This is a genomic window from Azospira sp. MPR-LB4, assembly GCF_058809525.1.
This window is the reverse complement of record NZ_CM179521.1, coordinates 2,563,347-2,619,997: the sequence shown is the minus strand read 5'-3', so window position 1 is coordinate 2,619,997 and position 56,651 is coordinate 2,563,347. Positions and strand designations below refer to the sequence as shown.

General features: G+C 63.5%; 52 protein-coding genes and 1 tRNA gene (2 of these 53 cut by a window edge). 14 read left to right on the top strand and 39 right to left on the bottom strand.

Features of this window, described 5'->3' with window-relative positions:
- The 8 genes from AC3QLZ_RS12330 to AC3QLZ_RS12295 form a co-directional block, all read right to left on the bottom strand.
- Window positions 1–1,878: the 5' portion of a heavy metal translocating P-type ATPase gene (locus AC3QLZ_RS12330; RefSeq protein WP_014236179.1), read on the bottom strand. 405 nt of this gene lie to the left of the window's left edge; only the first 1,878 of its 2,283 coding nucleotides appear in the window; the start codon lies at window positions 1,876–1,878; its stop codon lies off the left edge, out of view.
- Between the two features lie 66 nt (window positions 1,879–1,944).
- Window positions 1,945–2,346, bottom strand: coding sequence for a hypothetical protein (locus tag AC3QLZ_RS12325; RefSeq protein ID WP_014236178.1), 402 nt, complete (start codon window positions 2,344–2,346; stop codon window positions 1,945–1,947).
- 19 nt (window positions 2,347–2,365) lie between these two features.
- On the bottom strand, window positions 2,366–5,500 hold the full coding sequence (locus AC3QLZ_RS12320; RefSeq protein ID WP_014236177.1) for an efflux RND transporter permease subunit: 3,135 nt from the start codon (window positions 5,498–5,500) through the stop codon (window positions 2,366–2,368).
- A gap of 24 nt (window positions 5,501–5,524) precedes the next feature.
- Window positions 5,525–7,111: an efflux RND transporter periplasmic adaptor subunit gene (locus AC3QLZ_RS12315; RefSeq protein ID WP_014236176.1), complete on the bottom strand. Its 1,587-nt coding sequence runs from the start codon at window positions 7,109–7,111 to the stop codon at window positions 5,525–5,527.
- Window positions 7,108–8,379 carry a TolC family protein gene (locus AC3QLZ_RS12310; protein ID WP_014236175.1) on the bottom strand — a complete coding sequence of 424 codons (1,272 nt, stop codon included), beginning with the start codon at window positions 8,377–8,379 and terminating at the stop codon, window positions 7,108–7,110. The genes AC3QLZ_RS12315 and AC3QLZ_RS12310 overlap by 4 nt, the downstream gene beginning before the upstream one ends.
- A gap of 52 nt (window positions 8,380–8,431) precedes the next feature.
- Window positions 8,432–8,773, bottom strand: a complete 342-nt coding sequence (locus tag AC3QLZ_RS12305; RefSeq protein ID WP_014236174.1) for a copper-binding protein — start codon at window positions 8,771–8,773, stop codon at window positions 8,432–8,434.
- A 21-nt stretch (window positions 8,774–8,794) separates the two neighbouring features.
- The gene (locus tag AC3QLZ_RS12300; RefSeq protein WP_109040444.1) at window positions 8,795–9,241 is read right to left on the bottom strand and encodes a DUF411 domain-containing protein; all 447 of its coding nucleotides are present in this window, start codon (window positions 9,239–9,241) and stop codon (window positions 8,795–8,797) included.
- A gap of 84 nt (window positions 9,242–9,325) precedes the next feature.
- Complete coding sequence (locus AC3QLZ_RS12295; protein WP_235609702.1) at window positions 9,326–9,880, bottom strand: c-type cytochrome; 555 nt, start codon at window positions 9,878–9,880, stop codon at window positions 9,326–9,328.
- A gap of 218 nt (window positions 9,881–10,098) precedes the next feature.
- On the opposite strand from AC3QLZ_RS12295, the gene AC3QLZ_RS12290 reads away from it, so the two are divergent.
- On the top strand, window positions 10,099–10,776 hold the full coding sequence (locus AC3QLZ_RS12290; protein WP_014236171.1) for a heavy metal response regulator transcription factor: 678 nt from the start codon (window positions 10,099–10,101) through the stop codon (window positions 10,774–10,776).
- Window positions 10,773–12,140, top strand: coding sequence for a heavy metal sensor histidine kinase (locus AC3QLZ_RS12285; RefSeq protein WP_014236170.1), 1,368 nt, complete (start codon window positions 10,773–10,775; stop codon window positions 12,138–12,140). The genes AC3QLZ_RS12290 and AC3QLZ_RS12285 overlap by 4 nt, the downstream gene beginning before the upstream one ends.
- Window positions 12,141–12,155: 15 nt before the next feature.
- Here the strand turns inward: AC3QLZ_RS12285 and AC3QLZ_RS12280 are convergent, their stop codons facing one another.
- Window positions 12,156–12,365: a heavy-metal-associated domain-containing protein gene (locus AC3QLZ_RS12280; protein ID WP_014236169.1), complete on the bottom strand. Its 210-nt coding sequence runs from the start codon at window positions 12,363–12,365 to the stop codon at window positions 12,156–12,158.
- 177 nt (window positions 12,366–12,542) lie between these two features.
- On the opposite strand from AC3QLZ_RS12280, the gene AC3QLZ_RS12275 reads away from it, so the two are divergent.
- The 3 genes from AC3QLZ_RS12275 (at window position 12,543) to AC3QLZ_RS12265 (ending at window position 16,609) form a co-directional block, all read left to right on the top strand.
- A complete protein-coding gene (locus tag AC3QLZ_RS12275; protein WP_014236168.1) occupies window positions 12,543–14,762 on the top strand; it encodes a heavy metal translocating P-type ATPase in 2,220 nt (739 codons plus the stop codon).
- 19 nt (window positions 14,763–14,781) lie between these two features.
- On the top strand, window positions 14,782–15,210 hold the full coding sequence (cueR, locus tag AC3QLZ_RS12270) for a Cu(I)-responsive transcriptional regulator (protein ID WP_014236167.1): 429 nt from the start codon (window positions 14,782–14,784) through the stop codon (window positions 15,208–15,210).
- Between the two features lie 142 nt (window positions 15,211–15,352).
- Entirely contained in the window at window positions 15,353–16,609 is a 1,257-nt protein-coding gene (locus AC3QLZ_RS12265; RefSeq protein WP_014236166.1) for a type II restriction enzyme NmeDI-related protein, read from the top strand.
- Between the two features lie 441 nt (window positions 16,610–17,050).
- Here AC3QLZ_RS12265 and AC3QLZ_RS12260 read toward each other — a convergent pair whose 3' ends face one another.
- On the bottom strand, window positions 17,051–18,256 hold the full coding sequence (locus AC3QLZ_RS12260) for an ammonium transporter (protein WP_014236165.1): 1,206 nt from the start codon (window positions 18,254–18,256) through the stop codon (window positions 17,051–17,053).
- Between the two features lie 182 nt (window positions 18,257–18,438).
- A complete protein-coding gene (mltA, locus tag AC3QLZ_RS12255; RefSeq protein ID WP_014236164.1) occupies window positions 18,439–19,677 on the bottom strand; it encodes a murein transglycosylase A in 1,239 nt (412 codons plus the stop codon).
- Between the two features lie 60 nt (window positions 19,678–19,737).
- Between mltA and AC3QLZ_RS12250 the strand changes: the two genes are divergently transcribed.
- Together AC3QLZ_RS12250 and AC3QLZ_RS12245 are read left to right on the top strand one after the other, a co-directional pair.
- Window positions 19,738–20,661, top strand: a complete 924-nt coding sequence (locus tag AC3QLZ_RS12250) for an ATP-binding protein (protein WP_014236163.1) — start codon at window positions 19,738–19,740, stop codon at window positions 20,659–20,661.
- On the top strand, window positions 20,658–21,605 hold the full coding sequence (locus tag AC3QLZ_RS12245) for a Nudix family hydrolase (RefSeq protein ID WP_014236162.1): 948 nt from the start codon (window positions 20,658–20,660) through the stop codon (window positions 21,603–21,605). The genes AC3QLZ_RS12250 and AC3QLZ_RS12245 overlap by 4 nt, the downstream gene beginning before the upstream one ends.
- Before the next feature lie 3 nt (window positions 21,606–21,608).
- On the opposite strand, the gene AC3QLZ_RS12240 is transcribed toward AC3QLZ_RS12245, so the two are convergent.
- The 11 genes from AC3QLZ_RS12240 to glnA form a co-directional block, all read right to left on the bottom strand.
- Entirely contained in the window at window positions 21,609–21,818 is a 210-nt protein-coding gene (locus AC3QLZ_RS12240; protein ID WP_014236161.1) for a DNA gyrase inhibitor YacG, read from the bottom strand.
- Between the two features lie 214 nt (window positions 21,819–22,032).
- Complete coding sequence (zapD, locus tag AC3QLZ_RS12235) at window positions 22,033–22,785, bottom strand: cell division protein ZapD (RefSeq protein ID WP_014236160.1); 753 nt, start codon at window positions 22,783–22,785, stop codon at window positions 22,033–22,035.
- A gap of 146 nt (window positions 22,786–22,931) precedes the next feature.
- A complete protein-coding gene (gene coaE / locus AC3QLZ_RS12230; RefSeq protein ID WP_014236159.1) occupies window positions 22,932–23,549 on the bottom strand; it encodes a dephospho-CoA kinase in 618 nt (205 codons plus the stop codon).
- A gap of 1 nt (window position 23,550) precedes the next feature.
- The gene (locus tag AC3QLZ_RS12225) at window positions 23,551–24,396 is read right to left on the bottom strand and encodes an SPOR domain-containing protein (protein ID WP_014236158.1); all 846 of its coding nucleotides are present in this window, start codon (window positions 24,394–24,396) and stop codon (window positions 23,551–23,553) included.
- 31 nt (window positions 24,397–24,427) lie between these two features.
- A complete protein-coding gene (locus tag AC3QLZ_RS12220) occupies window positions 24,428–25,792 on the bottom strand; it encodes a TrpB-like pyridoxal phosphate-dependent enzyme (RefSeq protein ID WP_014236157.1) in 1,365 nt (454 codons plus the stop codon).
- Between the two features lie 108 nt (window positions 25,793–25,900).
- A complete protein-coding gene (locus tag AC3QLZ_RS12215; protein WP_014236156.1) occupies window positions 25,901–26,659 on the bottom strand; it encodes a type III pantothenate kinase in 759 nt (252 codons plus the stop codon).
- Complete coding sequence (locus AC3QLZ_RS12210) at window positions 26,656–27,459, bottom strand: biotin--[acetyl-CoA-carboxylase] ligase (protein ID WP_043797786.1); 804 nt, start codon at window positions 27,457–27,459, stop codon at window positions 26,656–26,658. Before AC3QLZ_RS12210 ends, AC3QLZ_RS12215 begins: the two co-directional genes overlap by 4 nt.
- A 132-nt stretch (window positions 27,460–27,591) precedes the next feature.
- Window positions 27,592–29,028, bottom strand: coding sequence for a nitrogen regulation protein NR(I) (gene ntrC / locus AC3QLZ_RS12205; protein WP_014236154.1), 1,437 nt, complete (start codon window positions 29,026–29,028; stop codon window positions 27,592–27,594).
- A 79-nt stretch (window positions 29,029–29,107) separates the two neighbouring features.
- Complete coding sequence (gene glnL / locus AC3QLZ_RS12200) at window positions 29,108–30,163, bottom strand: nitrogen regulation protein NR(II) (RefSeq protein WP_014236153.1); 1,056 nt, start codon at window positions 30,161–30,163, stop codon at window positions 29,108–29,110.
- A 38-nt stretch (window positions 30,164–30,201) separates the two neighbouring features.
- Window positions 30,202–30,702 (bottom strand): DUF4124 domain-containing protein, encoded by a 501-nt coding sequence (locus AC3QLZ_RS12195; protein ID WP_014236152.1) that lies wholly within the window; start codon window positions 30,700–30,702, stop codon window positions 30,202–30,204.
- 170 nt (window positions 30,703–30,872) lie between these two features.
- Window positions 30,873–32,285, bottom strand: coding sequence for a glutamate--ammonia ligase (gene glnA, locus AC3QLZ_RS12190; RefSeq protein WP_014236151.1), 1,413 nt, complete (start codon window positions 32,283–32,285; stop codon window positions 30,873–30,875).
- Window positions 32,286–32,613: 328 nt separating this feature from the next.
- On the opposite strand from glnA, the gene AC3QLZ_RS12185 reads away from it, so the two are divergent.
- Window positions 32,614–33,066 carry a rhodanese-like domain-containing protein gene (locus tag AC3QLZ_RS12185; protein WP_014236150.1) on the top strand — a complete coding sequence of 151 codons (453 nt, stop codon included), beginning with the start codon at window positions 32,614–32,616 and terminating at the stop codon, window positions 33,064–33,066.
- Window positions 33,067–33,069: 3 nt separating this feature from the next.
- Here the strand turns inward: AC3QLZ_RS12185 and AC3QLZ_RS12180 are convergent, their stop codons facing one another.
- The 3 genes from AC3QLZ_RS12180 to AC3QLZ_RS12170 are packed head-to-tail and all read right to left on the bottom strand — an operon-like array spanning window position 33,070 to window position 37,496.
- The gene (locus tag AC3QLZ_RS12180) at window positions 33,070–33,888 is read right to left on the bottom strand and encodes a hypothetical protein (RefSeq protein WP_014236149.1); all 819 of its coding nucleotides are present in this window, start codon (window positions 33,886–33,888) and stop codon (window positions 33,070–33,072) included.
- A gap of 4 nt (window positions 33,889–33,892) precedes the next feature.
- A complete protein-coding gene (locus AC3QLZ_RS12175; protein ID WP_014236148.1) occupies window positions 33,893–34,339 on the bottom strand; it encodes a hypothetical protein in 447 nt (148 codons plus the stop codon).
- A gap of 13 nt (window positions 34,340–34,352) precedes the next feature.
- Entirely contained in the window at window positions 34,353–37,496 is a 3,144-nt protein-coding gene (locus AC3QLZ_RS12170; protein ID WP_157870584.1) for a CHAT domain-containing protein, read from the bottom strand.
- 50 nt (window positions 37,497–37,546) lie between these two features.
- Between AC3QLZ_RS12170 and nadA the strand changes: the two genes are divergently transcribed.
- The 3 genes from nadA to clsB all read left to right on the top strand — a co-directional run bounded on the left by nadA (window position 37,547) and on the right by clsB (window position 40,653).
- On the top strand, window positions 37,547–38,644 hold the full coding sequence (nadA, locus tag AC3QLZ_RS12165; RefSeq protein ID WP_014236146.1) for a quinolinate synthase NadA: 1,098 nt from the start codon (window positions 37,547–37,549) through the stop codon (window positions 38,642–38,644).
- Between the two features lie 87 nt (window positions 38,645–38,731).
- Entirely contained in the window at window positions 38,732–39,487 is a 756-nt protein-coding gene (locus AC3QLZ_RS12160) for an endonuclease/exonuclease/phosphatase family protein (RefSeq protein WP_014236145.1), read from the top strand.
- A gap of 5 nt (window positions 39,488–39,492) precedes the next feature.
- Window positions 39,493–40,653, top strand: coding sequence for a cardiolipin synthase ClsB (clsB, locus tag AC3QLZ_RS12155; protein ID WP_014236144.1), 1,161 nt, complete (start codon window positions 39,493–39,495; stop codon window positions 40,651–40,653).
- Between the two features lie 25 nt (window positions 40,654–40,678).
- On the opposite strand, the gene gluQRS is transcribed toward clsB, so the two are convergent.
- From gluQRS to AC3QLZ_RS12110, 9 genes are all read right to left on the bottom strand, one after another.
- Window positions 40,679–41,590: a tRNA glutamyl-Q(34) synthetase GluQRS gene (gene gluQRS, locus AC3QLZ_RS12150; protein ID WP_014236143.1), complete on the bottom strand. Its 912-nt coding sequence runs from the start codon at window positions 41,588–41,590 to the stop codon at window positions 40,679–40,681.
- 82 nt (window positions 41,591–41,672) lie between these two features.
- Complete coding sequence (ychF, locus tag AC3QLZ_RS12145) at window positions 41,673–42,764, bottom strand: redox-regulated ATPase YchF (RefSeq protein WP_014236142.1); 1,092 nt, start codon at window positions 42,762–42,764, stop codon at window positions 41,673–41,675.
- A gap of 13 nt (window positions 42,765–42,777) precedes the next feature.
- Entirely contained in the window at window positions 42,778–43,356 is a 579-nt protein-coding gene (gene pth, locus AC3QLZ_RS12140; RefSeq protein WP_014236141.1) for an aminoacyl-tRNA hydrolase, read from the bottom strand.
- Window positions 43,357–43,431: 75 nt separating this feature from the next.
- Complete coding sequence (locus tag AC3QLZ_RS12135; protein WP_014236140.1) at window positions 43,432–44,034, bottom strand: 50S ribosomal protein L25/general stress protein Ctc; 603 nt, start codon at window positions 44,032–44,034, stop codon at window positions 43,432–43,434.
- Between the two features lie 53 nt (window positions 44,035–44,087).
- The gene (locus AC3QLZ_RS12130) at window positions 44,088–45,041 is read right to left on the bottom strand and encodes a ribose-phosphate pyrophosphokinase (RefSeq protein WP_014236139.1); all 954 of its coding nucleotides are present in this window, start codon (window positions 45,039–45,041) and stop codon (window positions 44,088–44,090) included.
- A 61-nt stretch (window positions 45,042–45,102) separates the two neighbouring features.
- Window positions 45,103–45,179, bottom strand: a tRNA-Gln gene (locus tag AC3QLZ_RS12125).
- A 172-nt stretch (window positions 45,180–45,351) separates the two neighbouring features.
- Window positions 45,352–46,203: a 4-(cytidine 5'-diphospho)-2-C-methyl-D-erythritol kinase gene (gene ispE / locus AC3QLZ_RS12120; RefSeq protein ID WP_014236138.1), complete on the bottom strand. Its 852-nt coding sequence runs from the start codon at window positions 46,201–46,203 to the stop codon at window positions 45,352–45,354.
- Entirely contained in the window at window positions 46,200–46,775 is a 576-nt protein-coding gene (gene lolB / locus AC3QLZ_RS12115; protein ID WP_014236137.1) for a lipoprotein insertase outer membrane protein LolB, read from the bottom strand. Before lolB ends, ispE begins: the two co-directional genes overlap by 4 nt.
- Window positions 46,776–46,778: 3 nt before the next feature.
- Window positions 46,779–48,518 (bottom strand): tetratricopeptide repeat protein, encoded by a 1,740-nt coding sequence (locus AC3QLZ_RS12110; RefSeq protein ID WP_014236136.1) that lies wholly within the window; start codon window positions 48,516–48,518, stop codon window positions 46,779–46,781.
- 167 nt (window positions 48,519–48,685) lie between these two features.
- On the opposite strand from AC3QLZ_RS12110, the gene mutM reads away from it, so the two are divergent.
- On the top strand, window positions 48,686–49,513 hold the full coding sequence (gene mutM, locus AC3QLZ_RS12105; RefSeq protein WP_014236135.1) for a bifunctional DNA-formamidopyrimidine glycosylase/DNA-(apurinic or apyrimidinic site) lyase: 828 nt from the start codon (window positions 48,686–48,688) through the stop codon (window positions 49,511–49,513).
- 122 nt (window positions 49,514–49,635) lie between these two features.
- Window positions 49,636–51,591 (top strand): dynamin family protein, encoded by a 1,956-nt coding sequence (locus AC3QLZ_RS12100; protein ID WP_014236134.1) that lies wholly within the window; start codon window positions 49,636–49,638, stop codon window positions 51,589–51,591.
- A gap of 78 nt (window positions 51,592–51,669) precedes the next feature.
- Here the strand turns inward: AC3QLZ_RS12100 and AC3QLZ_RS12095 are convergent, their stop codons facing one another.
- From AC3QLZ_RS12095 to AC3QLZ_RS12075, 5 genes are read right to left on the bottom strand one after another with little or no spacing between them, the layout of a single operon-like run.
- Window positions 51,670–51,927: a YfhL family 4Fe-4S dicluster ferredoxin gene (locus AC3QLZ_RS12095; protein ID WP_014236133.1), complete on the bottom strand. Its 258-nt coding sequence runs from the start codon at window positions 51,925–51,927 to the stop codon at window positions 51,670–51,672.
- Window positions 51,928–51,943: 16 nt separating this feature from the next.
- Window positions 51,944–52,441, bottom strand: a complete 498-nt coding sequence (gene coaD / locus AC3QLZ_RS12090) for a pantetheine-phosphate adenylyltransferase (protein ID WP_014236132.1) — start codon at window positions 52,439–52,441, stop codon at window positions 51,944–51,946.
- A complete protein-coding gene (gene rsmD, locus AC3QLZ_RS12085) occupies window positions 52,431–53,039 on the bottom strand; it encodes a 16S rRNA (guanine(966)-N(2))-methyltransferase RsmD (protein WP_014236131.1) in 609 nt (202 codons plus the stop codon). Before rsmD ends, coaD begins: the two co-directional genes overlap by 11 nt.
- Window positions 53,039–54,334: a M16 family metallopeptidase gene (locus tag AC3QLZ_RS12080; RefSeq protein ID WP_157870583.1), complete on the bottom strand. Its 1,296-nt coding sequence runs from the start codon at window positions 54,332–54,334 to the stop codon at window positions 53,039–53,041. Before AC3QLZ_RS12080 ends, rsmD begins: the two co-directional genes overlap by 1 nt.
- Window positions 54,335–54,345: 11 nt before the next feature.
- Complete coding sequence (locus AC3QLZ_RS12075; protein ID WP_014236129.1) at window positions 54,346–55,713, bottom strand: M16 family metallopeptidase; 1,368 nt, start codon at window positions 55,711–55,713, stop codon at window positions 54,346–54,348.
- A 170-nt stretch (window positions 55,714–55,883) separates the two neighbouring features.
- Between AC3QLZ_RS12075 and ftsY the strand changes: the two genes are divergently transcribed.
- Window positions 55,884–56,651: the 5' portion of a signal recognition particle-docking protein FtsY gene (gene ftsY, locus AC3QLZ_RS12070; protein WP_014236128.1), read on the top strand. 237 nt of this gene lie beyond the right edge of the window; only the first 768 of its 1,005 coding nucleotides appear in the window; its start codon is at window positions 55,884–55,886; its stop codon lies off the right edge, out of view.

Below are 56,651 nucleotides of genomic sequence, written 5' to 3'. Positions count from 1 at the left end.
CAACTTGTCTGCTGGCTTCACTTCTCCATGGACTTCACTGATCCCCAACCGTTGCCCAACCGCCCGGGCGGTGGTTTCACCGTCACCGGTAGCCATTACCACCCGGAGGCCCGCTGCCCGTAGGACCGCGAGTGCTTCCGGGGTGCTGGCCTTGACCGGGTCAGATACCGCCAGAACTCCTTGTAGACGGCCATTGACCGCCAGGTACATGACACTGGCCCCTCCTTGGCGTAGCGTCTCTGCTTGCCCTGCCATGGGGGCTACCTCCACACCATCCTGGGACATCAGGACCGTATTGCCCAAAGCCAGCTGCTTGCCGGCGAGCATACCTCTCACGCCAATGCCGCTGGCGGACTCGAAACCCTCAACCTTTTCCAGGTTGAGACTCTGATCCCGGGCTGCTTGAACAATCGCAACAGCCAAGGGATGTTCGCTCCCCTGGTCAAGACTGGCAGCTAAACGTAATACCTCCTGTTGATCGACACCGGGGGCACCAATGGCACACTCAAACGTAGGCTTGCCTTCTGTGAGAGTGCCGGTCTTGTCCACGATCAGCGTATCGATCTCCCGGAGCCGCTCAATAGCCGCGGCATCTCGAAACAATACCCCCTGGGTAGCGGCCTTACCCGTTGCCACCATGATGGACATGGGTGTCGCCAGCCCCAGGGCACAGGGGCAGGCAATAATCAGCACGGAGACACCATTGATTAGCCCAAAGAGCCAACCCTTCTCTCCGCCGAAGAAGCCCCACCCAAAGAAGCTCAGAAGGGCAATAGCGACAACAACAATTACGAAATAGCCAGCCACCACATCGGCCATGCGCTGCATTGGGGCCTTGGAACGCTGGGCCTGGGCAACCATCTGGACAATCTGGGCCAGCATTGTTTCGGAGCCGATCTTTTCGGAGCGAATAATGAGGCTGCCAGAGGTATTCATTGTGGCACCAATCACCTTGTCCCCAGGCCGCTTGGTCACCGGGATCGGCTCACCCGTCAGCATGGATTCATCCACCGCACTGGAGCCCTCGGTAACCTCACCATCCACCGGGACTTTTTCTCCCGGGCGAACTCGCAGAGTATCCCCCACGTGGACATAATTAAGGGGGATGTCCTCTTCAGTCCCGTCAGCATTGATCCGACGCGCCGTTTTGGGCGCCAGCCCCAGCAAGGACTTGATCGCTGCAGAGGTTTGGGAGCGGGCCCGTAATTCCAGCATTTGCCCCAACAGCGTCAGGGAAATAATCACCGCCGCCGCCTCGAAATACACCCCGATCCGGCCGTGAGCTTCAAACGAGGCCGGGAACAGTCCCGGGGCCAAGGCTGCCACCACGCTGTAGGAAAAGGCGGCGCCGGTACCGATTCCGATAAGCGTCCACATGTTGGGGGTCCGGTGGACCAGGGACTGCCAGCAACGGATGAAGAAAGGGGCTCCCGCCCAGAAAACGATGGGAACGGACAACACCATTTCCGCCCAGGTCCGTAGCTGTGGTGCCAGGAATTCGAGTTGATGCCCCGCCATCGCCAGCATTACTACCAAGAGCGTTAGCGGTAGGCTGCCCCAGAAGCGAAACCGGAAATCCCGATACTCCGAATTGCCTTCCTCTGCCTCCAGTTCCGGAATGATCGGCTCCAAAGCCATACCGCACTTGGGACAGGTTCCAGGCCCCAGCTGACGAACCTCCGGATGCATTGGGCAGGTGTACTCAGCACCGGTGGGCGCCTTTTCCTCCTGGCGGGGATGCAGATACTGCCGCGGATCAGCATCGAATTTTGCCTTGCACTTGCCGCTACAGAACCGGTAGTGCGTCCCCCCAAAATCAGACGCATGGGGGGAATCCGGCTTTACGGTCATTCCACATACGGGATCAATGTCACTCATTTCAGCTCCTCCCCACGGCTGCTAGTCGGGTATGCGCAACCTAAACAGTTCCTCTGCAGATAAAGATCAGTGCTTATCTGGCGCCATCATGCGCTTCATCATTTCCATATGATGCTCATGGTTACCGCCCGCAGGCAGGCCTCCCGACATTTCGTCCATCATCGGGCAGCCCTCCATTCCTCCAACCATACCTTCTGCCGTCTGCATGCTCTCGTGGAGGGTATGCATGTATTCAGTCAGCAGTCGCTTACGCTCCTGGTCGTCTTTGGCCTTTGCGATTTTCTGGACCTGCAAGCGGAGTCTGATGACATCAGACTTAAGCGTATTGATTCCCCCACTTTGCTGGAGGGGCGCCGGAGCTGAAGCTGGGGTTTGAGGCTTTTCCGGATGATGTTCGTCATTGGCAAAGGCTGCAGACGACAATCCCAGACACAGACAGAGGATCGGAAGGGATATCCTGGTTCTCATGATATTTCTCCTAATGCGCTTAACTCTCTTTCCCATTCTTCAACCGCCACTGCTTAATCAGGGCGTAGATCGCGGGAATCACTGCCAGAGTGAGGATTGTCGAGGAAATCATTCCACCAACCATGGGGGCTGCAATACGGCTCATGACTTCCGAGCCGGTACCGGTACCCCACATGATGGGCAGGAGGCCCGCCATGATGGCCACCACGGTCATCATCTTCGGACGGACTCGCTCTACTGCACCCTCCATAATCGCTTCGTACAAGTCGCCCAGGCTGGGCTCCTGGCCAGATGCCCGACGCTTGGTCTTGAGTTCTTCCCAGGCATGGTCGAGGTAGATCAACATGACTACCCCGGTCTCCGCAGCCACGCCGGCCAGTGCGATAAAGCCAACCGCCACTGCAACCGACAGGTTGTAGCCCAGCAGCCACATGAGCCAGACCCCTCCCACCAGGGCAAACGGGACTGACAGCATCACAATGAGCGTTTCGGTCAGACGTTTGAAATTGAGGTAGAGCAACAGGAAGATGATGAGCAGGGTGACAGGCACCACAACCTTCATCTTCTCGATAGCCCGTTCCATGGATTCAAATTGGCCGCTCCAGGTGGCGTAATAGCCGGGAGGGAACTTCACCTTTTCAGCAACGGCCTTCTTGGCATCTGCAACATAACCACCGATGTCCCGATCACGGATATCCACAAATATGTAAGCGGAAAGCAGTGCGTTTTCTGTTCGGATACCTGGCGTTCCCTTGGCTACTTGGACCTTGGCCAGTTGCCCAAGCGGAATCATGGCTCCATCCGCAGTTGGCACGAGTACCTGCTGGGCAATTTGCTGCGGATCGGAACGCAACTCCCGGGGATAGCGAACAGTCACACCGAAGCGCTCCCGTCCTTCAACGGTAGTGGTGACCATTTCACCGCCCAAGGCTTGGCCAATCACATCCTGCAATTCCCCAACAGCCAGCCCATACCGGGCAAGCTGGGTACGGTCGGGCTCGATGTTTAGGTAATAGCCGCCAGTGATTCGTTCCGCAAAGGCCGAGGTTGTCCCGGGAACTTCTTTCACAACAGTTTCGATTTCTCGGGCAAGGCTCTCCATCTCACTCAAATCTTTACCAAAGACCTTGATGCCGATGGGCGTACGGATCCCCGTAGAGAGCATGTCGATCCGAGCCTTGATCGGCATCGTCCAGGCATTAGATACACCAGGGAACTGCAGAGCCTTGTCCATTTCGGCTATGAGCTTGTCAGTTGTCATGCCCTGGCGCCATTCAGACTCCGGCTTAAGGTTGATTACGGTCTCAAACATCTCTGTCGGCGCCGGATCAGTCGCGGTATTGGCGCGACCAGCCTTGCCGTAGACCGAGGCAACTTCCGGGAAACTCTTAATGATTTTGTTCTGGGTTTGGAGAAGCTCTGCCGCCTTAGTAATGGACATCCCTGGCAGGGAAGCCGGCATGTAGAGCAAGGTCCCTTCGTTCAGTGTGGGCATGAACTCTGAGCCCAATTTGGAAGCGGGATAGATTGAGATCAGCATCGCCACAATCGCAGCGATGATGGTGGCAGTCTTCCGACGCATCACCCACGCAATAATCGGCCGGTATCCCCAGATGAGGAATCGATTCACCGGGTTTTTAGCTTCCGGCATGATCTTGCCGCGGATAAACAGCATCATCAGGACCGGAACTAACGTGACCGACAGGAGAGCAGCACCGGCCATGGAGAAGGTTTTGGTATAGGCAAGCGGGGAAAACAGCCGTCCTTCCTGGGCCTCCAGCGTGAATACAGGGAGGAAGGAGACAGTGATGATCAACAGCGAGAAGAACAACGCCGGCCCCACCTCCTTGCAAGCGGCAATCATTGCTTCCACCCGCTCAGAATGGCTGTGATTTTCGGGCAGCCGCTCAATGTGCTTATGAGCGTTCTCAATCATGACGATGGCGGCATCAATCATCGCCCCAATGGCGATGGCAATCCCCCCAAGACTCATGAGGTTGGAGTTCATCCCTAACAAACGCATGGAGATGAAGGAAATCAGGACGCCTACAGGCAGCATCAGAATTGCCACCAGGGCGCTACGTAGGTGCAGTAGAAACACAACACACACCAGAGCCACGATGACGCTTTCTTCCGCCAGGGTATGCTTTAGCGTGTCAATCGCCCGATGAATGAGTTCGGAGCGGTCATAGACCGTCTCAATGGTTACCCCCTCAGGAAGACCGGAGGAAATCTCGCCGATCTTCTCCTTGAGGTTATGGATGACCTCTAGGGCATTCTGGCCATAACGAGCCATTGCAATGCCGGAGACAACCTCTCCCTCTCCATTCAGCTCGGTCAACCCGCGACGCTCATCGGGCGCCAATTCGACTCGGGCAATGTCCCGAATCATGACGGGGGTTCCGCCTTGGGCCTTAACAACCAGATTCTCAATGTCTGCGGTGCCACGGAGATATCCTTTGCCGCGGACCATGTATTCGGTTTCAGCCATCTCAACGACACGCCCCCCCACATCGCGATTGGAATCCCGAATAACCTGGGAGACTTTGGACAGGGGGATGCCGTAAGACCGTAGCTTTACCGGATCTACGGTAACTTGGTAGGTCTGGACAAAGCCTCCGATGGAGGCAACCTCAGCCACACCATGCGCTTTGGTCAGCTGGTAGCGCAGGTACCAGTCCTGCAGGGTACGGAGTTCTGCCAGGGTCTTGTTCTTTGCCAAGACGGCATACTGATAAACCCAACCAACACCGGTGGCATCCGGACCAATTTGGGGCGTAACACCCTTGGGCATCCGGCCGGCGGCAAAGTTGAGATATTCCAGGACCCTGGACCGGGCCCAGTAGATATCCGTTCCGTCCTCAAAGATGATGTAAACAAAGGAGGCGCCAAAGAACGAGAAGCCTCTAACCACCTTGGACTTCGGTACAGAGAGCATTGCCGAAGTTAGCGGATAGGTAACCTGATCCTCCACCACCTGGGGAGCCTGCCCGGGATACTCGGTATAGACAATAACCTGTACATCCGACAGGTCAGGCAGGGCATCAAGCGGTGTCCGTACGACAGCAACGACACCGGCAACAATGATGAATAGCGTGGCTAACAAGACCAGGAAGCGATTCCGCCCTGACCATTCAATGATTTTTGCCAACATCGCGCTGGGCTCCTTTTATTTTTCTCAGTGACCAGCGTGAGGATTGGCCTGGACTGGGACAGCGGCAACGGGGCTAATGGTGGTTACAACCCATTCTCCCGGACTGCGCTCCACAAACTCAAATTTGATGGGGGTCCCAGGTTTGAGGTCTTTGAGCAGAGATTGATTGGCCACCTTGAACTCCATCGTCATGGCAGGCCACTTCAGGCTCGGGATTGCCCCGTGGGCAAGCATCACGGTCCCTGCTTTAGCATCAAGGTCTTCAACCTTGCCCTCTGCCTTGTAGCCAACGCCTACAGGCTTATCTTGGCCTGCACCAGGAGAGGAGCTGCCATGGCCGGAATGACCGAATCCACCGACTACAGCCTTGAGGTTACTTTCCGCATCAATGAGGAAGTTGGCTGCAACAACAACCTGCTCACCCTCCCGAACTCCTTCGATTACCTCCACCCGGTTCTCACTCCGGGCACCAAGCTTTACGTCACGCGGCTCAAATCGACCTTCCTTCGCCTGGATCAGAACAATTTGCCGGGTACCACTATCAATTACGGCCGAGTTCGGGATAGTGACTACAGCACCCTTGGCAATAGTGGGGAGTTCTACCTGGGCAAACATGCCGGGCTTCAGCAGATTGCCAGGGTTGGGGAGTTCGAGCCGAACCGGAATGGTCCGTGTATCTGCCTTCAAGGTCGGATACACATAGGAAACGGTCCCTTCGAAGGTCTTTTCAGGGTAAGCGTTGATTTTTACTTTCGCTTTGGCACCGGACTTCACCCATCCAATATCTTGCTCAAAGACATCAGCAATCACCCAGACGGTGCCCAAATCAGTAATTTGGTAGAGCACATCCCCTGGAGCAAAGCGCATTCCCTGAACCGCCTTCTTTTCAGCCACAATGCCATTAACAGGAGAACGAAAAATCAGCGTACGTTTGGCATCGCCAGATTTGGTCAAGGATTTGACTTGTTCCTCAGAAATATCCCAATTTCGCAAGCGAGTCAGACTGGAGTCGGCTAACTGACGCATGCCAGACTGGGCAGCGTCATCAGCAGATTTCATGCTCTCTAGCCCTTGGGAAGCAATTGCGTACTCCCGCTGTGCCGAGACCAGTTCAGGGCTATAGACCTCAAACAGTGGTTGTCCCTTGCCAACCGCCTGTCCGGTCGCATTCACATAGAGGCGTTCGACATAGCCTTCATATTTTGGAGAAATAGCGTAAGTGCGGCGTTCATCGGGTTCGATTCTGCCAGCAGCCCGAACCACCTTATCAAGACTCTCAAGGGTCGCCGCTTCGGTTCGAACACCCAGCTTCTGAATCTTTTCCGTGCTGATCTTGATCTGGTTTGCTGAGGCCGGCTCGTCGTCCTGCTCCCCCTCATATACCGGGATGTAGTCCATCCCCATGGGATCCTTTTTTGGTACCTGGGAGGTATCCGGCAAACCCATCGGATTGCGGTAATAGAGAATCTTCCGCTCTGCCTTCCCAGAGTCAGTGGGGCTAGCCACGGTGTCGTGGGCATGGGGAGCATTTCCACTATTCTGTCCTGCCCAATACCCACCACCTGCAGCCAGAACAGCAACTACGGCAACTGAAATGACTCCCTTGTTCATAGTTCTTCTCCGAGAATACGTTCTACCTCAGCCAGACGTACTTGAGCCTCGGCACGGGACTTAATCTGGTTGAGTTTGGCCTGTCTGATTTGGCGCTGGGCATCCAGCAACGTGGTGAAATCCACCTTGCCAGTCTCATAACCAGCGAGGGCGGCCTTAAATGTCAATTCAGCCTGTGGCAGTAGGTTGTCTGTCGACAAACGCTCCGTCCGTACCGCAGCCTCCAGCGCTGCCAAACTCTCAGAAAGATCCGAGAGCAGTTGGTTAGCAGTTGCTTCGCGTCGGGCACGACTAGCCGAAACCATTGCTTCTGCCTCACGCTCCTGGGCACGGCGGCTGGCTTGTTGTAATGGGATATTGATTTCGAACATCAAATCCCATTGCTTCACATCATTTCCCATCTGGTTGGGAACAAGACCCAGGGTGAAATCGGGATATCGATTTTTGTAAGCCAGATCTCGGCTCTTCTCGGCGGCTTTGATGCGATGCCCTTCAGCCGAGAGCATCGGGTTCTTGGCCTCGGCCCGCTCTACTAGACTGGCGTAATCCAATTTGGCCGGCGGAGGCAAAGGGCGCAGGATTTCGGGAGATGCCAGGGACGCCGATGCCGGCCGTCCGAGCAGAGCATTCATCCGGGTAGTAAGGTGGTGATGCTCAGTTTCCAGGGCAATGAGTTCATTGCGCATTGCAGTTTGCTCAACCTGAGCACGAATAACATCCTGCTGGGCAGCCAATCCGTTTGCGTAGCGAACTCGAGCTATGCGCTCCAAGCGAACCATAAGATCCAATATTTCTTGGGTCAGGGTTTCATTGCGAGCTAGATAGTACAGTTGGGCATAGGTCGTCTTGATTTTGGCAGAAACCTCGCTCCAGACCCCGTAAGCACGCCCTTTGGCCCCAGCAGCCTCTAGTTCTGCAATTTCACGTTTGAGATCGCGTTTGCCGAACCACGGAACATCCTGCATCAGGGTATAACGAGCCGTACCAACACGGTTGGGGGCAAGCGTTGGGCTCTGAGCCCCCCCCTTTGTGATATCCATCAACTCGGTACGCAGCCGGGGGTCGGGCAAGGCGCCTGCCGGAACTATCCGCTCTGCTGCGGCATCGGCTTCGTAGCGCATGCTGGCAAATTCAGGATTGTTCTCCCGAGCAATCGAGAGAAGGCTCTCCACCGTGCTGCCCGGTTGAACCTGGGCTCCGGCACTTATGCTCCAGGCTGCAATAAGCGCGGCGCACAGGATGTTGCGCGAGGTTTTTATTGATTTCATGTTTGGACCCTCGTGGAAGTTTCCGATTACACCGCGCTCAAACTAGAGTCACCTAGTTTTGAGGCTCCAGGCGAACGATGGTCATCGCACCATCAATGTTTTCTGAGGCAAAGCGGATTTTCTGCCCTTCCTTCACCTTGCCAAGCCAAGATGCATCTTTGACCAGGAACGCCATAGTCATAGGAGGCATTCCATTCGGCAAAGCACCATGCGATACCGTCAGTTTTCCACCTGCCTTATCCACCTTTTTGACGATGCCATCAATCAGGGCAGATTGAGTGGCTTCCATGTGCATTCCACCGTGGCTGCCATGATCATCATGGCCAGATGCTGCCATACCAATAGCGGGCCCCAGCAGAGCAACGGCAACAAACGGAACAATCATCTTTTTCATGTCAATCTCCTAATTATGAACTCAGTGCTTGGCAAAAACCTTGTAGCTACCGTCAGGCATGACGAGTAGGGTGTCATACGGCTGCGGGTGATTAGTCTCCATACCCGGAGAGCCTTGGGGCATCCCGGGGACAGCAAGGCCGATGGCTTTGGGCTTTTCTTTAAGAAGGCGCTGAACATCTGCAGCAGGAACATGGCCCTCAATGGCATAGCCGCCAACTTTGGCGGTATGACAGGACCCAAACTTTTCGGGCATTCCGGTTGCCTTGCGTGCAGCAGGAACGTCGGTCACATTCTGGGTTGTTACATCGAATCCTGCCTTACGCATGTGTTCAACCCACTCCTTGCAGCAACCGCAGTAAGGACTCTTGAAGACTTCGACATGAGTAGAGGTTTGCGCGTAAGCAGCACCGGAAGCCGCCACAGCGGCGACCATTAGCAACTGCCGAAATGTCATTTGTAGGGTCATAACTGTCTAGCTCCTGCGTTGTAAGTCCCCAGTTTGAGGACTCGTCCCCTACAGTTGGCTGACTCGCGGATTACATTTTTGTAATCAATGGCTATGTACGTGGCCTGGACTGTGTTCATCTACCGAATGGTGGCTGGGACCACCACTGGCACCATGGGCATCCGGAATTCCAGAATGAGAATGGCCGTTGCTGGCACTCACCAGTTGCTGGTAACTATCGGTAGATTGCGTGGGGAGGACATTCAGGAAAGCAACCAAATCCCAAATAGCTGCATCATCCATCCCTCCTTTTGCCCAGGCAGGCATGCCGGAGGCCTTGATGCCATGTTTGATGATCCAGAAGTCCCGGGCGTCAGAACTCGGGTCATGGGCGTTTTCTCGCACTACCGATAGATTGGGCGGAGTGGGATATAGCCCTTGGCGGATTTCGCTATTTCCAGCACTGGGGGATAGATGGCAGTCGACGCACATGGCCTCGTAATTCCCCGCACCACGGCGGACTCGTTCAGGAGAGCCTAGATCCGCAGGAACATCTACTCCTTTAACCTCTCGGCTTATGGAACGCTCTCTTGCATAAGTGATGAGAGATGTCACTAACTCAGAATGGGGCTCATCCGCGGCAAAGGAGGGAAACCCCATGCTGATGGATGCTCCGACCACGCTTACAAATACTGCAGCTACGCCTACGACGGTAAGAAAGGGCTTTTGCATTGGAATGCGGTTATTTAGGAGTAACCAGGATTCTGGTAGATGCCGCATAACGAGGGACTGACATCAACATTACATTTATGTAATGCGGATGCTTTCTGGGTGATTTCAGCCTCACAATGCACCTATTCGACCTTCAGGAGAGTGATGTGAAGATACTGGTCGTAGAAGACGAACCCAAAACAGGTGACTATCTGCATAAGGGGCTCTCAGAAGCCGGGTTTGTAGTGGACCTAGCTCGGGATGGGTTCGATGGACTACATCTGGCCCTAACTGAAGCCTATGACTTGGCCATTCTCGACGTAATGCTTCCCGGTATTGATGGATGGCAGGTATTGCAAGGAATCCGTAAGGCCGGCAAGGAAATCCCCGTACTTTTCCTTACTGCTCGCGACTCGGTGGATGACCGGGTCAAAGGCCTAGAACTGGGGGCGGATGATTACCTCGTAAAACCCTTCGCTTTTGCAGAACTGCTCGCAAGAGTTAGAACGCTTTTGCGCCGTGGTACAAAGGCCCGCGAGGATGATGTTTTGCGAATTGCAGATCTGGAACTGGATCTTCGCCGGCGTCGGGTCACTCGTGGAGGGAGAAAGATCGACCTGACATCCAAGGAATTTTCCTTACTGGAACTTTTGCTACGCCGACGTGGCGAGGTGCTGCCCCGATCCCTCATCGCATCCCAGGTCTGGGATATGAATTTCGACAGCGACACCAATATTATTGAGGTCGCCATTCGTCGCTTGCGGTCCAAAGTGGACGACGGATTCGAGCTAAAGCTGATCCGGACAGCACGAGGCATGGGGTATGTGCTGGAGGATGGGGAATGAAGCCCTTAGGCAAGAAGTCTATAACGCTTCGGCTAACACTACTTTTTACTGTTGTTTCCGCCCTGGTGCTGACAACACTTGGGCTAGCGGTTGGTGCTCTGGTTGAGCGCCACTTTGAAGAAATGGACACAGAACTGTTGGTGGGGAAGTTCGAGCTCGTCGGCCATGCTCTATGGGAGCACAGTCAGAGTGCCTTGAGTGACCGACTGGACGCAGCACTGGTTGGGCATCACGGACTGGCAGTAGCTATTTGGGATGCTTCCGGCAAGCCGATTTATTCCCATGGCAGTGTTGATTTTCCATCGATCATGAAGGTGCCAGGCACTGACCTTAGAACTCACCCTAAGCTCTGGCGAAATGAAGATGGGCAGCTTTTTCGAGGCATATCCGGCACTGTTACTGGAGGTGCCATCGTTGCAGTCTCCACTGAATTGCAAGTCCATGAACATTTCATGCACTCTTTCAATAAGACGTTCTGGGGTTTAGTCGCCTTGGCCGCGATAGCTAGTGGTCTATTCGGCTGGCTGGCTGCCAGAGGGGGGCTTTCCCCCTTACGGGAAATATGCCGCGATACTGCGGGGATTACGGCCGACCACTTAGACCGCCGGCTGACTGCAGAAGACTTCCCCATCGAACTTGCGGAAGTAGCTAGGACGCTAAATGAAATGCTCGGTCGCCTTGAGGCGTCCTTCCGTCGACTCTCCGAATTTTCCTCTGACCTTGCACACGAGTTGCGCACACCAGTTAGTAACCTCCTTACCCAGACACAAGTCACACTATCGAAAACTCGCACTGCCGAGGAATATCGAGAGGTATTGGTATCGAACTCCGAAGAATTCGAGCGGCTTTCCCGAACCATCGCAGATATGTTGTTTCTGGCTAAAGCTGAAAACGATCTAGTTGTGCCGGAACTTGGGCCGCTGAACTTGCGTGAGGAAACCGATGACTTACTGGAGTTTTATGAAGCTCTGGCGGATGAAAGGGGCGTAACCCTATCCATCAAAGGAGAGGCTTCCGTAGCAGGTGATAGGTTGATGCTCCGGCGAGCTATTGGCAACTTGCTATCCAATGCTTTCCGACACACCCCTAGGAGTGGCGTCATTGCCGTGTTGCTAACAAACGTCGATGGAATGGCAACTATCAGCATTAGCAATACAGGCCAAACTATCTCTCCGGAGCATCTTCCTCGATTATTTGACCGCTTTTATCGGGCCGATCCGTCAAGGCAACGGGACTCCGAAGGAGCGGGCTTAGGCCTCGCTATTACGCGATCTATCCTGCGCGCCCACGGAGGCAATGCGACGGTGCGCTCTGAGGATGGATTGACAACCTTTGAACTACGGCTGCCATCTATTCAGCAGTAAGCAGCCTGCCACTACTTAAGCATTCTCGACCCTGAGGGGCATATAGCCAGCTTCAGAAATTGCACCTTCCACCTCTTCAACACTAACGCTTACTGATTCAATAGATATCAGATGCTGTTCCAGAGTGATTGTGATCTTGGCATGTTTGTCCAGATCCCGAAGCGCCTGGGTGAGCTTGCTGACGCAATGGCCACAGGTCATGTCATCAACTTTGAAGGTAATCACGGTTTTCTCCTTTCATTTTTTGGGAAGTTACCCTGACCACTTTCTTCCTTCCTACAGGGGGAAGGTCAACTCCGTGATGTCGCTATTTGGATGAAGTCGATTTTTTTAGTTTGAACCGTTGACCTTCCCACCATGGGAATCTTCAGCATAGGCGCTATAACGCTTCTGGAGAGTTCCATGTCTGCCTTTACTTCAACTATTCGCACTACGAACCACACCCTTTTAGTCGACGGGATGAGTTGTGCCTCCTGTGTCGCCCGGGTGGAGAAAGCCCTTTTAAAGGTGCCTGGAGTGCAAGAGGCTTCAATAAATTTGGCCTCTGAAAAGGCGACGGTGATCACGTTGCCCGACGTATCGTTTGCCACGCTTGCCGCAGCCATTGGGAAAGCCGGGTATGCCGCCAGCCCCGAGACAGCTGGAGAAGTTCCCGCTGTGAAGCGACGTTTTCCGGAATGGTGGCCGGTCGCAGTTAGTATCGTCCTTACACTTCCGCTACTTGCACCGATGCTGCTTGAGCTCCTGGGGAAGGAATGGATGTTGGATGGCTGGTGGCAACTTGCCTTGGCAACCCCCGTTCAGTTCTGGCTGGGCTTACGGTTTTACCGGGCCGGGTGGAAGGCAGTTCGGGCCCGTGCCGGCAATATGGACCTATTGGTGGCCCTGGGAACTTCTGCTGCCTATGGCTTATCGGTGTATCTGCTTTGGAGAAATGCAGATACCAGAATGCCCCATCTTTATTTTGAGGCATCTGCGGCTGTCATCACTTTGGTGCTTCTGGGGAAATGGCTGGAAGCACGAGCCAAGCGACAAACTACCGACGCTATAAGGTCCCTTAACGCACTTCGCCCAACGGTGGCTCGCGTCCTGATAGAAGGGCAGGAAGTCTCTATTCCTGTCCAGCAAGTTGCAATCGGAGACAAGGTGGTGGTACGGCCAGGAGAGCGGATCCCAGTGGATGGGACTGTCATCAATGGACAAAGCCACGTCGATGAAGCTCTGATTACCGGAGAAAGCCTCCCTATCGCGAAGGCTCCTGGTGATCAGGTGACAGGCGGATCGGTGAATGGTGAAGGATTAATGGTTCTGCGAACCATCGCCATCGGTACAGAAACCACTCTAGCCCGCATCATCCGGATGGTGGAATCTGCGCAAGCAGCCAAAGCTCCGATTCAGCGTATCGTTGATCGAATCAGCGCTGTCTTCGTACCAGTAGTCCTTTCCATCGCCATACTGACATTTATCGTTTGGGTGCTACTCCTGGCGGACTGGGAGGTCGCATTGATCAATGCGGTAACAGTCTTAGTGATTGCCTGTCCATGCGCCCTTGGCCTTGCCACCCCTACCTCAATAATGGCGGGTACCGGTGTGGCGGCCCGACATGGCATCCTGATCAAAGACGCTGAAGCACTCGAAATTGCCCACTCGGTGACAGCCGTTGCTTTTGATAAGACGGGAACATTGACGGAGGGAAAGCCAATGCTGGTCGCTGTCGAGGCTGTTGAAGGCATGGACAAGAACAACATCCTTCAGTTGTCGGCTGCGCTGCAAAAGACCAGTGACCACCCCTTGGCCCATGCTGTCCTGGAAATGGCCAAATCACAACAACTAGCAGTACCCGACACGGTGAATGCCAAAGCCCTTCCTGGACGTGGAGTGCAAGGAGTAGTTGGTGGGGAAATCCTGATGCTGGGTAGCACCCGACTAATGTTGGAGTCTGGAACAGCCCCCGCTCGACTACTGGAACGTGCGGCTGCCCTTGAAAAGCAAGGGCGAACTATCTCCTGGCTACTTCGTAGCCGCGGAAATGAAACAGAGACATTGGGCCTTCTAGCTTTTGGTGATGCTGTGAAAGGTGCTTCTTACCAAGCGGTGGCCAACTTGCATAAGCTAGGCATCAAAACAGTGATGTTGACTGGGGATAATCAGGGAAGCGCCAACGCCGTTGCCGAGAATCTGGGTATTGATGAAGTCTGGGCTGGATTGTTGCCAGAGGATAAGGCCTCAATCATTCAGGACCTCCGTGACCGTGGATACGTTGTGGCAATGGTTGGAGATGGACTGAACGATGCTCCCAGTTTGGTCGCCGCTGATGTTGGGCTCAGCATGTCCACTGGGACCGATGTGGCGATGCAGGCAGCCGGAATCACCTTAATGCGAGGAGACCCCCGCCTGGTTGCCGATTCTCTCGATGTTTCTCGCCGCACTTACGGAAAAATCAAACAGGGTCTTTTTTGGGCTTTTGCTTACAACATCCTCGGTATTCCCCTCGCAGCTGCCGGAATGCTAAGTCCTGTTGTTGCAGGGGCAGCGATGGCATTCAGTAGTGTTAGCGTAGTAATGAATGCGCTATTACTTCGCCGCTGGCGTAGCGCCAGTGATATCAGACATCCTGATTGAATCTAGCCAGGGAGCTAAAATGAATATTGGAGAGGTAGCAAAGGCCGCCGGCATCTCGACCAAGATGATTCGTCATTATGAGAGTGTAGGGTTGTTGCCACCGGCCAGTAGGACTGCGGCGGGCTACCGCCAATACGGATTAGCTGACATCCGGACCCTGCAGTTTATTCGTCGATCTCGAGATCTCGGATTCTCCATTGATGAAATTCGGAATTTGCTAAGTCTTTGGCAGAACCGAGACCGTACCAGCCGCGAGGTAAAAGCCCTGGCCAAGGAGCATCTAGACGAGCTCGAAAATAAGCTCCAAGAGCTTCTTGCAATGAAAAAGGCGCTCCAGCATCTAGTCAGTTGTTGCCAAGGAAATCACCGGCCCGATTGCCCCATCCTGGAAGAACTGGCTGGCGATAGTAACCATCTTTCCATGACGGGTCTTAGTCTATCGCCGTAGCTTCAGAACGATTGAGGGAAATGCGCTGAGCCAAGGAATTGGTCAAATGCATGGAACTACGCCTAGGTAATTAGGGGAATGAGGCGTTCTGATTGCCTTTTGTACTAGCAAAAGTAATTCCGCCCTTTCATAATGCTTCGTCATGAAGCAACTTCTCCTGCCCATAGCGCAAGCCTATAAGGCTGACCCCGAGTCTGTTTACAACACTTGGTTTGTTAGTAGTGAAGATCGCCTCAAAGCGTTTCGAAGCATCCGGCGCGGTGTTGGTACGGTTGTCGAAGACATCAAGCAGAAGCGTTTCCCCAACGACTTCAAAGGATCATCGCTGGAATTTGTGCTGAGCTGTATTGCTGAGCAAAAGCAGGTGTTTGAAGGGGCGGCCCATCCCTTCTATTGGAAGCCTAAGCTTCGCATCCCGGATATCTACGAGAACGATGAAAATAAGGGGGCGTTCGGGGAATTTCTCTTCGCCTGCCTGGAAACCGCCGACATCCGGATTCTGGAAAGGGAAGTTTTGAAGCTTGCCGGCCGCAGCATCAAGGGCCTGGGGCCAGCGGTCGCCAATATCCTCTACTTTCTTCATCCCACACTGTTTCCGCCATTTAATACGGCGATGCTCAACGGTTTCAATGCCCTCTTTCAGGCCAAGAAGAAGTTAGGGTCTTGGGACAGCTACCTGGAAATGCGCGAGACGATCATCGAAGCCAATTCGACGCTTGGAACACTTTCCAAGGATCTTGGCGCGTTCAGTGGCATGTTGTTTGAGATCGGGGTAGGACGCTTGGCCCCCGATTCTAATGGCCAGCAGACTTTGGCTGCGGAGCAGGAAAAACTGGAGAAAAGTCGCCGCAAACGGCACGCACAGGTTGAACAGGATGTTGTGGAGGAACGGCTGCACACCAAGGTTCAGCACCAACTTTCTGAACTAGGGCGTACCCTGGGATATGACGTCTTGGTCGCACGCAATGACCGTAGTGCGCAATACCAAGGCCGCCCGCTGGGATTCCACTGCCTAGAGCACCTTCCAGACTTGGGATTGTCTCCGGAGGTGCACGCTACGGCGGAACTGATCGATGTCCTTTGGCTGTACAAGGGGAAGGCGCAGATTGCCGCCGCCTTTGAGGTTGAAAAAAGTACCTCCATCTATTCCGGAATATTGCGCCTCACCGATATGGCCCTTTCCATTCCGGGAAAGGAGGAACATCTTTATCTAGTGGCGCCAGCGGCCCGCGAGCGGGAGATTGTTGATCAACTGAAACGCCCGATGTTCCAGCGACCTGATGAGTTTTCCTTGGGATACATCCTTTTTGAAGAGCTCGATCGGCATTTTGAGTCCCTCTGCAAACTTGGCGATAACCATCATATCCTAGACAAGTTGGCCTGCCGCTGTTGCGTTTGAGCCGTCCAGTGGGGAATCCGGATACGCCTGACCAAGTGCAGTCTAGCCCCCAACATTCCACATCGTGGTCATCGGGCATACGTGCCAGTAAGCGAACGATCTCTCGACATAACTGCCACATGACCCCTTCCGGCTTTGTAGCCACATCATCGAAGCAATAATGCACTCATCACACATAAAGCAGCCGGAGCTAGTGAAGTAACGCAACCATAGTAGCCACATTGAAGCCTTTCACTCGGGGCGATATCGATTGAGCTATGGCAACCAAATGAAAAAGAGGCCACGCAATTGCGGGGCCTCTTTTCCATTGTTGTCCGGCCGACTTTATTTACTACCATCAGCTCATTTTTGCAGCAAAACGGCTATCTCCTTGTTTTTATTTAGTTTCAAGATTCTCCATTTCATTTCAAGAAACTATTGTCCGGAAACAGAAAGCGTGAATTACCAGAGGGTTTCCCGCTCGGCGGAGGCGGTGATCTTGTGGATGGAAAGGTCGGCGCCGTTGTATTCATCCTCCTGGTCCAGGCGGATGCCCACCAGCTGCTTGATGACGCCATAGACCAGGCCGCCGCCCACCAGGGCGATGACGATGGCCAGGCCGGTCATGAGCAGCTGGGACAGGAAGGAAACGCCGCCGGCGCCACCCAGGGCCTCCAGCCCGAAGATGCCGGCGGCGATGCCGCCCCAGGCGCCGCACAGGCCGTGCAGGGGCCAAACGCCGAGCACGTCGTCGATCTTCCAGCGGTTCTGGGTCAGGGTGAACATGACAACGAAAAGGGCACCGGCAACGCCGCCGGTGACCAGGGCACCAAGGGGGTGCATCAGGTCGGAGCCGGCGCAGACGGCCACCAGGCCGGCCAGGGGGCCGTTATGCACGAAGCCCGGGTCATTCTTGCCCAGCACCAGGGCCGCCAGGGTGCCGCCCACCATGGCCATGAGGGAGTTGAGGGCCACCAGGCCGGAAATCTTGTCCAGGCTCTGGGCGCTCATAACGTTGAAGCCGAACCAGCCGACGATGAGGATCCAGGCGCCCAGGGCCAGGAAGGGAATGGAGGACGGCGGATGGGCGCCGGCTATGCCGCCATCCTTGTGGTAGCGGCCGCGGCGGGCGCCGAGCAGGAGTACGGCGGGCAGGGCGATCCAGCCGCCCATGGCATGCACCACCACGGAGCCGGCGAAATCGTGGAACTCGGCGCCGAAGCTGGCCAGCAGCCATTCCTGGATGCCGAAGGCGTGGTTCCAGGCGATGCCTTCGAAGAAGGGATAGACGAAGCCCACCAGGCAGAAGGTGGCGGCCAGCTGGGGATTGAAGCGGGCCCGCTCGGCGATGCCGCCGGAGATGATGGCCGGGATGGCGGCGGCGAAAGTGAGCAGGAAGAAGAACTTGGTCAGGTCGTGGCCGCTGTTCTGCATCAGCGCCTGGGCGTCCTGGAAGAAATGCACGCCGTAGGCGATGCCGTAGCCGACGAAGAAGTAGGCCAGGGTGGACACGGCGAAGTCGGAAAGGATCTTAACCAGGGCATTGACCTGGTTCTTGCGGCGCACGGTGCCCAGTTCGAGGAAGGCAAAACCGGCGTGCATGGCGAGCACCATAATGGCGCCCAAGAGAACGAAAAGGGTGTCCGAGGCGGACTTGTAAGCTTCCATGGTGCCTCCAGCAAAAAGTTGGCACCACAAAAGCAAGCCCCGTTCCAGGGGCTTAGCACTGTTAAATCATTACCTTAGCCATAGGCGCCCGGCAGGTACGCACCGGCATTGTGCGTATTGCACCGGACATGCTGCCTATTGGTGCATTTTGCACCGTACCGGGGCGCCCGCCGTCCGGCCCCTTAGCGGGGTCCCAGACCGGGTGGCAGCAGCACCCACATCTGCCCCGTCTGCTTCATCCGCCCGGCCAGGGCGCCGGCCTCGGCGCCGTAGCCCCAGAAGTAGTCGGCCCGCACCACGCCCTTGATGGCGCCGCCCGTGTCTTGGGCCAGCACCAGGCGGCGCAGGGGTTTGCTGCTGTTGGGATGGCTCGCCGCCAGGAACACCGGTGCCCCCAGGGGCGTGCTGCGGGGATCGATGGCGATGCTGCGCTCCGGAGTCAGGGGCACGCCCAGGGCGCCGATGGGGCCTTCGCTGGCGGGCAGGTCCAGCTCCCGGAAAAAGACGTAGCTGGGATTGGCGTTGAGCAGGTCGTTGACCTTGGCCGGATTGGCCCGGGCCCAGGCCTGGATACCCTGCATGGAAGCCTGCTCCGGTTTCAGCTCGCCCCGCTCGATCAGCACCCGGCCGATGGACTGGTAGGGGTGGCCGTTCTGGTCGGCGTAACCGAGGCGAACGATGCTGCCGTCGGGCAGCCGGACCCGACCGGAGCCCTGGATCTGCAGGAAGAACAGCTCGATGGGATCGTCCACCCACAGCAGGGTGCGGGCCTTGAGGCTATCCTCCCTGGCCATCAGTTCGGCCCGGGACCAGTAGGGCACCACCTTGTTGCCCAGCAGGCGGCCCCGCAGGCGGTAGTTCTTGAGGTCCGGATACAGCTCGGAGAGGTCGATGGTGAGCAGATCGTCCGGCACCCCCAGCACGGCATAGCGGCCGGGACCGGTGGGCTTGCGGCTGCCTTTGAGCAGGGGCTCGTAATAGCCGGTGATCATGCCCTCGACGGTGCCTTCCGGATTGGTCAGCAGATAGGGCTGGAAGCGGGATTCGAAGAAGCGCCGCAGGCTGCCGTTGTCCGGCTTGCTCCCCAGGGTCTGGGCTTCATCGCAGGCGGGACGCCACAGGGGCCATTCCTTCTTGCCCACCAGGCCCTTGCAGGATTGCAGGAAGGCCGGCCAGGCTGCGCCCAGATCGTCCTCGCCCCAGCCGGGCAGGTCTTCCCAGCGGGCCGGCTGCAGGGGCTTGGCGGCGGGGGGCGGCGGCAGCTGGGCGCCGGCGGGCGGACACACCGGGGCGGCGCCGGGCGCCGGGCAGACGGGACAGGCCGGGCAGGCGCCGGCGGCGGTGGCCGCCGGCCGGGGCGCCGTGGCGCAGCCGGCCAGGAGGGCCAGGCTGGCGGCAAGCAGGAGCAGGCGGCGGGGCATTTGGCTTATGGGCATGATTGGGCTAAGGTCCGGACTTTTCCCCAGTATACCGGTAGCCCCATGCCCTCACCTGCCAAGACGCCCCGTACGGCAGCCGCCGTGGCCGATCCCCTGGAACGCCTGGTGCGCTTCCTCGACACGGCCGAAGCCCTGCTCGCCCGCCTCGAGCCCCTGCTGCCCGAAGCCCTGCCCCAGCCCGACTGGAAAGCCCCGGCCTACCGCTGGCGGCGCAAGAACGGCCGCGGCTTCCTGCAGGCCGTGGCCCAGCCCCACCCGATCCGTCTCAAGGACCTGCAGGACATCGACGACCAGAAGCAGCGCATCGTCGCCAACACCCGTCAGTTCCTCGCCGGCCGCCCGGCCAACAACGTGCTGCTGACCGGCACCCGGGGCTGCGGCAAGTCCTCCCTGGTGAAGGCCCTGCTCAACGAATACGCCAAGAAGGGCCTGCGCCTGATCGAGGTGGACAAGTCGGACCTGGTGGACCTGCCGGACATCGTGGATATGGTGGCGGGCCGCCCCGAGCATTTCATCATCTTCAGCGACGACCTCTCCTTCGAGGCCGGCGAGGACGGCTACAAGGCCCTGAAGTCGGTGCTGGACGGTTCCGTCACCAGCGTCCCGGACAACGTGCTGATCTACGCCACCTCCAACCGTCGCCACCTGATGCCCGAGTACCACGCGGAGAACCTGGAGACGAGCAAGGTGGGCGACGAAATCCACCCGGGGGAGGCCATCGAGGAAAAGATCTCCCTCTCCGAACGCTTCGGCCTGTGGATTTCCTTCTACCCCTTCAGCCAGGACGACTACCTCAACATCACCGCCCACTGGCTGGCCCACTTCGGCTGCGCCGCAGCGGCGCGCGAGAGCTGGGAGCGGGATGCCCTCAACTGGGCCCTGCAGCGCGGCTCCCGCAGCGGCCGGGTAGCCTGGCAGTTCGCCCGGGACTACGCCGGCAGCCACGCGCCGAAGGGTGGCAAATGAGCAAGGTGGTGGAAGTATCGGCAGCCGTCATTGAACGCAATGGCGGCCAGGAGTTTCTCCTCGCCTGCCGCCCAGAGGGCAAGGTCTACGCCGGCTACTGGGAGTTTCCCGGCGGCAAGGTGGAAGCCGGCGAGAGCCACCGCCAGGCCCTGGACCGGGAACTGCAGGAGGAGCTGGGCATCACCGTCACCGCCGCCACGCCCTGGATTTCCCGCCGCTTCGTCTATCCCCACGCCACGGTGCGCCTCAAGTTCTTCCGCGTCACCGCCTGGGAGGGGGAGATCGCCCCGATCGAGCACTCCGCCTTTGCCTGGGCCAGGATCGGCATGGATGCTGGCGTTGAGCCCATCCTGCCGGCCAACGGCCCCATTCTGCGGGCCCTGGCCCTGCCCCCCCTGTACGCCTTGACCCAGGCCGAGGAGCGGGGAGTGGAGGCTGAAATGGCACGTCTGGAGCGGGCCCTGGCCGGGGGGCTGAAGCTGGTGCAGGTCCGAGACAAGCAGCTGCCCCCTGCCGTCCGGGCCGATTTCGCCGCCCGGGTGGTGGCCCTGGCCCACGCCCACGGCGCCCGGGCCCTGCTCAACGCGCCGGACGAGGCCAGCGATACCCTCGCCCGCCGCCTCGGCGCCGACGGCATCCACCTGCCCGCCGCCCGCCTGCAGACCCTCACGGCCCGCCCCGACTTCCCCCTGGTGGCCGCCTCCTGCCATTCGCCGGAGGAACTGGCCCTGGCCGACCGGCTGGAGCTGGATTTCAGCGTCCTCGGCCCGGTCCGGCCCACCCCCAGCCATCCGGAGCAGGCCGGGCTGGGCTGGGACGTTTTCGGCGAGTGGGTGTTCGATTGCGCCCAGCCGGTCTACGCCCTGGGAGGCATGACCACGGCGGAGCTGGAAACGGCCCGCCGCCACGGCGCCCAGGGCATCGCCCTGATGCGCGGCTGGTAGGCCTCAGGCCTTGGGGAAGGGGCTGTCGGCAACGGCCCCGTCTTCCCCCGGGCCGGCCTCTTCCTGCACCGGCACCCGGTAGGACTCGGAAGCCCAGGCGCCCAGGTCGATCAGCTTGCAGCGCTTGGAGCAGAAGGGACGATAGGGATTGTCGGGGGACCAGAGGGAGTCGCCGCCGCACTGGGGGCAACGGACTTTACGGGGAGCGTTCATGGGCGATGGCAGCCAGGGACGGAATGGGCGAAAGGGAAAAGGTACGGCGGCGGCAGGAGCAATCCCGCAGCGCCACGGGCCGCATTAAAGCAGAATTTCCAGGCCGCCGCAGTCTTCCTAGGCGCAGACGTGGAAACCCGAGTCCGGAACGGGAAAAGGACATTCAGCAGCGGGATGGAAGGCGAAGCAGCGCGAGCGGCCGCCCCAATGACGCTCAGAGGTTGCAGAAGGTCATGTCGAAGGCGACCTCGCGGTCGCAGGCCCGGGGCTTGAGGTCGCCGTCCGGGCAGGTGAAGCGGATGTTCAGGGCGTATTTGTTGGCGCTGATTTCGGGAATGGCGGGGTCGCCGTCCCGCAGGGTGACCCGCACCATCTGGGCATTGCTGCCGCCGAGCATGAGTTGGAAACCGCCGGAGGGCGCCACCTGGGCCTTGGGCCGGCCGGAGGAGCGCAGTAGGCGCAGCACGATGGTGAGGCCGTCGCGCAGGGGCAGCAGGGGCTTGAGCCAGCCCATGAGGGCGGCCCGGCGCTGCTCGGCCGGGTGGTGCTGCCAGAAATGGTAGGAGGGCAGATCGAATTCGCAGACGCCGCCGGGAATGGCGGCCCGGCTCTTGATGCTCATCAGCCACTCATTGTCGCGCAGGTGCTGACCGATCTTGCCGGTCATGGCCAGCAGGGCGGCGGAGGCCTGCTCGATCTCGTAGAGGGCGCCGGAAAGGGCCTCTTCGGAAATGTCGGGGTTGTTGCGGAAGGCCAGCAGGGTCTGGCGCTGGCGCTCCAGTTCCTGGATCAGGTCCATTTTCAGGTCGGCCCGGGAAACTTCCAGGATTTCGAACAGGGTCAGCAGGACGACATGGTGTTCCAAGTGGCCTTCGGCCTGGAGATAGTAGGCGGCCTTGTCGAACAAATCCTCCAGCCGCAGCAGGGTGCGGATGCGCTCATTGAAGGGATATTCGTAGGTGATCACGCCAGGTTTCGCCAGGGTTTGCCAGTCAGGGTCCGGTAAGTGCGCTTACGGCGGGCATTATGTCGTCAAAGTGCGAGGATTCTGAACCATTCAGCCATAAACCTCAACACTAATAAGCCTTTGGGCATAAATTTGAATAATATGCATCAAGTTGGTGCATGAATTCCGGAAGCGGCCGCCAGATACTGGTGGTGCAGGCGCTCCACCTGGGGGACCAGGGCGGCCGCATCGCCGCCGTTGTCCACCACGTCGTCGGCCACCGCCAGGCGCTGCTGGCGGCTGGCCTGGGCCGCCAGGATGGCCTGCACCTCGGCCTCGCCCAGGCCGTTGCGGGCCATCACCCGGGCCACCTGGACCGCCTCGGGGCAATCCACCACCAGCACCCGCTGCACCCGTTCCCGGTAGCTGCCCGATTCCACCAGCAGGGGCACCGCCAGGATGACGTAGGGCGCCCGGGCCGCCTGGCAGCGGCGATCGCTCTCGGCGCGGATCAGGGGATGGAGAATGGCTTCCAGGCGCTGGCGCGCCGTGGCGTCGGCAAAGACCTGGCGGCGCATGGCGGCCCGGTCCAGGGCGCCCCGGGCGTCCACCACCGCCGGCCCGAAGGCCTCTGCGATGGCCGCCATGGCGGCGCCATGGGGCCCGGTCAGTTCGTGGGCGATGGCATCCGTATCCACCAGGGCGGCGCCCCGGGCGACGAAAAGGTCGGCCACGGTGCTCTTGCCGCTGCCGATTCCGCCGGTCAGCCCGACGACGTAGGGCATTTCAGGGCTTCTTCGCCGCCTTGGCCTCGCAGGCGGAGGGCGTGGCGGTGATGGCGGTGCCCGAATCCTTGAGGCCCTGGATCTGGGTCGGATCGCCCCGGGCTTCCACATGCACGGCGGTGGTCTTGCCGCCCCGCAGCCCCACCTTGGCCGAACGCACGCCCTTGGCCTTGAGGCTGTCCAGCTGGTCCTTGGCGCCCTGCTCGCTGGAGAAGATGCCGAGGGAAATGGCGTACTGGTTGGCGCCGGCTTCGGTGACGATGAAGAACTCTGTGACCCCCAGCTTCTTCAGCTCGCCGGCCTTGCGCTCGGCGTCGGCCTTGCTTGCCAGGGGCGGGATATACACCCAGTGGCTGCCGCCTTCGGCGGAGACCACGCTGCGGGAGAGGGTCAGGCTCGGGTAGCGCTTCTTGGCCAGGGCCACCAGGGCGTCGGCCTCGGCCGCCGGCAGGTCGGGCCAGGCCAGGCAGGCCTGGGCCTTCTTCTCCTCGGCTTTCTTGTCCTCGGCCTTTTTCTCTTCCGGCTTCTTTTCCTCCGGCTTTTTCTCGTCGCCCTTCTTTTCGTCCGCCTTCTTATCGGTCGCCTGGGAGGCAGCAGGGACGGGCGTCTCCGCCACCCCATGGCTGGCAGGCGCGTCCTCCTTGGCTACGGGGGCAGGGGCCTCGGCGGTCGGCTTCTCACCTGCCTCCGCCGCCGGCTCGCCCTTGCTGACGATGACGATGCGCTCCGGCTGCAGCTGCTGGTGCAGCCGCTCCCCATCCGGGTTGTCGCCGCCGCCCAGATAGCCCCGGGCGAAGACGAAGAACAGCAGATTGGCCAGAACCAGCAGGAAGACCAGGACGCGCATGACGGAAATCTCCGGAAAAGGCCGGCTGGCCTCAGCCCACCTTGGGCAGATGTTCCAGGGAACGGGCGACCGCCTCGGCCGGGTAGTCGTAGTCCTCCAGCTTGCCGCTGAAGAAGCGCTCGTAGGAAGACATGTCGAAGTGGCCGTGGCCGGTGAGGTTGAACAGGATCACCTTGGGCTCGCCGGTCACCTTGGCCTTCAGGGCCTCGTCGATGGCGGCGCGGATGGCGTGGCAGGATTCGGGGGCGGGAATGATGCCCTCGGCCCGGGCGAACTGCACGCCGGCCTCGAAGGTGGCCAGCTGGGAGACGGCCACCGGCTCCACCAGGCCCTCATGCACCACCTGGGAAACCAGGGGCGAGGCGCCGTGGTAACGCAGGCCGCCGGCGTGGATACCGGGGGGCATGAAGTCGTGACCCAGGGTGTACATCTTCATCAAGGGGGTGAAGCCGGAGGCGTCGCCGAAGTCGTAGGCGTAGGCGCCCTTGGTCAGGGTCGGGCAGGAGGTGGGTTCCACCGCCAGGCAGCGCAGGTTTTCCGCCCGCTTGTCGCCGGCGGCCTTGTCGGCCAGGAAGGGGAAGGCGATGCCACCGAAGGAGGAGCCGCCGCCACAGGGCCCGATGACCACATCCGGGTATTCGCCGATCTTGTCGAACTGCTTCTTCGCTTCCAGGCCGACGATGGTCTGGTGCAGCAGTACGTGGTTGAGCACGGAGCCCAGGGTGTAGTTGGTGTCGGGGCGGGAGGCGGCCTCTTCCACCGCTTCGGAGATGGCCAGGCCCAGGGAGCCCTGGTTGTCAGGATTCTCCGCCAGGGCGGCACGGCCGGTCTGGGTCAGCTCGGAGGGGCTGGCGAAGACTTCGGCACCCCAGGTCTGCATCATCAGGCGGCGGTAGGGCTTCTGGTCGTAGCTGACCTTGACCATGTACACCCGCACCGGCAAGCCGAACATCTGGCCGGCGAAGGAGATGGAGGAGCCCCACTGGCCGGCGCCGGTTTCAGTGGTCAGGCGCTTGATGCCGGCCTGCTTGTTGTAGAAGGCCTGGGGCACGGCGGAGTTGGGCTTGTGGGAGCCGGCCGGGGAGACGCCTTCGTACTTGTAGTAAATCTTGGCGGTGGTGCCCAGGGCCTGCTCCAGGCGCACGGCCCGGACCAGGGGCGCGGGGCGCCACAGGCGGTAGATTTCGCGCACTTCCTGGGGAATGGGAATCCAGCGCTGGTCCGACATTTCCTGTTCGAGGATGGCGCCGGGGAAGATGACGCCCATCTGCTCCGGCGTCGCCGGCTGGCCGTCCGGACCCAGGGGCGGGACCGGCGGGGTCTTCAGGTCGGCCACGATGTTGTACCAGTGGGTCGGAATCTCGTTCTGCTCGAGCAGGATGCGGGTGTTCTCCATGATCTCCCTTTGTCTTTTAACGGTTCTGGCCGGCAGCAAGGCCGGCAGGCGAAGTATAACGCGGCCCCGCCCCGGCTTTCCGGCCGGGCGGGGCCGCCGCAGCGGCCGTCAGGCGACGGCCGTTAGATCGGCGACCCGGGCCAGTCCTTCCAGCACCAGGTAATCCACCCGGCGCACCGGCAGGGCCGGGTCCAGGCATTCGTCCAGCTGGGCGGCGCCGCCGCCGGAAAGCAGGCAGGGGGAGCCGGGCGGCAGCTGCCGGTAGAGCCGCTCCACGGCGCCGGCCTGGGCATGCAGGCAGCCGCTGACGATGGCCGCATCGGTGCTGCGCGGCAGCTCGGCGAAATCCCCCTCGGCCAGGGGCAGCTGGGCCGTGTGGCGGTTGAGGGCGCCCCGCATCAGGTCGAAGCCGGGCAGGATGCAGCCGCCGGCGAAATAGCCGTGACCGGGCCGCTCCGGGTCTTCCAGCAGCACATCGATGGTCAGGGCGGTTCCCGCATTGACCACCAGGCAAGGCCGTCGCTCCTGGTTCCAGGCACCCACCAGGGCGGCCCAGCGATCCGCTCCCAGCTGGGCCGGGCGGGCGTAGCCGTTGCGCACCCCGGCAGCTTCCGGCGTCGCCAGAAAATTCTCCAGTCCGGGGGACAGGGGCACCAGGGCCTGGGCCACGGCCGCCGCCACTTCCGGTCCGGCCACGTTGCAAAAGAGGATGCGCTGCAGCCCCTGCCCCGCCGGCAGGGCCTGGCGCAGGGCGTGGGGCAGATCGCCGATGCGCTCCCGTTCCAGGGCGCCCCGGGCACGCCAGGCGCCGGCCTGGCGCAGGCCCCACTTGAGACGGGTGTTGCCGGCATCGAGCAGCAGGATCATAGGGGCCTCAGGGAAAGGTCGCCGGCCAGGTGGCGCAGCACGCCGTCCGGGCCCTCCAGCAGCAGGGCGCCGTCGCCGTCGGCGCCGCGGCACAGGCCGGAGGCCACCACCTTGCCTTCCTCCAGCAAATGCACCGGACAGTCCTGCCAGGCATGGCGCCGCTGCCAGTCGTCGGCGAGGGCGGCAAAGCCGCCGCGGCTGAAGCGGTCCAGCACCGCCACCAGCTCCCGCAGCAGGGCCGCCAGCAGGTCGTGGCGCTCCGGCACCGCGCCCAGCAGGGTGGCCAGACCGGCCGGGGCCAGGCCGCCGGGCGCACTCACCGCCGGTGCCCGCAAATTAATACCGATGCCGATGATGGCCTCGGTACCCCTGCGGCTGGACGACAGTTCCACCAGGATGCCGGCCAGCTTGCCGAGGCCGTCCGGCACCGGGGCCAGCACGTCGTTGGGCCATTTCAGGACCACACCGGCAGCGCCGAGGGATTCGCAGGCCCGGGCGACGGCGACGCCAACGGCCAGGGACAGGCCGGCCACCTTGTCGAAGCCGCCGGCAAAACGCCACAGCAGGGAAAAGGTGAGACTGTCCTCGGGGCTGGAAACCCAGTCCCGGCCCCGCCGCCCGCGGCCGGCGCTCTGCCGGTCGGCCACCACCACACTGCCGGCCGGCGCCCCCCGGGCGGCCCGGCGCGACAGTTCGGAACTGGTGGAATCGCAGCTTTCCAGGCTGTCCACATCCACCCGGCCGACGATGGCGCCGAGGCGGGAAACGAGGAGGGCCGGGTCGATCAGGGATGCAGCCATGACAGCGCCAGAAGGAATGAAGGCGCCATTATCGGGGATAAGGCCGGGAAGGAAAAACTTCTCTGGCCCCATGCTCTGGCCTCAGAGGTAGCCGCCGCCGGGAATCGAATCCCCCGGCGGGGCCGAAGCCGCCTATTCCGCCGCCGGTTCCTCGGCCGCAGCGGCGGCCTTGCCGCCCTCCAGGCCCAGCTCCTGGATCTTGCGGGTGATGGTGTTGCGGCCGATGCCCAGGGCCTGGGCCGCCTCGATGCGGCGGCCGCCGGTGTGGGCCAGAGCACGGGAGATGAGAATGCGCTCGAAGGTGTCGGAGAGCTTGCCGTGGATGTCCGGCACGCCCCGGGCCAGGAGCCGGTCAGCCTCGGCCGCCAGGGCTTCCTCCCAGCCGCCGATGACGCCGGCGCCGCTGGCGGGGGAGGTTTCCCGCAGTTCCGGCGGCAGGTCCCCCACTTCCACCAGCTGGCCGGGAGCCATGACGGTGAGCCAATGGCAGAGGTTTTCCAGCTGCCGCACGTTGCCCTGGAAGTCGAGGGAAACGAGGAACTTCACCGCCCCGTCGGACAGGCGCTTGGGCTCCACCCCCAGCTCCTGGGCGCTCTTGGCCAGGAAGTGGCGGGCCAGCAGGGGAATGTCCTCACGCCGCTCGCGCAGGGCCGGCAGGCGGATACGGATGACGTTGAGGCGGTGGAACAGATCCTCCCGGAAGAGGCCGTCCTTGACCCGGGTTTCCAGGTTCTGGTGGGTGGCGGCGATGACCCGCACATTGGCCTTCAGCGGCTGATGGCCGCCGACCCGGTAGTAGTGGCCGTCGGAGAGCACCCGCAGCAGGCGGGTCTGCAGTTCCGAAGGCATGTCGCCGATTTCGTCGAGGAACAGGGTGCCGCCCTCGGCCTGCTCAAAGCGGCCCCGGCGCTGGGTGGCGGCGCCGGTGAAGGCGCCCCGCTCGTGGCCGAACAGTTCGGATTCGAGCAGGTCCTTGGGAATGGCCGCGGTGTTGATGGCGATGAAGGGCTTGTCCGCCCGGGGGCTGTGGCGATGCAGGGCCCGAGCCACCAGCTCCTTGCCGGAACCGGATTCGCCGGTGATGAGCACGGTGGCGTGGCTCATGGCCAGACGGCCGATGGCGCGGAAGACTTCCTGCATGGCCGGAGCCTGACCGAGAATCTCCGGACTGATGCTGGTTTCCTCGACCGCACCATCCTGGTGCATCGATTCATCCAGGGCCCGGCGGATCAGTTCCAGGGCCTGGTCCACGTCGAAGGGTTTGGGCAGGTATTCGAAGGCCCCGCCCTGGAAGGCGGCGACGGCGCTCTCCAGGTCCGAGTAGGCGGTCATGATGATGACCGGCAGGGAGGGGATGTGGGACTTCACGTGCTGCAGCAGCTCCAGACCTGACTGGCCGGGCATGCGGATGTCCGAAAGCAGGACCTGGGGCACCTCTCCGGCATCCAGGGCGGCCAGGGCATCCACGGCGGAGGCGAAGCTCTTGTGGGCGATCTGTTCCCGGGCCAGGGCCTTTTCCAGGACCCAGCGGATGGAGCGGTCATCGTCGACAATCCAGACGGGTTTCATTGTGATCCCTTATTCGTTTTGCGCTGTGGCGAAATGGTCCACAGCACCGAGCAATTACTTTGCCAGCTTGGCGCCGGCCTCAGGCGTGTTCCAGGGGCAGGCGCACGATGAAGCAGGTGCGGCCCGGGCGGCTCTCGCATTCCACCGTGCCCTGGTGCTGCTGCACGAAGCTCTGGGCCAGGGTCAGACCCAGGCCGGAACCACCGTCCCGGCCGGAGACCAGGGGGTAGAACATGCGCTCCCGGATGTCTTCGGGAATACCGGGGCCGTTGTCGATCACCTGCAGCTCCAGGGCCAGGCGGAAGCGCTTCTTGGCCAGGGTCACCTGGCGCACGGCCCGGGTGCGCAGGACGATCTCACCCTTGCCGTCCATGGCCTGGGCGGCGTTTCGGGCGATGTTGAGGATGGCCTGGATCAGCTGCTCCCGGTCGCCGATGAGGTCCGGCAGGCTGGTGTCGTAGTCGCGGCGGATCTTCAGCTGGCCGGGGAATTCGGCCAACAGCAGGCTGCGCACCCGTTCCAGGATTTCGTGGATGTTCACCGGCCCGGGCTGCATCGGCCGATGGGGCGAAAGCAGGCGCTGCATCAGGTCCTGCAGGCGGTCCGCTTCCTTGATGATGACCTGGGTGTATTCCCGCAGGCTGGGGTTGTTCAGTTCGAATTCCAGCAACTGGGCGGCGCCCCGGATGCCGCCGAGGGGATTCTTGATCTCGTGGGCCAGGTTGCGGATCAGTTCCCGGCTGGCCTGTTGCTGCTGCAGCAGGCGCTCTTCCCGGGAGGCGCGGATCTGCTGGTCGATGGGGCGCAGCTCCAGCAGCAGACGGGCCTCCGGGGCATCCACCGGCGTCACGGTGCAGTTGATCTGCAGCACCTCGTCGTCTTCGCGGCGAATCTCGATGTTGTGGCCGGTATAGCTCCAGTCGTTGTCCAGAGCGCTGTCCAGGGCCTTCTGCAGGCCGGCCGAGGCCTGGATGATGTCCAGCAGGGAGCGTCCCACCACCACCCGGCCGCTGGTGGCCAGCAGGTTCTCCGCCGCCGGGTTCATGTGGCGGATGACAAGGCCGTCACCCAGAAGGATGACGGCAGACGAAAGCAGGTCGAGGCCGCTGAAGGGGCCGGGATTCAGATTAGGCATGGCTGGTTGGATAGCAGGAAGCGTACCAGCCGCGGCGCTCAACGCAGATTGCCGATTTCCTTGCGGATGGCTTCGATGTTGCGCTCATGCAGTTGCACCTTGTCCTTGTAGGGCTGCACCCGCTCGGCCACCTTGGCGCCGTTGATGCCGCCGCCGACGTTGCGGTCGGTCGGCTGGATGTTGGCCTCCTGATTGGCCAGCTCCTTCTTGGCGGCCTCCAGGTTCTTCTGCTCGGCCGCCAGTTCCTGTTCCAGGATGGTGCGGCGGTCGTTGTCCCGGCTGCGCTGGGTTTCGCTGCCCACCTTGGGGAAATCCGAAGGCGAAGGCGTGCTGACCTTGGCCGGGGCCCGGCTGCCGCCGCTGGGAGCCGAGTTGGTGGGATCGGTGATGATGCGCTTGCAGCCCTTGCCGGGGGCATTGGCATAGGTGATGTGACCGGCGTCGTCGGTACATTTGAAGATGTCGGCCCGGACCGGGCCGACAAACCCCAGGGCCAGCAGGCTGGCCAGCAGGGAGGCACGGGAAAGCTTGGTATTCATTGCCGCTCCTTGAGTTCGGGGCAAGTGTATTGGATCGATAGGGCTTTTACAAATGCCTTTGCCATTGCTCCGGGCAAGCCCGGACACGGCGTCGGAGGCCACGCTCGGCGGCCTCGGGAGCAAAAAAAAGGGACGGCCGCGGCCGTCCCCTTTCTCGGTACTGCAGCCGCTTAGCAGCTGTAGTACAGGTCGAATTCCACCGGGTGGGTGGTCATGCGCAGCTTGTTCACTTCTTCCATCTTCAGGTCGATGAAGGAATCGATCCAGTCGTTGGAGAAGACGCCGCCGCGGGTCAGGAACTCGCGGTCCTTGTCCAGGTTGGCCAGGGCTTCGTCCAGGCTGGCGCAAACGGTCGGGATCTTGGCATCTTCTTCGGGCGGCAGGTCGTACAGATTCTTGTCGGCAGCGTCGCCGGGGTGAATCTTGTTCTGGATGCCGTCCAGGCCAGCCATCAGCAGTGCAGCGAAGCACAGGTAGGGGTTGGCGATGGGATCGGGGAAGCGGGTTTCGATACGGCGGGCCTTGGTGGATTGCACGAAGGGCACGCGGATGGAAGCGGAACGGTTCTTGGCGGAGTAGGCCAGCTTCACCGGAGCTTCGTAGTGGGGCACCAGACGCTTGTAGGAATTGGTACCGGGGTTGGTGATGGCGTTCAGGGCCTTGGCGTGCTTGATGATACCGCCGATGTAGTACAGGGCGGTTTCGGACAGGCCGGCGTAGCCGTTGCCGGCGAACAGGTTCTGGCCATCCTTCCAGATGGACTGGTGCACGTGCATGCCGGAACCGTTGTCGCCAACGATGGGCTTGGGCATGAAGGTGGCGGTCTTGCCGTACTGGTGAGCCACGTTGTGCACGATGTACTTCAGAATCTGGGTCTGGTCGGCGCGACGCACCAGGGTGTTGAAGACGGTGCCGATTTCGTTCTGGCCGGCGGTGGCGACTTCGTGGTGGTGCACTTCGACGGGCACGCCGCAGGCTTCCAGCAGCAGGCACATCTGGGCGCGCATGTCGTTGAAGGAATCAACGGGGGGCACGGGGAAGTAGCCGCCCTTGACCATGGGACGGTGGCCGGCGTTGCCGCCATCGAACTTCTCGGCGGTGGACCAGGCAGCCTCTTCGGAGAAGATCTTCACGTAGGTGCCGGACATGTCGGTCTTCCACTCCACGGAGTCGAAGATGAAGAATTCGGGTTCCGGACCGAAGAAGGCGGTGTCGCCGATGCCGGAGGACTTCAGGTAGGCTTCAGCGCGCTTGGCAATGGAGCGGGGGTCGCGGTCGTAGCCTTTGCCGTCGGCCGGTTCCACCACGTCACAGGTCAGGATCAGGGTGGTTTCGTCGAAGAAGGGGTCGATGTAGGCGGTGTTGGGGTCCGGCATCAGCAGCATGTCGGAGGCCTGGATACCCTTCCAGCCAGCGATGGAGGAACCGTCGAAAGCGTGGCCGGATTCGAACTTGTCTTCGTCGAAGGCGCTGACGGGCACGCCCACGTGTTGCTCTTTACCGCGGGTGTCGGTGAAACGGAAATCGACGAACTTGACGTCGTTTTCCTTGACCATCTTCATGATGTCTTGGGGGGTAGCCATACGCTAAGTCTCCTAACTGAACAGGTACCGGCCGGACCGGCAAAATCAAATAATTCGGTGCGCGACTTTCATAGCAGGTTCCATGCCAGCACTTCGCGCCGAGTAGGCCATTGTGCCATAAGCAAACTTCCCGACCGGGACTTTTTTGACGCACGCAAACGGTGCATTTTACAGGCTAACGCACCATTCTGGTGCGTTAGTGTATGTCGGCGCCCCAAAGCTGCTCGTCCCCCTCGCGACAACTCCGGCGCCAGGAAACCTGGACGGCTCCGCCGGCAGCGGCATCTGACTTATACTTTTCCCATCAACCAGCAGAAGGACAAGCGCCATGGGCAAGATTTCCGACATTCTGACCCTGGCCCAGGAACGGGCCCGGCAACTGGGCCTGCCCTATGGCGGCGCCCTGACGCCCCGGGAGGCCTACGAACTGCTGCAGTCCGCGCCGGGAGCCAAGCTGGTGGATGTGCGCACCCACGCCGAGTGGGACTGGGTCGGCCGCATTCCCGGTGCCGTGGAAATCGAATGGATGCAGTATCCCGGCAACCAGCCCAATCCCCACTTCGCCGCCCAACTGGTGCATCAGGTGGATAAAGAGGCCCTGGTAATGTTCATCTGCCGCAGCGGCGCCCGCTCCCACAAGGCCGCCGAAACGGCGGTGCAGGCCGGTTACACCGAGGTGTACAACGTCCTCGAAGGCTTCGAGGGCGACAAGGATGCCAACGGCCAGCGCAACAAGGTGGGCGGCTGGCGCCATGCCGGCCTGCCCTGGCAGCAGGGCTGAGGATCAGCCGAGCAGGTCCTTCAGCCCGGTGTAGATGGACAGCACCGTGGTGCCGATGGCCACCAGGGAGCTGGAAACCTCGTTGATGCGGGACACCGCCTTCTGCAGCTTTTCCATGCTGGGCGGGCCGCTCACCAGGCGCCGCGCCAGGGCCATCTTCCAGCCGCCCTGCCCTGCCGCCGACTCCGCCGCCAAGTCCGCCGGCAGCGCGGAGACACGGCGGGCCAGCAGGCGCCCCAGCAGCATGCCGGTGAGGTAGCTGAAACCGATGCTGGCGGCGTACTCGGCGAATTCACGCCACTCCACCCGCCCCTGGGGCAGCCAGGGCACCCCATCCACGTAGGCCACCAGACCACTCATGCCGAGCACCGCCAGGGCCGCCATGGCAAAGGCGGCAGCACCGGCATGCCAGAGGGACCGCGGCCCCCGTTGCAGCAGCAGAAAACCGAAGGGCAGGGGAATGAGCAGGGAAACGACGCGCAGATATAGCGTGTCGAGATCGAAGGCCAGCACGATGAGGCCGTGGGCCAGCAGCAACAATAGCAGGGGCAGCCCCCAGTACAGCAGCCAGCTGCCCCGCCCGCAGCCGGAACCGCCGGTCGCCGCGCCGGGCATGGTCCCGGGCGGGCTGCCGGCTTCCAGCAGGCGAATCCGCTCCTGCAGGGCCGACAGTTCCGGTACCGCCTCGCGGCTCTCCTGCAACTGGGCCTCCAGGTCCGCAATGCGGGCCAGGAGCGGCTTGAACAGGTAGAGGTCGCGGCGGCAGACGGGACACACCAGGGCCTCCCGGGAAATGTCGGAGGTGCAGTAGGGGCACTTCATGGGATCACTTCACCACATTGAGCTGCAGCACGGTGGAGGACTGACGCCCCTCGCTGTCCTGCACGGTGACGCGGATCTGGTGCTCCCCCGGCGGCACTTCGGCGCCCGCCAGCTCGATACCGCCCGCACTCAGACCGGCCTTGACCCGGGGCAGCAGGTCCACCGGGGTCGCCTTCAGGTAGGTGACGGAGACGCTGGCCGGATCGATCCGGGCACCACCACGGGGTTCGAAACTGACCTTCAGGTTGAAGGGGGATTTGACCGCACCAGCGGCCGGGTCGGGGGAAAGCATCTTCACCCCCGGGCCCCGGGTGATGCCGCGGGTGACCAGCCCCCCCGCCGCTGCCGGCAGGCGGGCTTCCTCATCCTTGATCAGGGTCACTGCCGCGGCCGGGCCGCTGAGCAGGCCGAGCAGGGCCATCGTCGCAAAAACACTCGTCACTCGCTGCATCGTCGCTCTCCTCTCAATCGCCCACCACCACGAAGGGGGCCCAAAACAGGGGATGGGCATAGCTGAACGCAGCCTTGCCCGTTTTCACATCCACGCTGCCCGGCCCGGACAGCAGGGCCAGCATGGACTGGCGCAGGGCCTCGGCCTTGGCCAGCCCCGGCGTCTGCACCTGGCGGCGGAACAGGTCCGTCATGATGAGACGGGCCGCCACGGTTTCCACCGGCCAGTTGGAGACCAGCAGGGCCCGGGCGCCGGCGTAGAAAAAGGCCCGCCCCAGGCCTGACACAGCCTCGGCGCCGCTGCCCTCCCCCGCTGCCGTATTGCAGGCGGAGAGTACCACCCAATCCGCATTCAGCTTCAGGCCGAGAATCTCGTCCAGGGTCAGCAGGCCGTCGCCCTTGCCGCCGCTGAGCTGGGGAGCCGTGAGGGCCAGGGCAGGCTGGATCAGGCCGTCCAGGTCCCCGGGCACCAGGCCGTGGGTGGCGAACATCACCACCCGCCGGTTGCTCAGGTCCGTCTCCAGGACGGAGCGTTCGCTGGCCCGGGTCTGCAGGTAGATGTCGTCATCCCGCTCGGCCCCCAGGACCCGGGCGATTTCCCGGATTTCGCTGCCCGTGTCGGGCAGGCGCGGCAGCAGGGCCAGCTCGGCCGAATCGACGCCGCCGGTGCGGGGCACGCTGCGCAGGTGCAGGGGCGCCCCCCGGGTGGCCATGCCCTTGGGCGGCAGCGCCGCCAGCCGGGCCTGCTCCTCGCTGAACAGGGGATCGCCGAAACCGATGAAGGGGCGACGCCCGAAATCCCCCGGCTTGAGGGCCCGCAGGCTGCCCAGGGCCGTCACCGAGGGCAGCTGGGCGATGGCGACGCTGCGGGCCAGCCAGGGCACCTCCTTGTAGGCGGCGAAAGGCAGCGGGCTGCGCCCCGGCGCCGGCACCGCTTCCGTCACCAGGACGGACAGGGGCAGCTGGCCCAGCTCGGCGTGGGGCACCGCCAGCAGGACCCGGGCGCCCTGCCAGGCCGGCAGCACGGGCTGCAGCAGTTGCACGTAGAGATCGTGGGCGGCGGCCACGTCGAAGGGGGGGATTTCCTCGATGCTGGTCACCCCCGGGTCCAGGGCGCGGCGCAGGCCGGCCACGGCCGCCGCCAGCCGGGCCCGGGACAGGGCGACGGGCGCCGAGCGGGCCTGGCCCTGGGCCGGTACCGCCCATACCTGGCCGCCCTCCTCACCGAAGTACCAGGCCACCAGCACCTCCCCCGGGTGCAGCCGACGCCGCGCCTCCTCCAGGGTCACCGGCCGGGGATCCACCAGCTGGGCGTAATCGGGGAAACGGCGGGCGATGTCCTTACGATAGCTTTCCCGTTGCTGGCGCAGGGCATCCACATCGCTGCGGATCTTCTGCTGCACCTGGGGCAGCTGCTGGTCCGCGGCAGCCGACAGCAGCTGGGTCAGCAGGGTGTTGAGGGAATTGATGCGGCGCTGGGCATCCTGTTCCTTGCGCGCCAGCTCGGCCAGGGCCGGATCGTCGATGCGGGCCCGGGCGGCACTGGCGGTAAGGGCCCGCTGTACGCTGCTGGAACGGGCGATGTCGGCCAGGCGGAAGGACTCGGCCACCACATCGAAGCCCTTGGGCAGGACCGGGCTGGAGGCGTCCAGGCGACCCAGCAGCTGCAGGTAGCTTTCCAGGATCAGCAGCAGGCGCTGCTGGCGTTTGCGGCTGCCGGTTTCCGCCTCGGCATCGTTGCGGGCCTGGTCCAGCAGGATCGGCACCGCCTGGGCAAAGGCCTGGAAGGCCTCCTCGGGGCGGCCGGCGGCGCCCAGGGTCATGGCCAGGAAGCCCCGTACTTCGGCACTGCGGGCGCTGCCGTCTCCGTAGCGCTGGCGGGCCCAGTCGTACATGGCCCGGGCCATCTGCTCGGCCCGCGTCACATTGCCGGTACGCAGCAGGGCCAGCACCCAATCCAGGTCGGCGGCACCGGTCTTGGCCAGCAGCTCGGGGGAAGCGGCGATGCCGGCCCGCAGCTCCTCGAATACCTGGAGGGCCTCGCCGTAACGGCGCTGGGCCACCAGCGCCGCCGCCAGGGCGCGGCGGGCATCCGAAAGCAGGCGGGATTCGGGCACGGCGCCGGCCTCGAGGAAAGTGTCCAGGGCCGCCCGGGCCAGCAGGGAGGACTCCTCCAGGCGCCCCTCCTCGGCCAGGATGGAGGCCAGGATGCGCAGGCCCTGGCCCACATCGATCGAATCCCGGCCGCCCCGCTCCAGGGAGTGGCGGATGGCCTGGCGGGCATAGATCTCGGCCTCCGCCGTCTTGCCCTGGGCCAGCAGGGTGGCCGCCAGGCTCCGTTCCAGCACCTCGGTGAAACGGCGGCTGCCATCCACGCTGCCGCCGTCGATGTTCCGCTCCTGCAGCCGGGGCAGCAGCGCCAGGTAGGCGTCGTTCTCCCGCAGGGCGCGGCGGTAGGCCGCTTCAGCTTCGATGAAGCGGCCCTCGACACGGAACAGCTCACCCCGGGCCCGCTCGTAGTTGGCCACCCAGGAATGGCCAAAGTTGTCCCAGTTGCGGCTCTGCTTCATGCGGGTCAGGATGGCCTCCAGGTCCCGCAGCCGGGCCCGGGCGCTGTCGAAATCGCCGATCAGGGTGTACTGGTAGGCGGCCAGCTGGTTGGTCCCCGTCAGCTGGCCCTGGGAATTGGCCGGAGTGGCGCGGATGGCCTCCTCGGCATAACGCACGGCCGCCAGCAGGTTGCCGCCGGAGGTTTCGGCGGAGGCCAGTTCCCGCAGGGCGCGGGAATAGCGGGCCGAACCGGCTTCGCCCAGGAGCCGGGCCTGGCCCAGGTCGGCGATCTGCTGCCGGACCCGACCGATGCGGCCGGCAGCCCGGGCCCGTTCCAGATAAAACTCGAACAGCACATTGCGGTCCGAGGTATCGGGTACCGGCTTTTCGGCTGCGGCGACGGCTTCGGCCGCCGCCTTGGGGTCCGGCTTGTACTGGGCCAGCAGGCGGGTTACGTCCTGGATGGTGCGGGGCGGCGGCGCCAGCAGCAGCTCCTCCGGCTCCGGCAACGCTTCCTCGCCGAACACCGGTGCAGCCCCCCCCGCCAGCAGCAGGCAAAGCAGCGAAAGGGGCCGGCCCCAGCGATGATAGAATTTCCGCTTTCCCAACATTGCTCCTCGCCCCCGGGCTCCCATTCCGTACGGGAACATACTAGCAAATGCAAGCCACCATTCAATTCGACCGTTTCAACCAGATGGCCGACGCCGACTGCCAGGAGCGCATCCGCGCCGCCCGGGCCAAGCTGGGCAAGAAGGCCGTCCTGCTCTGCCACCACTACCAGCGGGCCGACGTGTACCAGCACGCCGACCTCACCGGCGACTCCCTCAAGCTGTCCCGCCTGGCCTCCCAGACCGACGCCGAATACATCGTCTTCTGCGGCGTGCATTTCATGGCCGAGGTGGCGGACATCATGTCCAAGCCGGAGCAGATCGCCATCCTGCCGGACCTGGCGGCCGGCTGTTCCATGGCCGACATGGCCAACCTGGCCAAGGTGGAGCGCTGCTGGCGCGAACTGAACGAAGTGCTGGGCAATGCGGAAAGCCTGGTGACCCCGGTCACCTACATCAACTCCGCCGCCGACCTGAAAGCCTTCTGCGGCGAACGGGGCGGCATCGTGTGCACCTCCTCCAATGCCGGCACCATCGCCAAGTGGGCCTTCGCCCAGCGGGAAAAGGTGCTGTTCTTCCCCGACCAGCACCTGGGTCGCTGGACCGGCCACAACATGGACATCCCCATGGAGCAGATGGTGGTGTGGGACCCGGACCAGGAATACGGCGGCCTCACCCCCCAGCAGATCAAGGAGGCCAAGATCCTGCTGTGGAAGGGCCACTGTTCGGTGCACCAGATGTTCCAGCCGGCCCACATCCAGCGCTTCCGCCAGGAGCATCCGGACGGCCTGGTGATCTCCCACCCGGAATGCTGCTTCGACGTCTGCAAGGCGTCCGACTACGTGGGCTCCACCGAACACATCGTCAAGACCATCAAGGAAGCCGCCCCCAACACCCGCTGGCTGGTGGGCACCGAGCTCAACCTGGTGAACCGCCTGGCCGAGGAAGTGAAGGCGGAAGGCAAGATCGTCCAGTTCATGGCCCCCACGGTGTGCATGTGTTCCACCATGCAGCGCATCGACCCCCAGCACCTGGCCTGGACCCTGGAAAACCTGGCCGAGGGCAACGTGGTGAACCGCATCAGCGTACCAGCCCACGAAGCCCCCATGGCCAAGCTGGCCCTGGACCGGATGCTGGCCATTTCTTGAACACGGCGCAACAGAGAAGAAAGGGGCCGTCATGGCCCCTTTTTTTCGCCCCGGCGGAGCCCCTTTCCGCTGTGATACGCTTCAAGCATGAGCCGCCCGACCCTGCATATCACCACCTACAACATCCACAAGGGCTTTTCCCAGTTCAACCGCCGCATGATGGTGCATGAGCTGCGGGAACGCCTGCGGGCCCTGGGTCCGGACCTGGTCTTCCTGCAGGAGGTGCAGGGGCTGCACCTGGGCCATGCGGAACAGCACGAGCACTGGCCGGAGGAACCCCAGCACGAATTCCTCGCCGAGGACGTGTGGCCCGACGCCGCCTACGGCCGCAACATGGTCTATGACCACGGCCACCACGGCAACGCCATCCTCTCCCGCTTTCCCATCCTCTCCAGCCACAACCAGGACGTCACCCATCTGCGCTTCGAGCGCCGCGGCCTGCTCCATTGCGAAGTCCAGGTGCCGGGCTGGGAGCGCCACCTGCATTGCGTCTGCGTGCACCTGTCCCTGATCGGCCGCAGCCGGCGGCGGCAGATGGACGCCCTGGCCCAGCGCCTGGAGGGTCTGGTGCCCGAGGATGCGCCCCTCATCATCGCCGGCGATTTCAACGACTGGCGCAACCGGGCCGACGGCCTGCTGGCCGAGCGCCTGGGCCTGACCGAGGTCTTCCACGGCGCCCGGGGCCGTCCGGTGCGCAGCTATCCGGCCGGCCTGCCTTTGTTCCGCCTGGACCGCATCTACGCCCGGGGCTTTGCCGTCAGCGCCACCCAGGTCCATTTCGGCCGTCCCTGGTCGCGCATCTCGGACCACGCGGCCCTCTCCGCCCACCTCACCCCCGTCTAGGCACCATGGACGCGGCCTACCTGCCAGGCAACCGGGTCACCCTGCTCAACAGCGGCGACGAGTTCTTCCCCGCCCTGCTGGCCGCCATCGACGGGGCGGAGCGGGAGGTGCATCTGGAGACCTACATCTTCGAGGCCGACGAGACCGGCCAGGCTGTCGCCTCCGCCCTCTGCCGGGCCGCCCGGCGCGGCCTCAAGGTGCGGGTCCTGGCCGACGGCTTCGGCGCCCGGGACTTTCCCCGGACCCTGATGCCGGCCCTGGTGGCCGATGGCGTGCAGGTCCTCATCTACCGCCCGGAACTGCCCGACCTGGGCCTGCGACGGCATCGCCTGCGCCGCCTGCACCGCAAGATCACCGTGGTGGACGGCCGCCTGGCCTTCGTCGGCGGCATCAACATCATCGACGACCGCAACACGCCGCACCAGATTCCGCCCCGCTTCGATTACGCCGTCTGCGTCGAGGGCCCGTTGCTGGAACCGATCCAGCGCTCGGTGCGGCATGTCTGGGAAATCGTCGTCTGGGCCAGTTTCCGCCACCGCTTCCGCCTGCCGCCGCCGGCCCCGGCCTGTTGCCAGCCGGTGGGCAACCAGACGGCCGCCTTCGTGGTGCGGGACAACATCCGCCACCGGCGCGACATCGAGGATGCCTACCTGCAGGCCATCGCCTCAGCCCGGGAGGAAGTGATCCTGGCCAACGCCTATTTCCTGCCGGGGCGCCGTTTCAAGGAAGCCCTGCGGGAAGCCGCCGCCCGGGGCGTGCGCGTCACCATCCTGCTGCAGGGGCGGGTGGAATACCGGCTGCTGCACTACGCCAGCCAGGCCCTCTACGGCAGCCTGCTGGAGGCCGGCATCCGCATCGTCGAATACCACCGCAGCTTCCTCCACGCCAAGGTGGCGGTGGTGGACCGGGACTGGGCCACCGTGGGCTCCAGCAACATCGATCCCTTCTCCCTGCTGCTGGCCCGGGAGGCCAATGTGGTGGTGCGGGACGCCACCTTCACCGCCCAGCTGCGGAGCAGCCTGCAGCAGGCCATGGCCGAGGGCGGACGGGAGCTGCTGCCGGGACGCTGGCGCCGCATTCCCTGGCATTCCCGCTGGCTGCGGCGCCTGGCCTATTCCCTGGTGCGGCTGATGATCGGACTGGCGGGCTACGGCGCCAGGCACTGAGGGCCTGGGAGCCAGCAGGCAAGCCCTATTCCAGGCTGACGGCCCGGCAACGGGGAACCAGCGCCAGGTTCCAGTGGGCCACTGCCCAGGCCCATACCTCGTCCCGGCTGGCGGCACGCAGGGCCGGAGGCGGCCGCTGGCCAAGGAACTCCAGGGCATCCACCAGGGCCGGCACCGGCCGGTCATCGTCCAGGGCCAGCGCCCGGGTCTGTTTGGACAGCTTTTCGCCCCGGGCATTGGTGGCCAGGGGCAGATGCACGTAGGCCGGCGTCGGCACGCCCAGGCACTGCTGCAGCCAGATCTGCCGCGGCGTCGAATCCAGCAGGTCGGCCCCGCGCACCACATGGGTGACGCCCTGGAAGGCATCGTCCACCACCACCGCCAGCTGGTAGGCGTACTGGCCGTCGGCCCGCAGCAGGACGATGTCCCCCACGTCCCGCTCCAGGTTGTGCCCCACCCGGCCCAGCAGGCCGTCCTCGAAGCTAACCTCCCGGTCCGGCAGACGCAGGCGCCAGGCCCGGGGCGACTGCCCGGGTTGCAAACCGCTGCGGCAGGTGCCGGCATAGCGGGGGGCGCCGTCAATGGAGCGGCCGCCGTGGCCCTCGGCGATCTCCTTGCGCGAACAGGCGCAGGGATAGGCCAGCCCCGCCGCCTGCAGGCGGGCCAGGGCGGCAGCATAGGCCTCGTGGCGCTGGCTCTGCCACAGCACCGGGCCATCCCAGACGAAGCCGTAGGCTTCCAGGCTGCGCAGGATGGCATCCGCCGCGCCCGGCACCGTGCGCGGCCCATCCACATCCTCCATGCGCACCAGCCACTCGCCCTGGCGGCAACGGGCCTCCAGGCAACTGCCGAGGGCAGCCACCAGGGAACCGAAATGCAGGGGGCCGGAGGGCGAGGGGGCAAAGCGGCCGCGATAGGCGGAAGGGGAGCGGGTCATGGGTCGGAGTTTACCGGATCGGCACCAAGAAAAAGCCGGCCCGCTCTGACGAGGGGGCCGGCCGGCATGGGGCGGAAGGAAATCAGACGTTGAACAGGAAGTTCATCACGTCGCCGTCCTGCACCACGTATTCCTTGCCTTCGGAGCGCATCTTGCCGGCTTCCTTGGCGCCCTGCTCGCCCTTGAAGGCGATGAAGTCGGCGTAGGCGATGGTCTGGGCCCGGATGAAGCCCTTCTCGAAGTCGGTGTGGATGACGCCGGCGGCCTGGGGGGCAGTGTCGCCCTTGTGGATGGTCCAGGCGCGTACTTCCTTGACCCCGGCGGTGAAGTAGGTCTGCAGGCCGAGCAGGTCGTAGCCGGCGCGGATGAGACGGTTGAGGCCCGGCTCCTCCAGACCCAGGTCGGCCAGGAAGGCCTGCTTGTCCTCGTCTTCCAGATCCGCCAGTTCTTCCTCGATCTTGGCGCACACGGCCACCACGGGAGCGCCTTCCTTGGCGGCATGTTCGCGCAGGCGGTCCAGGTGGGGATTGTTCTCGAAACCGTCTTCCATGACGTTGCCCACGTACATGGCGGGCTTCACGGTGAGCAGACAGAGGGGCTTGACGATGAGCTTGTCGTCGTCGGACAGGCCGGCGGTGCGGGCGGGCTTGCCTTCGTTGAGGTGGGGCAGCAGCTTTTCCAGCACGGCCACCAGCTTCTGGGCTTCCTTGTCGCCGGACTTGGCCTTCTTGCCGTCCCGGGCGATGGTGCGCTCCACCACGGCCAGGTCGGCCAGGGCCAGCTCGGTGATGATGGTCTCGATGTCGGCGATGGGATCCACCTTGCCGGAGACGTGCACCACATTGGGGTCGTCGAAACAGCGCACCACGTTCACGATGGCATCGGTTTCCCGGATGTTGGCCAGGAACTGGTTGCCCAGGCCTTCGCCCTTGGAGGCGCCGGCCACCAGGCCGGCAATGTCCACGAACTCGACGATGGCCGGCTGCATGCGCTGGGGTTTGACGATCTCGGCCAGGGCCGCCATGCGGGGATCGGGCACTTCAACGATGCCCACATTGGGCTCGATGGTGCAGAAGGGGTAGTTGGCCGCTTCGATGCCCGCCTTGGTCAGGGCATTGAAGAGGGTGGATTTGCCGACGTTGGGCAGACCAACGATGCCGCATTTCAAGCTCATGGTGTTTTCCTTGCTAAACGGTTTTGCCGTGTAACTGTTGTTGGGCGGCGGCGAAATCGCCGGCGGCGATGCGGGGCCAGGCCAGCAGGCAGCGGTCGATGGCCTTGTCGATTTCCGTCTGCTCCTCGGCCCGGGGGCGATGCAGGACGAAATCGACGACTTCCTGCTTCAGGTTGAGGCTGCGGGGGTGGCCGATCCCCAGGCGCAGGCGCCAGAAGTTGGGACTGCCGAGCTGGGCCTGGATGTCCTTGAGGCCGTTGTGGCCGCCGTTGCCGCCGCCCTGCTTGAGGCGGATGGCACCGGGCATCAGGTCCAGTTCGTCATGCACCACCAGCACCTCTTCCGGTTCGATCTTGTAGAAGCGGGCCAGGGCCGCCACCGCATGGCCGGAACGGTTCATGAAGGTGGTTGGCTGCAGCAGCCAGGTATCACCGGCCCGGGCGGCCAGGCCGAGGAACTTGCTCTGGGGCGCCAGGCTGACCTTGAGGTCCCGGGCCAGGCGGTCCACCAGCCAGAAGCCCGCATTGTGCCGGGTATCTTCGTATTCCGCGCCGGGGTTGCCCAGGCCAACGATGAGACGGGGAGCGTTCACTGGAAAGACTCAAAAAATAAAGCCGCCGCGAGGGCTGAGCCCGGCGGCGGCTTCTTGCACGGTCAGACCGGAAGATTAAGCAGCAGGAGCCGCTTCTTCGGCTGCGGCAGCGCCGCGCACGGTCATGATGGTGGCGACCACGGGGTTGTCCTGGCCGTGCTGCACCAGAGCCACGCCCTTGGGCAGCTTGACGTCGGCGATGTGGATGGAGTGGCCGGCAGCCAGGTCCTTCAGGTCCACTTCGATGAACTCGGGCAGGTCGGCAGCCAGGCAGGTCACTTCCACTTCGTTCAGCACGTGGGAGACGATGCCGCCGCCCAGCTTGACGCCGGGAGCGATGTCAGCGTTCACGAAGTGCAGGGGCACCTTGGTGTGCAGCTTCTGGTTGGGATCGACGCGCTGGAAGTCCACGTGCAGCACGATGGCCTTGTAGGGGTGAGCCTGGTAGTCGCGCAGCAGAACGGATTCCTTCTTGCCGTCGATGTTCAGGTTGATCAGGGAAGAGTGGAAGGCTTCCTTGCGCAGAGCCAGGTAGATTGCGTTGTGGTCCACCTCGATGGAGATGGGGGCAGCGGTACCACCGTAGACGATGCCCGGGACCTTGCCGGCACGACGCAGGCGGCGGCTCGCTCCGGTGCCCTGGTCGTTGCGCTTATCGGCGTTGAATTCAAAGATCATGATGACTCCAAAGTAAAGACCCCGACCGCGACCAGCCGGGGGGTTGAGAAAACTTATTCGATGAACAGGGAGGACACGGAGTCCTCGTTGCTGATGCGCCGGATGGTCTCGGCCAGCAGTTCGGCCACGGACAGCTGGCGGATGCGGGAACAGGCCATGGCATCGTCGCGCAGCGGAATGGTGTCGGTCACCACCAGTTCGTCCAGGTCGGAGGAATTGACCCGCTCCACGGCGGCGCCGGACAGCACCGGGTGGGTGCAGTAGGCCACCACCTTCTGGGCGCCGTTGGCCTTGAGGGCGGAGGCGGCCTTGCACAGGGTGCCGGCGGTGTCGACGATGTCGTCCATGATGATGCAGGTGCGGCCGTCCACTTCGCCGATGATGTTCATCACCTCGGAGACGTTGGCCTTGGGGCGACGCTTGTCGATGATGGCCAGGTCGCACTCCAGGCGCTTGGCCAGGGAACGGGCGCGGACCACGCCGCCGTGGTCGGGGGAGACCACCAGCAGGTTTTCGTGGTTCTGCTTCTGGATGTCTTCCAGCAGGATCGGCAGGGCGTAGACGTTATCCACCGGGATATCGAAGAAGCCCTGGATCTGCTCGGCATGCAGGTCCATGGTGAGGACCCGGTCCACGCCGGCGGCGGTCAGCAGGTCGGCCACCAGCTTGGCGGCGATGGGCACCCGGGAAGAACGGGAGCGGCGATCCTGGCGGGCGTAGCCGAAATAGGGGATGGCGGCGGTGATGCGACCGGCGGAGGCGCGCTTCAGCGCATCCACCATCACCAGCAGTTCCATCAGGGTATCGTTGGAGGGGGCGCAGGTGGACTGCAGGATGAAGACGTCGTGACCACGCACGTGCTCTTCGATTTCCACGCTCACTTCCCCGTCGGAGAAGCGGCCTACGCTGGCACGTCCCAGGGGACGGCGGCCCAGGCGGGAAACCACGTCGGCAGCCAACTTGGGATTAGCGTTGCCGGTAAAGACCATCAGGCTATTGAAAGCCATAGGGGCGCCCCCAGAAATGCAATACGGGCAGGTATGTACCTGCCCGTTGTCTCGGAATTATTGGCTGGGGAGGAAGGATTCGAACCTTCGCATGCCGGAATCAAAATCCGGTGCCTTAACCAACTTGGCGACTCCCCAGTAACCGGTTTGGCGCTGCCGGACATCAGAACTGCTGCCGCCAGCGACTGGAAATCTGTGCCTGTCCCGCAACCTGCGTTGCGCTGCGTGACTAGCGAGGCGCGGATATTACACAAAAAATTTCGGGCGGGCAAATCTTTTGCCAAAAAACTTCGCCACCCACCCGGCCACCCTAGGGCAACAGTCCGTACAGGGGGTGGCTGTCCAGCCCTGGCGCCACCCAGCCCCGCATGTCGGGCGGCAGCTGGGCCAGGGCCGCCTCGGCCCCGGCCTGCTCCGGGAATTCGGCAAAGACGCAGGCCCCGGAGCCGCTCATGCGGGCCCGGCCGAAATGCTGCAGCCATGCCAGGTGCCGCGCCACCTCGGGAAAGCGGGCGCAGGCCACCGGCTCCAGGTCGTTGCCGCCCAGGCCGGGCCGCCAATCGGCCGCCGCCATGACCGGCGTGTCCCGCTTCAGCTCGGGAGCCCGGAAGATGTCCACGGTGGGCACCGCCACCGGCGGCTGCAGCACCAGATACCAGGCCGGCGCCGCCGGCACGGCCTGCAGCGCCTCGCCCACGCCCTCGGCGAAGGCGGTGCGGCCGAAGATGAAGACCGGCACATCGGCCCCCAGGGTCAGGCCCAGGGCCTGCAACCGTTCCCGGGACAGGCCCAGTTGCCACAGGTGGTTGAGGGCCAGCAGCACGGTGGCGGCGTCGGAACTGCCGCCGCCCAGGCCGCCGCCCATGGGCAGCCGCTTCTCCAGGCGGATATCCGCCCCCCGGGTGCAGTTAGCCGCCTGCTGCAGGAGACGGGCGGCCCGCACGGTCAGGTCGCTCTCCTCCGGCACCCCGGGCAGGGGATTGAGCAGGCGCACCTGGCCGTCCTCCCGGGGCGCGAAGTGCAGGGTGTCGCCGTAATCGACGAAACGGAACAGGGTCTGCAGCAGGTGATAGCCGTCGGCGCGGCAGCCCACCACGTGCAGGAAGAGATTGAGCTTGGCTGGCGCCGGGTAGGCGCTGTCCCAGGTCCAGGCCGGGTTCATTGGGCGCTCCAGTCGTCGATGCGCAACTTCAGCTCCAGGGCTTCGCCCCGGCGGGCCGTCAGCCGCACCGGCAGGGCCTGGGGACTGGGGTTGTCGCCATAGTCGTAGTCGATGCTCCAGCCGGCTTCCTGCAGGCGCAGCAGGCGGCCGGCGCCGTCGCGCTCCGCCGCCCCTGCCGGGGTGGCACGGGCCAGCAGCCACTCGCCCATGCCGGCCACCGGCAGGGGATAGCCCAGCACGTCGGCCACCAGCTGGTCCGCATCGGCAGCCTGGAATTCCTTCTGGTCGGCCGTCACCAGACGGGCAACGCCGGGACGGCGGCTGATCTCCGCCGCGCCCTGGCCGAAGGGATTCATGAGGAAGATGTCGTCGCCTTCAGGGGCATGGCGCCAGGCGATCTTGCCGGAGTAGCTGGCCTGTTCGTAGCGCAGGGAAAAACGCCCCTCGATCTGGAAGGACTGCAAGGTTTCCCGCGCCACGGCGGGCACGGCATAGCGCTCCGGCACGGTGCTGCAGGCGGCGAGCAGGGCCAGGAGCGCTCCGGCGCCTAAACGGAGAAGTGCGGCGACCACGGATCAGGGCTGGAATTTCTTGACGGCGGCAGCCAGGGCTTCGTTGTCCGGGTCCTTCCTGGCGGCTTCGCGCAGCACGCGGCGGGCCTCGTCCTGGCGCCCCAGACCCCACAGCACCTCGCCCATGTGGGCGGCGATCTCCGGGTCCTGGCGCAGGCCGTAGGCCTTCTGCAGCTGGATCAGGGCGCCGGCCAGGTCGCCCTGGCGATAGAGCACCCAGCCCATGCTGTCGATGATGAAGGCGTCGTCCGGCAGCAGGGCCAGGGCCCGGGCCACCAGTTCCCGGGCTTCGTCCAGGCGCATGTTGCGCTCGGCGAAGGTGTAGCCCAGGGCGTTGTAGGCATGGGCGTTTTCAGGTTGCAGGGCGATCACCTGGCGCAGGCGCTCTTCCACCAGGGCCACCTTGTCGAGACGGTCGGCCACCAGGGCCGAGTCGTAGAGCAGCTCCGCATTGCCCGGATTGCTCTTGAGCAGGCGTTCCAGCACCTCCAGGGCCTCGGCGTAACGCTTGGCGTCGCGCAGCAGCTGGGCTTCGGACTGGCCCAGGGCAACCCGCTCGGTGGGATGCATGGTGGCGGTCTGCTGCAGCACCTGCCGCGCCTCGTCCAGCTTGCCGGCCCGGGCCAGCAGCATGGCCTGGCGGTTGCGGGCATTGAGGAAGGGCTCGCTGAGGCCGACCTGGCCGTAGTAGTCGATGGCAGCCGCCTCGTTCTTGCGCGCCTCCATGACCTGGCCCAGGTAGTAATTGACCAGGTTGCGGTCGCCGAACTCCAGCTCCAGCAGGTGCTTGAGCTGGGTCTCGGCGGTGTCCAGGTCGTTCTGCTGCAGGGCCAGGATGGCCACCGGATAGACCACTTCGACGCTGTTGGGGAAGTCCCGCAGCAGGCGGCGGAACTCGGCGCTGGCATCGCTGAAGCGCTTGTCGCCCACATAGGCGCGGGCCAGGTGCAGGCGCACGTCCTTGGCGTTGGGATGGCGGCTCAGATAACGCTCCAGCAGGGGCACCACCTTGGCCGGCGCTTCGGCGGAGACGATCTGGGCCTCCAGCAGCACCGGCATTTCCCATTCGGGACGCAGCTCCTGGGCCCGGCGCACCGACTCCTGGGCCAGAGGGCGGTCGCCTGCGGCCAGGGCGGCCTGGGCCACGGCAAAGTGGGCCTCGGCCACGCCCTGGTAGGGCTGGGTGACACGCTGCACCAGACGCAGCACGGCGCTCTTGTCCGGCTGGCGGACCAGCATGCGGTTGAGGCGGCTGAGGTTGTCGCCCAGGTTGTCCTTGTCCTGCTCCAGCAGCTTGCTCAGGTGGGGCACCAGGTCGTCCAGGCGGTTGAGGACGATCAGCACCCCCACCAGGGTCTGGCGGGCCGTCACCGACTCGGGTTCCGTTTCCACCCACAGCTGGGCCAGTTCATGTGCCAGGTCCATGCGCCGGGCAAAGCCCGCCACCTCGATGGCCCGAGCCAGCACCTGGGGGTCCCGGCTGCGCAGGGCCAGTTCCGCGTACACGGACAGGGCCAGGTCGCCGTAGCCCCGGCGCAGGGCGATTTCCGCCAGCAGCACCTGGTACGCCACCTGGCCGGCCGGAAGCTCGGCGGCAGAGGTGGGCACGGCCGCCGGAGCCCGGGGCGCCCGCTCGGCCTTGGCCGCCCGGGATTTGGCCACGGGGGCGGGGGCGGCATCGGCGGCAAGGGCACCATTGGCGGCCAGGGCGGCGACCAGGACAGCGAGGGGGATCATTTTCATGGCAGTGTCAGTCACCGGGGAGGAGACCGCGTTAGAAGCTTTCGCTTAAGATTAGTGCCGCATGTTAGGCAGTTTTCCAGGGCGCCACAAGCGGGCGGCCGTGCCGCTTACATCCGCTCGCAACACTTTACCAATCCATACATCCGCTCATTCATCCACTTTTCGCCATGCCCGAACTCCCCGAAGTCGAAGTCAGCCGCCTCGGCCTCCTGCCCTACCTGCCCGGCCAGGTGCTGCAGGGCGTCAGCCTGCGGGCTCCGCGCCTGCGTCACGAACTGTCGCCGGCCCTGGCCGAACGCCCCGTGGGCCGCCGCCTGAAGCGGGTGGAGCGGCGCGGCAAATATCTACTCTTCGACTTCGAGAGCGATGGGGGCGGCGGCTGGATCATCCTGCACCTAGGCATGTCCGGCAGCCTGCGCCTGGTCCCGCCCGGCACGCCGCCGAGCAAGCACGATCACGTGGACCTGCATTTTCCCGGCCGCACCCTGCGCTACCGGGACCCGCGCCGCTTCGGCACCCTGCTGTGGGTGGACGGCCCCGTTGTGCTCGACCACCCCCTGCTGGCGCCCCTGGGCGTCGAGCCGCTTAGCGACGCCTTCGACGGCGCCTGGCTGCACCAGGCCCTGCGGCGGCGCCAGGCCCCCATCAAACAGGTGCTGATGGACGCCCACTGCATCGTCGGCGTCGGCAACATCTATGCGGCGGAAAGCCTCTTCCGGTCCCGCATTTCACCCCTGACGCCGGCCTGCCGCCTCAGCCGCCAGCGCTGCGACAGGCTGGCAGCCACGGTGCGGGAGGTGCTGGCGGAATCCATCGCCGCCGGCGGCAGCAGCGTGCGCGACTACGTGCATAGCGACGGCGGCGCCGGCAGCTTCCAGCTCATCGTCGCCGTCTACGACCGGGAAGGAGAACCCTGCCAGGTCTGCGGCGGCCCCATCCGCCGCATCACCCAGGGCGGACGCAGCACTTTCTACTGCCCCCGCTGCCAGCGCTGACGACCCCGGCGACCGTCCGTCGCCCCATTTCAACCAGTGCTGGCACAAGCGGCGCCAGCGCGTTGATTCCATTTGGCATTGTGGGGTAGAGTAGCCTCTCCCTTTTTGTCGCCGGTGTCGCCATGCCGAATACCCTTGCCCAGAACTTCGCCGCCTACAGCCAATGGCGGACGCAGCTGTCGGAGTGCATCGAGCACTTCCGCGCCTGGCTGGCGGACAATGAACTGGGCGATGCCCAGAGCGACCTGCGCCTGACCCAGCTGCTCGAGCGCCTCAAGGAAGACCGTCTCAACGTGGCCTTCGTCGCCGAGTTCTCCCGGGGCAAGTCGGAACTGATCAACGCCATCTTCTTCGCCGACTACGGCAACCGCATGCTGCCCTCTTCCGCCGGCCGCACCACCATGTGCCCGACGGAACTGCTGTTCGATGCCGACAAGCCCTCCTGCATCGAGCTGCTGCCCATCCACACCCGGGCCACCAATGCCGGTATTTCCGAATACAAGCGCTTCCCCAACGAGTGGGAGACCGTGCCCCTCAACGTGGACTCCCCTGAAGCCATGCAGGACACCCTGCGCCACGTCAGCGAAGTGGTGCGGGTGGACCGGGACACGGCGGAGAAGCTGGGCTTTCCCGTCGGCGACGACGAGGCCGCCACCTACCGCATCGGCGAGGACGGCCTGGTGGAAATCCCCCGCTGGCGCCATGCCGTCATCAACTTCCCCCATCCCCTGCTGCAACAGGGCCTGGTGATCCTGGACACCCCGGGCCTCAACGCCATCGGCGCCGAGCCGGAACTGACCCTGTCCCTGCTGCCCAACGCCCACGCCGTGCTCTTCATCCTGGCCGCCGACACCGGCGTCACCCAGTCCGACCTGGCCATCTGGAAGGACAACATCGGCGCCGGCGGCAACCGCAAGCGGGGCCGCCTGGCGGTGCTCAACAAGATCGACGGCCTCTGGGACGAGCTCAAGAGCGAGGCCGAGATCCAGGCCGAAATCGCCCGCCAGGCCGACAGCTGCGCCTCCATCCTGGGCCTGCCCCAGGAGCAGGTGTTCCCCGTCTCCGCCCAGAAGGCCCTGGTGGCCAAGATCAACGGCGACGACGCCCTGCTGCAGCGCTCCCGCCTGCCGGAACTGGAACGGGCCCTCTCCGAGGAGCTGATCCCGGCCAAGCAGGACATCGTGCGTGACAACACCGAGGCCGAGTTCGGCGAACTGCACGCCCGCATGCGCGCCCTGCTGGACTCCCGCATGCGGGGCCTGAAGGAACAGCTGACCGAACTGACCGAGCTGAAGGGCAAGAACAAGGGCGTCGTGGAATACATGATGGCCAAGATCAAGACCGAGAAGGAAGAGTTCGAATCGGGCCTGCAGCGCTACTACGCCGTGCGCAGTGTCTTCTCCACCCTGACCAACAACCTCTTCGCCCATCTGGGCCTGGACGCCCTGCGCAGCCTCACCCACGAGACCCGGGACGCCATGCAGGCGGCCACCTTCTCCCGGGGCCTGTCCGCGGCCATGGACCGCTTCTTCCGCACCTCCAAGGAGAACGTGCAGAAGTCCGGCAAGGAGATCGGTGAAATCCTCTCCATGATGGAGGCCATTTACAAAAAGTTCAGCGTCGAGCACGGGCTCAAGCTGGGTTCGCCGACCCAGTTCAACCTGCTGCGCTACGAGAAGGAGCTGGAGCGTCTGGAGCAGTGGTGCAACACCCACCTCAACACCATGTTCCAGCTGCTGACCCACGAGAAGGGCAACGTCACCCAGAAGTTCTTCGAGGAAGTGGCGGTGCAGGTGCGCCGCGCCTTCGAGCACGCCAACCGGGACGTGGAAATCTGGCTGAAGGCAGTCATGGCCCCCATGGAGACCCAGGTGCGGGAACACCAGATCCAGCTGAAGCGCCGCCTGGAAAGCATCAAGCGCATCCACCAGGCCACCGACACCCTGGAAGACCGCATCGGCGAACTGAACCACATGGAAGCCGCCCTGCTGGCCCAGATCGACACCCTGCAGACCCTCGGCAACGATCTCCAGGCCCTGCTGCACCCCCAGGGGGAAGGCCTCCAGGCCGCCGCCTGACGCACGCCTCGCGGCCAATAAAAAAGCCACGGCATGCCGTGGCTTTTTTATTGGGGCCGTCACCGGCCCGGAGAAGACTCAGGCGCGCTTGTTGCCGGTCAGCTTCTCGTACTTGCTCCACAGCTGGTCTTCGCTTTCGACCACGTCCGGGTTCTTGGGGATGCAATCCACCGGGCACACTTCAACGCACTGGGGGGTGTCGTAGTGGCCGACGCACTCGGTGCACTTGCTGGGGTCGATCTGATAGATCTCTTCGCCCTGGGAGATGGCCTCGTTGGGGCACTCCGGCTCGCACACGTCACAGTTGATGCATTCGTCGGTAATCATCAAAGCCATAGCTGCTTTCCTTCATTCAAGATAGTTCGGAGACTTTTTTCGCCGCCAGCCGCTTCTCCACGACCGGCTGGACGAACTTGCTGACATCCCCCCCCAACCGGGCGATCTCGCGCACCATGGTGGCGGAAATGAACATGTACTGCTCCCCAGGCGTCAGGAATACTGTTTCGACCTCGGGATACAGATTACGGTTCATCCCCGCCATCTGGAATTCGTATTCAAAGTCGGACACCGCCCGCAAACCGCGGATGATGACCTTGGCGCCTTGCTGGTGGAGGAAATCCATCAGCAGGCAGGAAAAACCTTTCACTTCCACGTTGCCATAGGGCGCCAGGATTTCCTGGGCCATGGCGACCCGGTCTTCCAGGCCGAAGAACGGGCGTTTGTTCGGGCTGTCGGCCACGGCCACGATGACCCGGTCGAACAGGCTGGAGGCACGCCGGACCAGATCCTCGTGCCCCTTGGTCAGGGGGTCGAAGGTTCCCGGGTAGATCGCCAGTCGGTTATTCAGCATCGGCATTGTTCCGCGCCATAAGGTGGTAGAAGACCTGCCCGGCCTTGCCGCGCTTCACTGTGGCCCAGTCGCCCAGGCTTTCCAGGGGCTTTTCCGCTTCGGCGTAAATCACGCCGTCTTCCTTCAGCACCCGGGACAGGAGGGGTTCCAGTTTTTCCAGCCAACCGAGATGGTAGGGCGGATCGAGGAACACCAGATCGAAACGCAGCTCCGTAGAGGCGACGAATTTTAGCGCATCTTCCCGGATTATCTGCAAATTTTCCCCTTGCAGCAGGGCAGCGTTGTCTTTCAGGGCGGCAAAGGCCTTGGGCGAGCGCTCCACCAGGACGGAGCGGGCGGCTCCGCGGGAGGCCGCCTCGAAACCCAGGGCGCCGCTGCCGGCAAAGAGATCCAGGCAGTTCCAGCCCGTCAGGTCCTGGCCCAGCCAGTTGAAGAGAGTTTCCCGCACCCGGTCCGGCGTCGGCCGCAGGCCTTCGCCGTCAGGGAAGGAAAGCACCCGGCGGCGCCACTCACCGCCGATGATGCGCACCACGTTGTTGCCCGCCCGGGCCCGGGCGGCGCCGGCCCGGCCGGCCGGCTGCGGTCCGGGGCGGGCCATCAGTCAGCAGCCACCTTGACCGTCACCAGGTGCTGGGGCAGCACGTGGCGCTGGAAGGCGGCCTTGATGTCGGCGGCGCTGACCTTCTCCACCTTGGCGGCGTAGGTATCCAGGTAGTCCAGGGGCAGGCCGTAGAAGCCGATCACCGCCACGTTGTCGAGCAGCTTGCGGTTGCTGTCCAGGCGCAGGGGGAAGCTGCCGACCATGTTGTCCTTGGCCGCCTTCAGCTCCTTCTCGGTGACGCCCTTGGCGAGGAACTCCTGCAGCACCTCATTGACCACCTTGAGGGCATCGCCGGCCTGGGCCCGCTTGGTCTGCAGGCCGATCTGGAAGGGACCCCGGGCCACCATGGGGGCGAAATAGCTGTAGGTGCTGTAGGCGTAGCCCCGGGCATCGCGTACCTCCTTGAGCAGGCGGGAAACGAAGCCGCCGCCGCCAAGGACGTAGTTGCCCACCTGCAGGGCGTAGAAGTCCGGATCGCCCCGGGGAATGGCGGGCAGGCCGAGCAGGAGATGGGACTGGGTGGCCGGATGGGACACCGACACCACCCGCCCCTGGGGCAGGCTGGCCGCCGGGATGGGGGCAGCCGGGCCACCGGCGGGCAGACCGGCCGTCAGCTTCTCGGCAATGGCTTCGGCCTCGCTGCGGGAGAGGTCGCCCACCAGGGTGACGCTGGCCTTGGCGGCGTTGTAGTTGGCGCGCCAGAAGGCCTCCACATCGGCCCGGGTCAGGTTTTCCAGGGACTCAGGGGTGGATACCCGGCCATAGGGATGGTCCGGGTAGAGGGCCTGCCAGAAGGCCCGGCTGGCCAGCACTTCAGGCTTGGTCAGGGCGTCCCGCAGACCGGCCACGGCGCGCACCTGCTCCCGCTGCAGCACCGCCTCGGGGAAGCGGGGCTGCTGCAGCACCAGGCGCATGATCTCCAGGGCGCCATCCCGGGTTTCCCGGGCCGCCAGGGTGCGCAGGCTCAGGCTGGCCCGGTCCTGGTCGGCACCGCCGCCCAGGTTGGCGCCCAGGTCGGCCAGGCGGTTGGAAATGGCGGTCTCGTCCAGGTCGCCGGCACCGCCGTCGAGCAGGCCGTGGGTGAAGCCGGCCAGGCCCGACTTGCCGGCCGGGTCCCGGGAGCTGCCGGCGGCAAAGTCCACCTGCACGTCCACGATGGGCAGGGCATGGTTTTCGACGAAATAGACCCGAGCGCCGGAGGGGGCGACCCAGTGCTCGATGGTGACCCCGGCCTGGGCGGCAGAGCCCAGCAGGGCGGCGGCAAAAAGCAGGAAATTAGGCAGTCGCATCATGGTCTCCTCGATCAGTGGCGCACGCCGGCGGGAGCGCGGCGGCGGGGAGCATCGGCCAGGGGCTGGGGTTCCAGCAGGCCCACGGTGAGGCTGTCGTCGTTGAAATACTGCTTTGCCACCCGCTGCACGTCGGCAGCGGTGACGGCCTGGAGCTTTTCGATCATGCGCTCCACGGACTTGTAGGAGAGGCCGACGATTTCCATCTGACCGATCTCCATGGCCTGGGCGAACATGGAGTCCCGCTTGTACACCTGGCTCGCCACCAGCTGGGCGCGGGCCCGCTTCAGTTCTTCCTCGCTGACGCCGTCGGCGGCAATGCGCGCCACTTCAGCCTTGAGGGCGGCCTCCAGTTCGGCCGGGGTATGGCCCTCGGCGGGCGTGCCCAGCATGAGGAAGAGGGAGGGGCCGCGGCTGCTGTTGTCGTAACCCGAGCCCACGGACTGGGCCAGACGCTGGTCCTTCACCAGGTGCTGGGTGAGGCGGGCGCCGTCGTGGCCGTCCAGCACCGCACCGAGCATTTCCAGGGCGTAGGGGTCGCTGTCCTTGTTCACGTCGCGCAGGGTCGGCACCTTCCAGGCCAGCAGCACCTGGGGCAGTTCCGCCGGGCCCTTCACGGTGACGCGGCGGATGCCCTTCTGGGGCGCCTCGGCAATGGGCTTGCGCGCCGGCAGGGCGCGGGGCTTGAGCTGGCCGTAGGTCTTTTCCGCCTGGCGGAAGACGGCCTCGTGGTCCACATCGCCCACCACCACCAGGGTGGCGTTGTTGGGCACGTACCACTGCTGGTACCAGTGGCGCAGGTCGGCGGCGGTCATCTGCTCCAGGTCCGCCATCCAGCCGATCACCGGCCGGCGGTAGGGATGGGCCGAGTAGGCCACGGCATTGAGGGCCTCGAACAGCAGGGACTGGGGATTGTCGTCGGTGCGCATGCGCCGCTCTTCCATGATCACCTGGATTTCCTTGGCGAATTCCTTCGGGTCCAGGGTCAGGTGGCCCATTCGGTCCGCCTCCAGGGCCATCATCTCGGGCAGCTTCTGCTTGGGAATCTGCTGGAAGTAGGCGGTGTAGTCGTAGTTGGTGAAGGCGTTGTCGCGGCCGCCGGCGGCCGCCACCCGCTTGTTGAACTCGCCCGGGCCGACCTTGGGCGTGCCCTTGAACATCATGTGCTCCAGGGCATGGGCGACGCCGGAGGTGCCGTCCACCTCGTCCATGCTGCCCACCTTGTACCAGACCATGTGCACCGCCGTGGGGGCACGCCGGTCTTCCTTGACGATGACCTTGAGGCCGTTCTTCAGGGTGGTTTCATAGGGATTGGCCAGGACGGCGCCAATGGGGAGCAGGCCCAGCAGCAGGGCCAGGAGTCTCGATTTTCTGGGGATCATGGTTCGCTTCCGAAATGAAATGCCCCGCAGGGCCATGAACGGGCGAATTCGGCAACGTCCTCGGGGGACGCTTGGGCTAAAATTCGGATTTTCCTGCGGCGCATCTTACCGAGCCGCCCTCCCCCTGTCAGCCCTGACAGCCCGGGAACGAACTTAGAACGGAACCCCGCATGTTTGGTTTCTTGAAAAAATCCGACAAAGACCAGGACGCCACGCCCGCCACCGCAGCCGCCGTGGCGCCGGTGCCGGAGCCCCTGGACAAGCCGCTCTCCTGGCGCGAGCGCCTTTTCGCCGGCCTCTCCCGCACCCGCTCCCAGCTTGGCGGCAAGCTCAAGTCCGTCTTTGCCCGAGGCAAGGTGGACGACGAACTGCTGGAAGAACTGGAGACCCTGTTGCTGACCAGCGACGTGGGCATGGACGCCACCATGCACCTGCTCGACGAACTGAAGCGCCGCGCCAAGCAGGACAAGCTGGAAGGCGCCGCCGCCATCCAGCAGGCCCTGGCCGACACCCTGGCCCAGATGCTGGCCCCCCTGGAAGCGCCCCTGCAGGTGGATAGCCACAAGCCCTTCGTGATCATGATTGCCGGGGTCAACGGCGCCGGCAAGACCACCTCCATCGGCAAGCTGGCCAAGTACTTCCAGAGCCAGGGCAAGAGCGTGCTGCTGGCCGCCGGCGACACCTTCCGCGCCGCTGCCCGGGAACAGCTGATGACCTGGGGCGAGCGCAACAACGTCACGGTCATCGCCCAGGAATCCGGCGACCCGGCGGCCGTGGTCTTCGATGCCATCGCCGCCGCCAAGGCCCGGGGCATCGACGTGGTGCTGGCCGACACCGCCGGCCGCCTGCCCACCCAGCTGCACCTCATGGAAGAGATCGCCAAGGTGCGCCGGGTGATCCAGAAGGCCGACCCCACCGGCCCCCACGAGGTGATGCTG

Coding starts and splice junctions, on each gene's coding strand:
- AC3QLZ_RS12260 (WP_014236165.1), bottom strand. CDS start 18,256: ATGGAAGCTTACAAGTCCGCCTCGGACACCCTTTTCGTTCTCTTGGGC.
- AC3QLZ_RS12075 (WP_014236129.1), bottom strand. CDS start 55,713: ATGATCCCCAGAAAATCGAGACTCCTGGCCCTGCTGCTGGGCCTGCTC.
- ispE (WP_014236138.1), bottom strand. CDS start 46,203: ATGAACCCGGCCTGGACCTGGGACAGCGCCTACCCGGCGCCAGCCAAG.
- AC3QLZ_RS12295 (WP_235609702.1), bottom strand. CDS start 9,880: ATGGGGTTTCCCTCCTTTGCCGCGGATGAGCCCCATTCTGAGTTAGTG.
- AC3QLZ_RS12240 (WP_014236161.1), bottom strand. CDS start 21,818: ATGAACGCTCCCCGTAAAGTCCGTTGCCCCCAGTGCGGCGGCGACTCC.
- ntrC (WP_014236154.1), bottom strand. CDS start 29,028: ATGAAACCCGTCTGGATTGTCGACGATGACCGCTCCATCCGCTGGGTC.
- AC3QLZ_RS12210 (WP_043797786.1), bottom strand. CDS start 27,459: ATGGCTGCATCCCTGATCGACCCGGCCCTCCTCGTTTCCCGCCTCGGC.
- AC3QLZ_RS12305 (WP_014236174.1), bottom strand. CDS start 8,773: ATGAAAAAGATGATTGTTCCGTTTGTTGCCGTTGCTCTGCTGGGGCCC.
- AC3QLZ_RS12265 (WP_014236166.1), top strand. CDS start 15,353: ATGAAGCAACTTCTCCTGCCCATAGCGCAAGCCTATAAGGCTGACCCC.
- AC3QLZ_RS12275 (WP_014236168.1), top strand. CDS start 12,543: ATGTCTGCCTTTACTTCAACTATTCGCACTACGAACCACACCCTTTTA.
- AC3QLZ_RS12100 (WP_014236134.1), top strand. CDS start 49,636: ATGCCGAATACCCTTGCCCAGAACTTCGCCGCCTACAGCCAATGGCGG.
- cueR (WP_014236167.1), top strand. CDS start 14,782: ATGAATATTGGAGAGGTAGCAAAGGCCGCCGGCATCTCGACCAAGATG.
- mutM (WP_014236135.1), top strand. CDS start 48,686: ATGCCCGAACTCCCCGAAGTCGAAGTCAGCCGCCTCGGCCTCCTGCCC.
- AC3QLZ_RS12220 (WP_014236157.1), bottom strand. CDS start 25,792: ATGGAGAACACCCGCATCCTGCTCGAGCAGAACGAGATTCCGACCCAC.
- glnA (WP_014236151.1), bottom strand. CDS start 32,285: ATGGCTACCCCCCAAGACATCATGAAGATGGTCAAGGAAAACGACGTC.
- AC3QLZ_RS12175 (WP_014236148.1), bottom strand. CDS start 34,339: ATGCAGCGAGTGACGAGTGTTTTTGCGACGATGGCCCTGCTCGGCCTG.
- coaE (WP_014236159.1), bottom strand. CDS start 23,549: ATGCCCTACGTCGTCGGGCTGACCGGCGGAATCGGCAGCGGCAAGAGC.
- AC3QLZ_RS12225 (WP_014236158.1), bottom strand. CDS start 24,396: ATGCGCGTCCTGGTCTTCCTGCTGGTTCTGGCCAATCTGCTGTTCTTC.
- AC3QLZ_RS12135 (WP_014236140.1), bottom strand. CDS start 44,034: ATGATCTTTGAATTCAACGCCGATAAGCGCAACGACCAGGGCACCGGA.
- AC3QLZ_RS12250 (WP_014236163.1), top strand. CDS start 19,738: ATGCCCTCACCTGCCAAGACGCCCCGTACGGCAGCCGCCGTGGCCGAT.
- AC3QLZ_RS12160 (WP_014236145.1), top strand. CDS start 38,732: ATGAGCCGCCCGACCCTGCATATCACCACCTACAACATCCACAAGGGC.
- glnL (WP_014236153.1), bottom strand. CDS start 30,163: ATGCCTAATCTGAATCCCGGCCCCTTCAGCGGCCTCGACCTGCTTTCG.
- clsB (WP_014236144.1), top strand. CDS start 39,493: ATGGACGCGGCCTACCTGCCAGGCAACCGGGTCACCCTGCTCAACAGC.
- AC3QLZ_RS12320 (WP_014236177.1), bottom strand. CDS start 5,500: ATGTTGGCAAAAATCATTGAATGGTCAGGGCGGAATCGCTTCCTGGTC.
- gluQRS (WP_014236143.1), bottom strand. CDS start 41,590: ATGACCCGCTCCCCTTCCGCCTATCGCGGCCGCTTTGCCCCCTCGCCC.
- AC3QLZ_RS12215 (WP_014236156.1), bottom strand. CDS start 26,659: ATGATCCTGCTGCTCGATGCCGGCAACACCCGTCTCAAGTGGGGCCTG.
- mltA (WP_014236164.1), bottom strand. CDS start 19,677: ATGCCCCGCCGCCTGCTCCTGCTTGCCGCCAGCCTGGCCCTCCTGGCC.
- AC3QLZ_RS12245 (WP_014236162.1), top strand. CDS start 20,658: ATGAGCAAGGTGGTGGAAGTATCGGCAGCCGTCATTGAACGCAATGGC.
- AC3QLZ_RS12080 (WP_157870583.1), bottom strand. CDS start 54,334: ATGATGCGACTGCCTAATTTCCTGCTTTTTGCCGCCGCCCTGCTGGGC.
- AC3QLZ_RS12325 (WP_014236178.1), bottom strand. CDS start 2,346: ATGAGAACCAGGATATCCCTTCCGATCCTCTGTCTGTGTCTGGGATTG.
- rsmD (WP_014236131.1), bottom strand. CDS start 53,039: ATGGCCCGCCCCGGACCGCAGCCGGCCGGCCGGGCCGGCGCCGCCCGG.
- AC3QLZ_RS12130 (WP_014236139.1), bottom strand. CDS start 45,041: ATGGCTTTCAATAGCCTGATGGTCTTTACCGGCAACGCTAATCCCAAG.
- AC3QLZ_RS12285 (WP_014236170.1), top strand. CDS start 10,773: ATGAAGCCCTTAGGCAAGAAGTCTATAACGCTTCGGCTAACACTACTT.
- AC3QLZ_RS12110 (WP_014236136.1), bottom strand. CDS start 48,518: ATGAAAATGATCCCCCTCGCTGTCCTGGTCGCCGCCCTGGCCGCCAAT.
- AC3QLZ_RS12300 (WP_109040444.1), bottom strand. CDS start 9,241: ATGACCCTACAAATGACATTTCGGCAGTTGCTAATGGTCGCCGCTGTG.
- AC3QLZ_RS12185 (WP_014236150.1), top strand. CDS start 32,614: ATGGGCAAGATTTCCGACATTCTGACCCTGGCCCAGGAACGGGCCCGG.
- AC3QLZ_RS12315 (WP_014236176.1), bottom strand. CDS start 7,111: ATGAACAAGGGAGTCATTTCAGTTGCCGTAGTTGCTGTTCTGGCTGCA.
- ychF (WP_014236142.1), bottom strand. CDS start 42,764: ATGAGCTTGAAATGCGGCATCGTTGGTCTGCCCAACGTCGGCAAATCC.
- AC3QLZ_RS12095 (WP_014236133.1), bottom strand. CDS start 51,927: ATGGCTTTGATGATTACCGACGAATGCATCAACTGTGACGTGTGCGAG.
- AC3QLZ_RS12180 (WP_014236149.1), bottom strand. CDS start 33,888: ATGAAGTGCCCCTACTGCACCTCCGACATTTCCCGGGAGGCCCTGGTG.
- nadA (WP_014236146.1), top strand. CDS start 37,547: ATGCAAGCCACCATTCAATTCGACCGTTTCAACCAGATGGCCGACGCC.
- AC3QLZ_RS12195 (WP_014236152.1), bottom strand. CDS start 30,702: ATGAATACCAAGCTTTCCCGTGCCTCCCTGCTGGCCAGCCTGCTGGCC.
- AC3QLZ_RS12310 (WP_014236175.1), bottom strand. CDS start 8,379: ATGAAATCAATAAAAACCTCGCGCAACATCCTGTGCGCCGCGCTTATT.
- coaD (WP_014236132.1), bottom strand. CDS start 52,441: ATGCTGAATAACCGACTGGCGATCTACCCGGGAACCTTCGACCCCCTG.